Raw genomic sequence first — 56,465 nt, 5'->3', positions numbered from 1 at the left:
ATTTTTAATCCTTTTATAATTACTAGCAGCCAATTTGCCGCCAATCTGTATATAGTAAATGTGAATTTATAGTCCTTTAAATTAACTTCCACCTATTAATGTCATCCCCGCCTAAGTGCGGGGATCTTCTATAAACTGCACAAGATCCCCCTATAATTTTCTACGAAAATTCACAGGGATGACAGCCTATGGTAAGGAAGTTATTTTAAATAACTATAATTAAAAATCTTCAATAGTAATTATTATTAAACTGAACTCTAACCACTATTCACTAACCGTTAAAAAAGGGCGAGATAGTTTTAACACCACTTCGCCCTCTTTTCAATTTGTATATTGCCGATTATAAGTTTAAGCGGCTTTGCTATTTTTTTCTAAGGCTTTAGCGGCTTTTTCGGCAATAGCCTTAAAACCTGCCTCGTCAGTTATTGCGATATCAGACAGAACTTTACGGTCAAGCTCTATACCGGCAAGTTTAAGACCGCTTATCAATTTAGAATAAGTAAGTCCGTTCAATCTTGCGGCGGCATTGATACGCTGTATCCATAGTTTTCTGAAGTCACGCTTTTTATTGCGACGGTCACGATATGCATATTGCAGACCTTTTTCCACCTTTTCAACGGCAACGCGGAAACAGGTTCTGTTACGACCCTGATAACCTTTTGCCATCTTTAATATTTTTTTGTGACGTTTTTTATTTACGGTTCCGTTTTTTGCTAATGGCATTTTATTTCTCCCTTATTTTCTAATGAACAGTTTAATAATACGCTCATCGGCCTTACAAAGGACAGCCATAGCACGTGAATTTCTGATAAACTTCTTGGAACGCTTAACCATACCGTGTTTTTTACCGGCAGGTTTATGCTTTACTTTTCCCGAAGCGGTAAGCTTAAAGCGTTTTTTAACGCTGCTTTTAGTTTTTAGTTTAGGCATTTTTATCTCCATTTATAAATGGGTTAATATTTCGAGCCTGAAGGCATGCCATGTTCGCCAAGCAGTACTCTTATCTGTAAAAAGAGGGCATTTATATACTAATTATTAGATTTTGCAAGGGTTTTTATACGAATGCGATTATATTCTTATCTACCGCCACGCCCTCCTGAAGGTCTTCCTCCCCTCCGACCGGCATCATCATCGTCTTTTCCGAACTCTTGCTTAAAATGCCTGTCGGTATGTTTATGACTCGGCTTATTCTCGCTTCTTTTTGTTTCTTTTTTAACATAGGCGTTCGGTGAAAACTCCGACTGTCGGGAAGCGGTTCTTTCTGCGGTTTCAGACTTACGCTCCCTAGTAGAAGTATTACTTCCTTTAACGGTTCTTTCGGATTCAGAGAGCCTTCCTAATCCTCTTGATCTGCTCTTACTAAAATCATCGCCGATAACAGCTGCCGTACTATCAATACTACTTTGCCTATCTAAAGCCGGTCTGCCGGCTCCCTTATCATAAGATAATTGAAATTCAGGGTCTCCCGAACTTTTTCCTTGCTCACCTCCTGTTAACTCCGCTATCGAAGGAGGAGGGATATAATCCTCGACTCCTTTATTCCGCCTCTGCCCCTCCCTCCTGTCAAGCTTAATTGGCTTGGCGGGCTTCTTTCTTTCGTCCCCTTCACCATAATAACTGTAATCATCAGGCAATTGAGAATCAGAGCCTTGAAAACTTTCTGTTATGCTCCTGTTAGATTGTAATGAAGCGGCTTTTGCTACATCTGACCTCGGATTATTTCTTGTTTCCCTCTTTGAAGCTTCTAATGCGTTCTTAAACTCCGGATCATTCATAGTATCCTGACGGGAAAGCTCTTGAGGCAAAGCCTCTCTTTTTGAAGCTTCTAATGCAGCTTTAAACTCCGGATCATTCATAGTATCCTGACGAGAAAGCCCTTGAGGTAAAGCCTCTCTTTTTGAAGCTTCTATCGCTTGTTGCAGTTCATTAGGGTTCGTAGTATCCTGACGCTTCAAACCTCGCTCAGGTAAACCTGATTCATTATTACCGTTTTGCTTTGAATCGCCTAATATCTCGGTTAACGCACTAACCTTTGCAGCCTCAACAACATCATTTGATACATTTACTCCTTGCAGTTCTAGTTGTGCTTCCGCTGTTTTTGCGATATCGGCAACATATTCTGTTCTTTGCAAATATTCATCAGGATTAACACCTTTTTTAAATTCCGGAATAAACGTAGAGGGGATAACCTCAAGATTGCTTTGTAAATTCAGGGCAAACTCGGACAATTCACTTTTACTTTCTTCTGTTTCATTCGCAAGAGTGCTGTTCTTTGCCTCAACCGCCATGGCTTGGGCAATAACGGCAGGCTCGGTTTCACTTGAATGTATGCCAAGCTTTCCTCTGCTATGTTTTTTTAACAATTCGTCTTGGTAAAAAAATAATTCATTTTTTAAGTCTAAGTTCCTATCGGCATCTAAATCTATCGGCATAATCGTGAATTATCAAAAATTAATACTTAACTTCCAATAATAACAACGCTTCATTAAGAATTTATTAACTTTTTAATCAAAGGGGGTGTATCAAGTAACATTTAATCCTTTAAGCTTGCTAAAACCATAGTTTAAATTAGGATTCATAATATCTTTGGGGTCATATTGCCGTTTTAGTTTTTCTGCCTGACTCTTTACGCTATCTGCCGTAAACCTGTCATACGCCCATGCATTATGAGGACCTACACCATGCTCTGCACTGAACGTCCCTTTATATTTGCCTACCGCCAGTTCATAAACCGCAGTTTGTATTTCCTTTTTTAAAGCGGGACTTAGCTCTTTTTCTTTAGGACATACCATATTAAAATGCATAGCCCCCAGTGCCTCATGCCCGAACGGTACTATCATAAGGTCGGGGAAATCGTTTTTAAGTTTTTCGCTTGCCTCCAGTCTGAAAGCACTAAGATTATCAGCCCCACGCACGGCAATATCTGTCGCTATAACCTGCCCTTCAAGCTTTATCGCCTCGGATATGTGATGTCTGTGATGCCAGTAAAGGTGGGAATTTCCCATAAGTCCGGTAGTCACATCTTTGCTATCCGTCAGGCGTTCTAAAGTAGCGTAGAGCATTGCGTCTAAATCTTCGTTTTCATCTTTAGTTGCCACTTCCGCCAGCAACGCATAGTCCACTTTTTGCGGTTCATCGGCGAACAGATATCCGGTATTTTGTATGTTTTTGCCTACAAGCCTGAGAGCTTCGCCCGACATACCTTCAAAAGCAATCAGCCCGTCACTAAAATCATTTTGTAATTCTTGCCTTATATTACTTATTGCCTCAATATTTTTAGGCACTAAAACAACTGTTTCATATCGGATAGGTTTTTGCTCAACGATCATAACCGCATCTGCTATAACTCCCAGATACCCTTGCGAACCTATGAACGGGTTATTCGGGTCTATCTTGCTGTTATCCTGAGGTAGTTCGGGGTCTACAGCCCTCATATCTGTTTTAATTTGCTTTACTTCACCGTTTGCCGTAACTACGGTTATCTCGCTTGTTCTTGCTTTGGTATTGCCATATCTTGCGGCTCTTGAGCCTGCGGCATTGGTAGATATCAGCCCGCCGATATTTGCCGAACCGCTTGCACCTATGTCAATAGGCAGGAACATACCTTCATTTTCAAGCCTTTGATTTACCGTATCTAATATAAATCCTGCTCCGACTTTCAGGCTATTTCCCTCTAGTTGAAAAATATCCTTATTAAGCAAATCCGTACCGATTACCACCTGTTTTCCCGAATTATCCGCCGTAGAACTGCCCACCAGTCCCGAATTGCCTCCTTGCGGTACAACACCGATTCCCTCGCTATTACAACACTGTAAAATTTCAGATAGCTGTTCTGTGTTTTTAGGTCTTACAAGCCTTAAAGCGGTTCCCTCACCATAACGGTAGCCTTTTTGATATACCGTTTCTTCATACGGCACTTTCATTTTTTGCAAAACTTCATCAAGACATTTTATATTAGGCACAAATTTATTCCTTATTAAACTATCGGAAAAGTTACGCCCCCTTGGCATTGCTTGTAAAGATGTTTTTGCTAGATTTTTATATTTCATTACCCTTACTAATAAATGTAGTTAGGTAGGCAAGCAAATAAACATTGGCGCTAACTTATATAATAAATGCCCAAGCACTATCTGAAAATTGATTGTCCATTTGATTGTTGCGATTTATACAAGTGCTCTCTAGCTATTTTAGTAGCATAACTATCACCCATTATATAACCTGAAGAAGTATAAGCAGACTCCGATGGTTCTTTATTTACTCTTTCTATTGGTTCTTTGTGTCCAAATGTTTCAGGAAAGTTTTGGTTCAAAGCATCTGTCGTTAATTTTACAGCTCCTACAGCAGCTAAAACCCCTGTCGCACCTATTAAAGCACATCCGCCACTTAATTTAGCTATAGGGTCAACCACATTATCTTTTATCATTTTCTGCCTTTCGGTTAAAGGCTCACTACGAAATGGATTTATTATATGAACACCTAGCTTAACCATCCTTTCTATATTTTTTTCCAGACCTACCACCTTTTCAAACTCCTTAGGTTGTAGCTCTTGTTTTGATTCAGCATTTTTTGCAGATGGTGAAATCGAATCATTTTTTTTCAACTTATCATAGCCTTCATTAAAATCACCATTATCATTAATGTAAAATAGTTCAGATGACGAAGTTTGCGGTCTGCCGACTCTTTGTGTAAAACTTTGTGGCACAAATGCACTTGAGGATGTCGCAGTAACAGCTAATGTTGCGGTAATATGTGAATATTTCATAAATAAAACCTTACTGTTAGTAAAAAAACATCAGTACGTTAGTAACTTGTACCGCATTAGTAAAGTATAAATTATACAATTATGATAATTTAATGTGCCCGATAATTAGATAAAATACCCTATTGTAATAAAAGTAATATTTGATATATTCCGTTTCAATCTTTTCTCGTCATTCCCGTAAATTTGTTTAGGAAAACAAATTATAGTGGAATCCATTTTCACAAAAGTTAGGAAACTTTTGTGAAAACAACAAAATTTAATTAATAAGAACAATGACAACAAAAAAAAGCTTTTACATCACCACCCCGATATATTACGTAAACGACTCACCGCATATAGGTCATGCCTATACAACTATCGCATGCGATGTGATGGCACGGTTTAAACGCCTAGACGGCTATGATGTAAAGTTTTTAACAGGCACAGACGAACATGGGCAAAAGGTTGATAAAGCGGCCAAAAATGCAGGCATTGACCCACAGAGTTTCACCGATGAGGTCTCAAAGCGTTTCCGCACATTGGTAAAATGCCCCGATGAAGAAAATGAGAACCTGCTTAATGTCACCAACAATGACTTTATCCGCACCACCGAAGAGCGCCATAAAAAAGCGGCACAAGCTTTATGGAACAGGATAAAGGATAACGGCTATATATACTCTGATAGCTATGCAGGTTGGTACTCTGTGCGTGATGAGGCATATTACGGCGAAGATGAGTTAATCGAAAAAGACGGCAAAAAACTCGCCCCCACAGGTGCGGAAGTTGAATGGGTAGAAGAAGAAAGCTATTTCTTCAAACTTTCCGCTTTTCAACAAAAGCTGCTTGATTTTTACGAGAAAAACCCTGATTTTATTACTCCCAAATCAAGATATAACGAGGTAGTAAGCTTCGTGCGTGGCGGTAAGGATTTTGTTGAGGGTGCGTTGCGTGACCTTTCTATTTCCCGCACTACGTTCAATTGGGGAGTGCCTGTCCCTGACGATGAAAAACACGTTATGTATGTATGGATAGATGCACTTACTAACTACTTAACCGCTATCGGCTTCCCTGATACGGACTGTAAAGAATATAAAAAATACTGGCAAAATCCTGAAGATTCCCCCGTACATGTTGTCGGTAAGGACATACTACGTTTTCATGCGGTTTACTGGCCGGCCTTTTTAATGGCGGCTGATTTGCCTTTGCCTAAAAAAATAGTAGCACATGGCTGGTGGACGATTGAAGGCGAAAAAATGTCAAAATCACTTGGCAATGTCATCGCTCCAAAAGAACTTATAGAACAATTCGGTATCGACCAAACCAGATATTTCCTCATGCGTGAAGTACCGTTCGGCAATGACGGAAATTTTTCTAAAGATGCTATGGCAGAACGTATTAATAGCGACCTTGCCAATAATATCGGCAATCTGGCACAAAGAACGCTTAGTATGATTGCTAAGAATTGTGATGGCGTTGTTCCTGAATTTAAAATTACAGATAGCGATAAAGAATTATTCTTCGACTTAACTCACAAGCACCTTGATAAATACATTTTGCACATGAATAAGTTGGAGTTCTCACATGCAATTGAGAATCTGTTTGCACTATCTTCAGCTGCTAACAACTATATCGACAAACAAGAGCCGTGGAAATTAAAAAAAGAAGACCCTGACCGCATGGCAACAGTTTTATATGTGTTAGCAGAAACAATTAGGATAATATCTATAATTTTACAACCATTTACACCTATAGCTGCGAATAAAATTTTAGACCAGTTGGCAATTGATAAGAATGAACGTAATTTTTCTAACCTCAACGAAAAATATGCACTAAAACCGGAAACACCGCTTCCAAAACCGGAGGGTGTGTTCCCGCGTATTGAAAATAAACAGGCGGCTTAATGCATACCGTCATAGAGGATTTTCCTAGCTTGGCAGGGCGGAATCTTCCTCATTTTCGATTGATGTTGAACCCGTGCCGTTACATTCTTTGCAGCGTATATATTTAAAAACGGTTTTTAATGTAACCAAGAAAATTATAGTTACTAAACAAGTTGCCGATATCACTATATGTTCGGGTAGGTTTTTGACATATTCGTATTTGTCATCAAAAATTATTGCAGGTATCAGCACAGTGATTACAACCAGTATTATCCAGCCCAATACATAAAATGAACGGGTAAAAATTTCTAACAAGTGAAAAGGGAGTAGTAAAAAAAAGCCGAGCCACCCCCCTCTGGCTCCCGAACCCCGACACTTCGGACAATGTTTAGAATACCCCATAGACTCTCAATAAGATTAAAATTTTATAAAAAATTCAATAGCTTCTATTATAAAGCAAAATTAATGCAATTACATTACAAAAGAAATTTAGGTACAATGCTTTTATTACATTCGAAGCTTTCTATTGTTCTAGTTAAATGTGTTGATTTTATTTTCAAATAATATATTGTCTGTTAAATAGTTAAAGATTGTTAATATCCGGAGATAATAATGCTAAAAAAAGTTATTTGTACATCTATTTTTATAACATCAATAGGTTCTTCTGCAATTGCGTCAAACCAGATAAGGGCGGCAGGCTCTTCAACCGTATATCCTTTTGTAACTGTTGCCGCTGAAGAATTCGGCAGGAGCGGGCAGTTCAAAACACCTATAATAGAGTCTACCGGTACCGGTGGAGGATTCAAATTATTCTGTGAAGGTGTTGGGGAGCAAACAACCGACCTTGCAAATGCGTCACGTCCGATAAAGCAAAGTGAGCGTGAGCAATGCACTAATAACGGAGTTAAGGATATAACTGAAATAAAAATCGGTTATGACGGTATTGTTCTTGCCAATGTTTTGGGTGCAGAACAAATGGATCTGACACAGGAGCAGTTGTTTCAAGCTCTCGCTAAGATGATTCCTTCAGGCGGCAAGTTAATTGCTAATCCGAATAAAAAATGGAGTGATATTGATCCGTCACTTCCGGCAAATGATATTGAAATTTACGGCCCTCCTCCGACTTCAGGCACGAGGGACGCTTTCGTTGAATTGATAATGGAACATGCCTGTGAAAAATTTCCCGAGTTCAAAGCGGCTTATCCTGATAAAAAAGCACTTAAAAAAGCATGTCACGCAATAAGGGAGGACGGTGTTTTTATTGAAACCGGTGAAAATGACAATCTTATAGTACAAAAAATTTCTAATAACGACAAGGCTCTAGGCATTTTCGGTTTTAGCTTTCTTGACCAGAATTCATCATATGTTCAGGGAGCCAAGATAAGCGGAGTAGAGCCTACATTTGAAAATATAGCTGACGGAAGCTATCCGGTTTCACGTCCGTTATATGTTTACTTAAAAGACGCACATCTTGATAAAACACCGGGTCTAAGGGAGTTCGCCAAAGAGTTGGTGAGTTCTAAAGCAATAGGTGAAGAAGGATATCTGATAGACAAGGGTCTTATACCCTTAAGTGCTGAAGAGTTTGCTAATGTTAGTGATGCTGTGAATAGCAAGTAGTAATTCTTTTGGTAATTGCTACGCTCCGCCGTCATACGCCGAAACCTTTCGATGTATGACGGCTTTGCACTTTTTTATCCTATAGTAAGAGCCTGTGCCGTAGCGTTTATAACCGAGGCTATCCTTATTGAGGATTGAATACCGGTCTTGCTTACACCCTCCTTTTCAACCTGCCTTACATGTGCATCTATACACATACCGCAGCCGTTTATTGCCGATACGGCAAGAGAGTAAAGCTCAAAGTCAACTTTCGCAATACCGGGATTGCCTATTATATTCATACGCAGATTTGCCGGCATTTTTCCGTAATCCTTGTCAGATGCCAGATGAACAAAGCGGTAATATATATTGTTCATTGCCATAACGGTAGCAGATGCTTTGGCGGCATTTACCTCATCTTCGGATAAATGCTCTTTAGCATCACTCTCTACGGCTTTTATTAGTTCTTCATTACTGGTAGCATAAACAGAGGCAAGTGCAATACCGTTTATCTGACTAAGGTTTAAGTCAGGTGAGCCTTCTTCCGTTAATACGTTGCCCAAATTCAATTTTATATCTTTTGCGTACTCACCCAATGATGAGCGTATATCTTTTATTGACATTGTTATATTCCTTCTTATTTGTTAGTTTCCATTTAATATTTTCTTTACGAATCCAAAATCGTGCGAGCATTTGCTAAAAGATACCTTCTTTTCCCAAATAAGCTCATGAACGGAGAATACAAAAGTCTGCACAATCGGTTCTATCAAGCCTATGCTAAGTGCTACGGCAATATTCCCCGTCAGGGCGTAAGCTACTATTGTAGCAACGATTATGTGCGTTATACCATAGGATATTGTTTTAAATAAAATATGCATAATACCCTCCGTTCATTGTTTTGTTATGTAAAAGTTACTTTGTAGCTGTTTTCAGGTCGATAGTCTCATCACCCTTGCTCCAGTTACAAGGGCAAAGCTCATCGGTTTGTAAAGCATCTAATATGCGTAAAGTCTCTTTCGGGTTACGTCCTACGCTTAGGTCGTTTACGCTTACGTGGCGGATAATGCCGTCAGGGTCAACTATGAAAGTTGCACGCTGGGCAACCCCCTCATTTTTGTCAAGAATGCCAAGTGCTGATGTCAACTCACGCTTTACATCGGCAAGCATAGGAAAAGGAAGGTCACGCAGTTCGTCCTGATGCTTACGCCACGCCCAGTGAACAAATTCACTATCGGTTGAGCCTGTAAGCACCTGCGTATCCCTGTCTGAAAATTCTTCTACAAGGTCACCGAACGCAGCTATTTCAGTCGGACAAACGAACGTAAAGTCTTTGGGGTAGAAAAATACTACCATCCACTTTCCTTTATATGATTTTTCGTCGATATCTACGAATACATTATCTATAGTTATATCCTTGAACGGTTTTCCGTCTACCGCTTTTAAATTAAACTGTGGGAAATTTTCTCCAACTCCTAACATTTTACTCTCCATTATTATTGATTTTTGATTTCTTACTTTTGGAACAAAATATAGTAATTTTACTATCTAATTACGTCATCGCCCGAGTTCCCGTAGGAAACTATAGGGCGATCTCATTAGATTACCCTATAATTTGCTTCGCAAATTCGGGTAATGACGGGTGTAATTATATACTTAATTTACTATATTTTCTTGCCCCTATAGTTTTATTATACCTATATAAAGCCATATGTATAATATATTGATTTTATATAAACGATAAGCTATACTTATGATGTGAATATACGTGATTTTCAGTACATTATCTCAATAGCAAAGCATAGCCATTTCGGCAAGGCGGCGGAAGAATGCAACGTCAGTCAACCGGCACTTAGTATGCAAATTCAAAAGCTTGAAAGTGCTTTCGGTGTAAAAATATTCGAGCGTAACAATAAACATGTGATGGTAACTGACATCGGTCGGAAAATAATAGAGCGGGCGAAAAATATAATAGATGAAACCCAGCGTATCGACGAGCTGATTAAAATAGCTAAAGACCCTGAGGCTGTAGAAATAAGGATAGGGGCATTCCCGACTCTTGCACCTTATTTTTTACCTGTCGCCATTCCCAAGATAACAAAAAATTTTCCTAAACTAAAAATTTTCTTAATTGAAGAAAAAACAGAAGTTTTAATCAAGAAGCTGCTTGCCGGTGAGATTGATACGGCATTTTTGGCAACTCCGCTTCCTATGGAAATCCCTACAATAGAACATAGCGTATTATTTGAAGATGAATTTTTGCTTGCCGTTCCTCCTTCGCATAAATTTGCAGGCAATAAGGTTATAAACAGGAACGAGCTATCAGGGGAGAGCCTGCTCCTTATGGACGACGGTCATTGCCTGAGGGAGCAGGCTTTAGATATATGTTCATTGATAGGGGCTAGGGAAAAAGAGCAGTTCAGGGCAACCAGTCTAGAGACGTTGAGGCAGATGGTTATAGCCAATGTGGGAATAACGCTTATCCCGAAAATAGCCGTAAGGGAAAATGACACTCTGGTGTATATCCCTTTTCATAAACCACCGCCAAAAAGAACTATAAGCATGGTGTGGCGTAGCAGTTCGGTCAAAAAAGAACTGCTGCTGAAAATAATGCAAAGTTTAATGTAATTAGTTTTGAAATGTATTTCTTAATCTTGAAGTTAATAATATTTATTAGGAGTTTTAATTTTGACTAATAAAAAAAATAACATTGGTGTTTTAATAGGATATATTATTGGAGAGTTGTTACTACTTGCCATAGCGGTGGCAGCATTTAATTACTTTGATATTGAAGTTGATGATTATTTTTCTTTGCCTCATTGGATCATAATAGGTTCATATGCTGTAATAAATTTATTTATATTTAAATATTTAATAAAAAATAATCTTCTGAATAAGGAGGATTTCCTTATTTTGACAAAAATAAGAAATATTTTTGATTATCTAATCGAGTTTTTTATATTTTTGTTTATATCATGCATATTGTTAATGCAATTTTTTGATTCTTTAATAATTACAGTGATTGCTTCAGTTATATGTGCCTTGGTGTTGACATTAATTTGGAGAAAAATTTCTAAACTTTTTTGAATTTTAACTCATTGCTTATAAAAATAAAAAATATCAATAATTCATCCATAAATTTGTAGTTCAGAGCGATTAAGTAAAAAACTTTAAGGGATATCTGATAATTTTACTTGCAAAATAATTATTTGTTGGCTAATTATACCCCTCTTGTCCTTTTGGGGGAGTAGCTCAGTGGTTAGAGCAGGGCGCTCATAACGCCTTGGTCGGGGGTTCAAATCCCTCCTCCCCCACCATTTTTTAATAAATGGATTTTGCGTTTGCAGGATACAATATACCTAATATCAAATACTCATACTTCTATATCACTATACTACTAGCATCTATAGTAATTTCTAAATAACGTTTATGTGTTAATGTCACCCGGTCGAATTACGGGGGGCTGGAGCCACAAGGATAAAATCTCTCTATTAACCATACGGAAGTTATTGGAAAAACTATAAATAGGCGTATGGCAAAATAAATGAAAATATTTAACTAAAAGGAATTATACCGACCGAATAACCTTTTTTACAGCCTTTTTTATTAACCTGTACCAGACAATCGGAACTTAAAAGGGTAGACATCAACATTTTGTCATATGAAGATGCCGGCATTGCTTTTAATGTTTTGCCGTCATCGGTGGTAAGGTGTGAACATATATAATCCATTTTCAGGTCGTTCACGTCCAAATCACGGTCTAATACGGCAATGTCGTTAAAATGTGTTTTTTCTGTGGAATTGTTCATGTAGCGTATAATCGGTTTTAAGAACAATATACAGGCAATATAGGTCGATATCGGGTGCGAAGGTAAGCATAATAAGGGTGTCTTACCTATTTTAGAAAATATGATAGATATATCCTCGCTTAAGCTCAGTTTAAGAGTTTCAAGGGTATTATTGTTTTTTTCCAGTACCTTTTTCAATGCGTCTGAAGATGATTTTGAGATACCGCCCGTTGTGACTATCAAATCCATGCCCTTGATAGATTTCAGCTTCTTGGTTATTGAGCCTTCATTTTCAGACACAATGCCGTAGTCTTTTGCATTAGCCCCCTCGGATTTGGCAAATGAATTTAATATTATATCGGTGGTGGATATTGTTTGTTCGGGATCTAAGCCCTCACCCGGTTTTATAAGCATATCGCCTATCTCTAATATGCCTACCTCAGGGGGTTTGCTGACATTGAGCGATGACAGGTTCATGGAGGCGGCAATAGCAAGGTCTATGGCGGTAATCTTATAGCCCCTCTTTAGCATTACCTCATCTATCTGAAAGTCTATACCGCAATATAAGATATTCTGGCTGTGTAATACCGTTGTGTTTATCCTTATTGAGTCCCCTTCAACCTCACATTCGTTATCTTCAATTACCGTATCTGTTCCTTCAGGTAACGGTGAACCTACATAAGTACGCACAGCCTGACCGTCGTTTACCTTTCCGCTAAAAGGGCTTTCTGCGATTGATTCTCCGACAATGTGCAGATTGATGGGTGCGTCTTTTGTGTTCTCGCAAATTATCGCATATCCGTCGGCAGATACCGTGTCCTTGGCAGGAAACGGGCGTAAAGCTTTTATATCCGTCGCCAGAATCTTACCCAACGAATCATATATACCTACGGACTCATACGGCTTTTGCTCTATATGTGATAAAATCCTTTCAAGAAAATCCCTGTGGCTTTGATGCATTTGTTGTTACTCACTCCATGCTAATTCAACAATGCTAATTATATACATCATGCCTTAAAAAAAGGTTAATTATTTGAGGTTTTGTCAGGCTTTTTTTCCTTAATCATATCAGAAATATCGTAAGTAGGCTGTTCATTTCCCTCAAGGTCAATTATGGTTTTCATGTCCTCGTTCAATTTTTGTGCTTCTTTTTTTATGTCGTCTATTTCGTCAATGTCGGTAATGGCTGAGGTGAATTCTTTGGCGGTGTTTTTTATCTTGGCTATTACCTTCTTGCAGTTGCGTACTACCGCAGGCAATTCTTCAGGGCCTATAACAAGTAACCCTACTATCGCTACTACGAACATCTCCGACCATGACAAGTCAAACATATTAATTTACCGCAAGTTAGTTTTTTGAAGGATTATAGTCATAAAAGTGTAAATATAAAGATATATTGGACAAAACTGTAATTTTAGGCTAGTTATTGCTAGCAAAAATGAATAAGAAGAAGGCGAGGAATCGTGAAAAATAAAGAGAATCAGGAAAACTGGAAGATAAATACCAAGCTCGTAAGGGGCGGTACACTGCGTTCTAATTTCGGTGAGACCAGCGAGGCTATTTTCCTTAATTCAGGGTTTTGCTACGAGTCGGCAGAAGTGGCGGAAAGCCGCTTTAACGGCGAAGCACCCGGATTTGTATATTCAAGATATTGCAACCCTACTCTTGCTATGCTTGAGAAACGCCTTGCATTATTGGAAGGTGCGGAAGCCGCATGTGTGGTAGCAAGCGGTATGGCGGCGGTTTTTGCTTCGCTTGCATGTCAGATAAGACCCGGTGAACACTTAATCGCAAGTAAAGTTCTGTTCGGTTCGTGCTATTATATCGCTACCGAGGTGATGCCTCGTCTTGGTGTGGAGGTTACACTGGTAGACGGCAAGAATATGAAAGAATGGGAATCGGCTTTCAAAAAAAATACAAAATATGTATTTATCGAGTCCCCTTCAAACCCTAACCTTGAGCTGGTGGATATTGAAGCTGTAGCTAAGCTATGCAAACAACACGGAGCATTCTTTATTGTTGATAACGTTTTCTCCTCACCGATGCTGCAACATCCTTTGGAGCTTGGGGCTGACTGCGTCGTATATTCGGCTACCAAGCATATTGACGGACAGGGGCGTTGTTTGGGCGGTGCGATTTTGGGCAGTAAGCAGTTCATTGAAGAGGTGGTAACACCTTTCCACAGGCATACGGGGCCGGCTATGAGTCCGTTTAACGCATGGGTGTTCCTCAAGGGACTTGAAACTTTAGAAATACGTATGCAGCGTCATTGTGATAATGCCGATAAGGTAGCCCAGTTTTTAGAAAGGAATAAACATATTCAAAGGGTGATTTTCCCCGGACTTCCGTCACACCCGCAATATGACCTTGCATGCAAGCAGATGGATAGAGGCGGCAATATGATAGCTTTCGAGGTGAAAGGCGGCAAAGATGCTGCGTTCGCTTTTATGAACAAGTTGAAAATAATCGATATTTGCAATAACTTAGGTGATTCAAAATCATTGATAACTCACCCTGCATCAACTACCCATTCTAATATCGACCCTAAAGAGCAGGTAAAGCTTGATATTACACAGGGAATGCTGCGTTTATCGGTGGGGCTTGAAGATGTAGATGACCTTATAAACGATATTTCTCAGGCTTTGTAGTTTTATAAAAAAGAAAAGGTTTCAAAAACAGTAGAATGGAAAAAGAAAAACAGGACTCGGAAATAAATGAATTAACCGAGCAAGAAGATAATTCTGAAACACAAGAGCATGGAGGTCCTAAAGGCTTGGAGCCTACTCGCTATGGTGACTGGGAAAAAGGCGGTCGCTGCGTGGATTTTTAGTGTAGAGATTCTGAAATAAATTAACCTATAACAAAATTTATCTATAACGAACACTGCCAATAATATTCGGGTTACATAAGCTTGCTATTTTGAATAAATTATAGTAATGCCGGCTCAAATAGTTTATAATTGAGATTGTATGCAATTTGATTTACCTGCTAACAGCAATGACATTTTAAGGAACGCCTCCCTTCCTTTCATGATAGAAAAATCAGGAATAAGAGGTCGTTTCGTACGGATTAATGAAGAAGTCCATAAGATATTAAGCGACCACAAATACCCGTTACGCGTATCACAGCTTCTTGGAGAGCTTCTGGTTCTGGTATCCATGGTAGGCACTATGATGAAGCTGAAAGGTATAATTTCAATACAGGCTCAGGGTAACGGAGCAATAAGTTTTGTAAGTGCCGATTACACGTCAGACGGTCATTTGAGGGGTTACACGCATGTAAAAGACAAAAAGAAGATGCATGATCTTGAAGCTGAGGGACGTAAGGAGCAGGATATAACCGAACTTTTCGGAAACGGTAATGTTGTGATAACAATTGATAACAAAGGTGAAAGGGCATATCAGGCAATCGTACCTTTAGCCGGAAAAAGCCTTTCAGGTTGTATTGTTGAATATTTCAGACAATCAGACCAATTGGACGTTGTAATGGAAGTTACCGCAAATAAAATCAACAAAACATGGCATGCAGGCGGCATAGTGTTGCAGCGTATTGCACAAGAAGGCGGCAAAAAAATATCAAACCGTCATGAAGACGACTTTGAACGTGCTAGTATATTACTAGATAGCGTTACCGACAAAGAGTTGATAGACGACAACCTGCCCATGCCTACACTATTATACAGATTGTTCCATGAAGACGGCGTAAGGATTTTTGACCCGTCAAAACTTGAAGCCAGATGCAGATGCTCAAGAGAACGCATGGAAATGGCTTTAGATATGATGTCCGAAGATGAGCGTGAGAAAATGAAGGTCAAAGGCGTTATAACCATTACCTGCCGATTCTGTAATAAGAAAGAGAAGTTCAAGTAAAAATACCATTATAATTTTTCTTTTAGAAAAATTCAGCGTATGATAAATTACAGTGTTTTTATATTTTAGAGAAAAAACGCCATGAATGCATGGATAATTTTATTTTCAGGTACATTAATATCGGTCATAGCAAATGCTATGCTGAAACAGTCCGACGGTTTCAATAATTTTTTTCTTGGCTGCGGCTCATTTATATTGTTCGGAATCGGCATATTCTTATACGGTCAGGCTGTAAAAACCTTGCCAATCGGCATTGCCTATACCGTATGGTCGGGAATCGGTGTGTTGATAGTAACGGCGATAGGGCTGATATGGTTTAAAGAGACAATCTCGCCTTTGGGAATATTGTTCATGGTTATGATAATAACCGGCTGTATCGGATTAAACCTTATAACAAAGCCTTAAAACGGAATTTTTGCCGTTCCCTCATGTACTAAATAAATTAATATTCCCCCAAAAATTACCGCACTTTCTATTAAAGCAATCGGAATTATGTATATATGGAATTTACTATCGGGCTTTATTATTTCAGGATTTTCTTTATTGTATAGAATTGAAATTTCTTTACCGTTTTCAATAGTTTTTAATTTATAATTTATTTTTCCTTTTATTTTTCTTCCAAGACGGTCTTTGTATTCAACCGTATGTTCTACACAACTATGATTACCTACCCCTTGATTACTACTACTCAAAACTTTTGCCTTTGTAGCAATTGAATTTTTTACAAAAGTTTTTGCTTTAACAAATAAAAAAATGGCAGCAATTGCATTTCCTAACACTAGTAAAAACATAACACAAAATATCAATTTCCCCTGATCATTTAAAATTTCTTGCATACCACCCTTCAAATTACATTTTTTGAAAATTGTAGAGAAAAACAAATAATTTTTCAATTTTTCATTTGAATTTTTTGATTAATGCAATATAAGTTATACCAATATATCCACAATTATAAAAAATTAAAATCATGAACGACACTAAATTTTCTGCGTTTGTCAGAAACAAAATGCAACAACAACATACTCAAACTATTACCGATCGTCCGATAACAAGTTGGCAAGATGCTGTTTTCAAAACACCTGAAGATAAAGCAACTAAGTATATATCCGGCGGCAATACACCGTTGAAAAAAATAGAAGAATCCGAGCGGTCACCAAAATCGGTAATAAGCCGTTAGTTAAAATTCTTCCGAACCTCTGGCAATGGCGGTTATACCGGTGCGGGCAAATTCCAATATGCCGTACTGCTTCATTGCCGCCAAAAATTCATTCACCAGAATAGGGTTGTCGGATATTTCAAACACGAATGATTTTTCCGTAGAGTCAACTTCCTTAGCATTAAAGCTATCGGCAAGATGAAGTATCTCAGCCCGTTTATCTTTTATTGCCTTAACTTTTACAAGTGCCAAAGTACGTTCAACAAAAGCACCGTCGGCAGTAAGATTATGAACCTTATGTACAGGCACTATCCTTTCAATAAGAGTGACGATATGGTCAACAACCTTTTGCTCGGCAAATGTAGTTATGGTAATGCGGGAAAGCCCTTTTTCCTTATTAACTTCCGACACGGTCAGGCTGTCGATATTATAACCACGCCCCGAGAACAAGCCTACTACACGCCCTAAAACCCCAGCCTCATTATCAACCAAAACCGCTAAAATATGTCTTTCTTGTGTTTGTTCTGTCATAATTTCTTACTTATATTCTTTATTGTTTTTTTAAAAATCGGTATATCATTTTCTATAACCGCCCATACAAGCTCCATATCCAGCCCCATATATTCATGCACAAGGATATTCCGAAATCCTGAGATTTGCGACCATTTTACGTTAGGGTTTGACTCTTTCATATCTTGGGATATTCTTTGTGTTGACTCCGCCATAACCTGCAAATTTCTAAGAATCACATCTCTAACTTTATAATTATCTAAAAAAGCCCCCTTTCCCTCAAGGCTCATCTCCTCAACTTTTTCAATACATTCGATTATATGGTCAATATAAACTTTATCCCTGTTCATATCGGCTTTGCCTCATTTAATATCTGCTCCTTTATAGAGTGATATAACCCCCTATCCGATAATACGTCAACTTTTGTATGCAGCAAATCCTCTAAACTATTTTGGAAAGCTATTAAGTCAAAGTAACTTCTGTTTTTCTGCATTGATACCAGAATATCAATATCGCTGTTTTCTTTTTCTTCACCACGTGCAACCGAGCCGAAAACACGTATATTTTCCGCACCAAATTCTTTTGAAAGGGCTAATATCTCATCTCGTCTTTTTTGTAAATCGTTAAAATTTGTCATTTTCAACTCCACAAAGATAATATAAGCCCAGTCACATTATCTAAGTCGCTTCTTTTATGCTCTATTAGGCAAGCTCTAGCTGTTCATTTACAGACCTTACAATAGAACGCGGGCTATGTATAAAATCAACCTTAATACCTCCGGTTCCATTAATTGTAACAGTCCCATAGCTAAGAAATCTACCCATAATACCTTGGTTAACGGATACGCTTTCTATTTTAGACAAATTTAATTCTATCGTACACCTAGACATAAGACCATATTTTACTATAATCCTCTTATTAGTAACTGCAATCTCAGTTGAAAACCTTGAAACTACAGCATAAATCCAAGATACTAATCCGAAGATAGCCGACCATATTGCAAAAATAAAAGCTGTAAATCCCCTCACTTCAGTAAGTGCGTCAAGCCTTCCAGTATTCCTTATAAGAATGAAAGGAATAACAACTAACAGCACAAAGCAATTCAGATATATATAAGGGCTAACTTCAGCTTTAAAAACAATTTTCTCGCTTTGTAACAAATTATTTTCTACATAAGACATAATAATAACCTCTAAACCCTCTGCCTTGCTATTTCCTCATCAACTTCAATCTTATCATTAGGGCTAAACTCAATTTCGTAATGAGCCGCACCCGCAGGTATCATCGGGTAGACATTTTCCGCCTTATCCACTTGCATATCAAGAAAAACCGGACCATCTGTTTCCAGCATTTCTTTTATGGCATCATCAACCTTTTCGGGTCTGTCACAAATAATCCCCGTAAGTCCGAATGCTTTTGCAAGCTCCTTAAAATCAGGCAATGCCTCCATATAGCTTTCAGAATGTCTGTCGCCATGGAAAAGCTCCTGCCACTGGCGTACCATTCCCATATAGCTGTTATTCATCAGGAATACCTTAACAGGCAGGCGATATTGAACTGCCGTTGCCAATTCCTGAATATTCATCATTATTGATGCCTCACCCGAAACGCACACCACAGGTTTATCGGGATTTCCTATCTGCACCCCGATAGCGGCAGGCAAACCGTATCCCATAGTACCAAGCCCCCCGGAAGTCATCCAGCGGTTAGGCTTGTCGAACTTGATATATTGTGCCGCCCACATCTGATGCTGCCCAACATCTGTAGTCACAAAAAAATCCTTACCCTGCAATGCTTCGTTCAGCCTGTCCAGAGCGTATTGCGGCTTTATAGCCTTTCCCGACTGTTTATAGCCGAAGCTGTCTTTTTCACGCCATTGCTCAACCTGCTTCCACCATTTTTCAAGTGAATCCTTATCGCATGATAGTTTTTCTTTTTTCCAGATATCTATCATTTTCTCCAATACATGTGCCACATCGCCCACAACCGGAACATCAACCATAACATTTTTATTAATAGATGAAGGGTCTATATCAACATGTATCTTCTTCGAGCCTACCGAAAATGCATCAAGACGACCCGTAATCCTGTCGTCGAACCTAGCACCGATATTTATCATAACGTCACATTTAGCCATGCACATATTTGCTTCATATGAGCCGTGCATACCGAGCATACCTAAAAACTGCTTATCATTAGCAGGATATCCGCCGAATCCCATCAAAGTATTTGTAATAGGCGCCCCTGTCATTTTTACGAATTTTGTCAATAGCTCGGAAGCCTTAGTACCCGAATTAATTACGCCACCGCCTGTATAAAAAACAGGTCTTTTGGAGGCAGCAATCAATTTAACAGCTTTTTTTATAGCAGCTTCATCGCCTTCAAGTGTTACCTTATATGACTCTCTGGTAACATTTTTCAGGCTTTTATATTCTGCCGTCATATTCTGGATATTTTTAGGTATGTCGACAACTACGGGTCCCGGTCGCCCGGTACTTGCGATATGTATTGCCTCTTTTACGGTATGTTCTATTTTTTCCACTTCTTTTATAAGATAATTATGCTTAGTGCAAGGTCTTGTAATACCTACAACATCTGCCTCCTGAAAAGCATCACTACCTATAAGCGGAGACGGCACTTGACCAGTTATACAAATTATAGGAATACTATCAAGATAAGCATCGGCAAGACCCGTTACGGTATTGGTGGCCCCCGGTCCCGATGTTACTAAAACCGCACCTATCTTTCCTGTTGAACGGGCATAACCCTCTGCCGCATGCACCGCACCCTGCTCATGACGCACAAGTATGTGCCTTAACTTGTTTTGCTTGAACAGCTCGTCATATAAAGGCAACACCGCACCACCGGGATATCCGAATATAGTATCTACCCCTTGGTCTACCAAAGCCTTTATAACTATCGCTGCTCCGCTCAGTTGCATTTTACCCTCTTGTTAAGTAAGTATCTGATTTTTAAATATAGTATCCTCCATATAACTATAAATTAAATGGAAAATACTATAAAAAGTGTCGGATTGTAATATTTTATGTGGATAAGTCAATAAAAACCGTTTTAACAAATATAATTCTAAGTTCTTTTAATAAATTATATTATGTTATTTTTAGGCAAAGGTTTAGCTTCGTTAAATACGCAGACTACATCCTGACCGTGCCTGAGTGTAAAAACACTTGTGACCCTTTCAATTACAATATAGTCACCGGCAATACGATAATTCACAAGCTCCTCTTCACCTCTTGAATCGACAAGGAAAAATGCCGGAAGGTCTGCATTTACATCTTTAAACTGGAAGAACGTAAACTCACCGTCGTCAAAAACACGTAGCGGCTCAACAAGCTCCGAACCGGAAATGGTATAATTAAAGTTATATTTTTCAGGCTCGCTCAGGTCAGGTCCTTTTTTTTGTTTACCGAACTGTAGTACGGCACTTTTATTGTCATTACCGCTGTCAGGATATAGGAACTTCGTTTCAAAAACCAGTTCGGGATCGTTAATTCCCTCATCGCTGACTTCAGCCGCCTGTAAAATAAAGTGATATATCCTCTTACTTGTAATTAGCAGCATATTAGTATTGGCATCTTCAGGGTTATCCGCTATCGGCTTTATAAATAGACGGTTACCTTGCGGCACTATCTGCCATGACTTTGTATCCCCCATTGATATGGTTCTTACCTCTTCACCCTCTTCCAATACTATACTTGCCTGATAGTTATAGTAACCTGTGTAATGGTGAATGCCGTTAGGGTTGTAGGTAATAACACGCAACCTGCTATCTATAGGTAAAGGTCTGGACTTTTGTATTGCCCAGCTTGCATTTGGAGCTACAAATATTATAAAAATCAACAATCTGTATATAAATGAATTCATCATTAAAACCTTTAATAAAACCTTAATAAATTATTTACCGAGCAACCTTATTCCGTAGTATTTTACTATAAAACGTAACGGAGCACCGGTTCTGGCTATTGTTTCTATATCAGGAAGTCTAAAATGTACAGTAGCTTCCCAACTGCTTCTTGAAATTTTTTTGTATCCTGTAACTTTTCCTTCTTTTAGCCTTTCTTCTTCAAGCTCTTCAGAAGTCCTCGGCTCTATCACTGTTGCGGTAAATAAAACCCTAGCCTGACCTGATGTTTTATCATCTCCGATAAACTCCACGCTCCTGATCTTTATAGCACGCTCGGTATGATCCTTATATCTTGCAACGGGACTATACGGGTTAAGGTCGTTCATGTAGTTCATATACTCGTTAAGAACTTTCTTAGATGACGTACTTTTAACTTTTTTCATTTTATACTGGAATTTCTCACCGTACATCTCATCCGGTAGATATTCCTCACGTGTTTTTACATAATCCTCTATGAAATACCTTGCCATAGCCTCCTGAGTGGTCTCTTCTTTTTTGGCGATGGGCTTTATGAATGAAAAATAATCGGTTGAGTTTTCAACTTCTATAGGCAACGGTACTTTTGGAGTTTTATCTATTATAGCCGATAGATTTAAAGATAGAAGGATAAAGCAAATACAAAATATGCCTGCTAATATTATAAGGAAAGACCTTTCGGTTACAACCGTTATATATCGCTGCATATACCATTCATGTGCGTCATTGAAATATGACCCGTCTTTTATCTTTTGTGCAATTTCTTTATCTTGATCCTTCATGGTAACTCAGTTTACTATATTTAAAGTGTTTTTTTCAAGCACCAAATTATAATAGCCTTCTGTATGTGCAACCTGTTTTCAGCTTCATCAAATACAACCGACTGTTTTCCGTCTATTACACTGCCGGAGACCTCTTCCCCCCTATGGGCAGGAAGACAGTGCATAAATATAGCATCTTTCTTCGCAAGCCCCATTATTCTATCATTTACCTGATACGGTGTAAGCAGTTTAATTCTTTTTTCCGTATCTTTGTCACCCATTGAAACCCATGTATCTGTGGTAACAAGGTCGGCATCGGTCACCGCTTCTTCAGGTTTTGTCGTCAACGATACTTTGCCGTTATTCTCTTTGAACCATTTACACAGCTCTTTTGAAGGCTTGAGAGCCTCAGGAGTTGCGATACTAAGCTCAAAACCTTGCTTTACCGCAGCATGCACCCATGATGTAGTAACATTATTAGCATCACCTACCCATGCAACTTTTTTATTTTTTATATCACCCTTATGTTCTTCAAATGTCATTATATCCGCCATTACCTGACAGGGGTGGCTATAATCGGTCAGCCCGTTAATAACCGGAACCGAAGCGTATTTTGCAAGCTCAAGCAACGTATCGTGCGAAAAGCAGCGTATCATTATTATATCGACATATCTTGATAATACACAGGCGGTATCGGAAATAGGCTCACCCCTGCCGAGCTGGCTGTCATTAGTATTTAAAATAATACTGTTACCGCCAAGCTGGTTGATACCGACTTCGAATGAAGTACGGGTACGTGTTGAAGGTTTTTCAAATATCATGGCAAGCTGGCTGCCAATCAACGGCATCTGCACTTCACCTTCCTTTAGCTTTCCCTTCATATCTTTGGCAAGGGATATTATGCCCCTCAGCTCGTCAGGTGATATATTATCTAAATCTAAAAAATCAGGCATTCCGTCCTTCTTTGAAAAAATTTAAAAAATTAAGATAAACAAAAAGTTTAAAAGTGCAAGTATAGTGTTTTTGCTTTGTATTTATGCTATTAAATAAAAATAACAAATACTATAAAACAATCTGAATTATATATAATAATAGTTAATCAATAATTAAATGAGATTTTTTTGTAGAAGTTGATTCGACCAACTTCGCAAACCCGACTTACCGCCGAACAAATTAATAATTTTTTAGAACCGCTATCCTGTCATTAATAGGGGGGTGTGTGGCAAACATACCCAAGAATGACACCTGATTATCTATCATCATTTGCTTTACGTCATCATCAACGCCTTCAATATTTGAATTACCTGATATTTTCTGCAACGCCCTTACAAGTGCATCGCTGTTCTTAGTAAGCTCAACCGCACCGGCATCTGCCAGAAACTCCCTTCGCCTTGAAAGTGCGAACCTTATAAGTATCGATAATAAATACCCTATTGCAGCAACGGCTATCACAATCAATATCATGAATATCTGCCCTTTGCCATCGCCCCTTTTGCGACCCGTAAACCCACGGAAAACACCCCTCACCAGCATTTCGCTTATCACGCTTATGATACCTACGAATATTATGGAAACTATAAGCAGGCGTACATCACGGTTAATTATATGGGCAAGCTCATGGGCTATTACGGCTTCAAGCTCGTCATCTTCGAGTTTTTCTATTATCCCGCCGGTAAGCGTAACGGCATATGTTTTTTCGCTTATACCGCTGGCATAGGCATTCAGGGCTTCAGAATCTATAATGAATAATTTAGGCATGGTTATGCCTCGGCTGATGCATAGATTTTCAAGAAGGTTATAGACTTTCGGGTTTTCTTTTCTTTCTAAAGGTCTGGCATGCGTTTCTTTATTTATAAGGCTCTGATGTGAGAACCATGCGATTACGAACCAAATAACCACACCGATTACAACAAAAACAAAGCTGTCCGTTGCCATCTTGTTTGCTTCCTGTGCCGTTCCCGTCATTGCAAAGAACACAGCCCAGCACATTCCCAAAATAACGAACGGGAAACTTAACAGCAAGAACATGGATTTGAGATTATTATTCCAGATACTAGATTGTAGACCTATACCGTGTTGCATTGATATATCCTAGAATTTAACTTCAGGAGCGGTTTCGATTTTCTCCCTTTCATCATCACCGACATCAAAAAATGCTTCTTGTTTAAAACCGAACATTTTGGCGACCAAAACAGAGGGAAATTGTTCACATGCCGTATTAAGCTCATTCGTGGCATTATTAAAGAAGCGTCTGGCAGAAGCTATTTTATTTTCAATATCTGAAAGCTCCGTCTGCAAATGCCTGAAATTTGAATCGGCTTTTAAGTCGGGATAATTTTCCGCTACGGCAAAAAGGTTCATCATGGCATTACCTAAGGCAGATTCGGTAGCGGCTCTTTCTGCCACCGGAGCGTTTGAATCGATTCTCGCACGCATTTTTGTTACTTCCTCAAACACTTTCGACTCATGCTCGGCATAGCCTTTTACAGTATTTACAAGCTGTGGGACAAGGTCATATCTTTGTTTAAGCTGTACATCAATATCTGAAAATGCGTTCTTACGGTTCTGGCGTAGCTTTACCAGACGATTATATAGAATTATAAGAAATGCTATCAATGCTAAAACGATTATGCCTAAAATTATTTCCGCACTCATTCTTATCCCCTTGTAGTATAATCAAAAAATATCTGATTTTTTATCATATTACATTTTTGTTTTTTCCCCAACAAGTTTTTTAAATTTACACACCATAGTGTTCCTTATATAATTAATTTACCGAATTAATTATATAAAATTAAGGATATATAATGCAAATTCACGAACAAAGCCTATATAATAGCAACGCAATAACCTCTTTAGCGGTTATGACGGCTTTCGGTACGGCGGGAGGACTGCTCACAGCGAGTTTGTACCAAGGTTTTAGGCAGCAAAACGAAATACAGGATATAGCCGGACGAGAAAATACGGCACGAGGAATTGTTACAGGCGTATTAATCGGTGAGCAAATTTGCAAATAATCGGGATTGCCTACAAATTCAAATATGGCTGTTGCCGGCTATTTAGCCTCTTGCACAGCCATTAACACCGTAAATAAAATATTGCCCTACTGCGAGCAAATAGCCCGAGAAAGACAAAACGCCCGAAATCATAGGGACGTTTGATTAGCAAAAACTATAGATTAACCAAAGGTACGCATTCTATAGAAGAGTTATATTGCGGATTTGCCTGCATATACTGACATTCTTCCATTGAAGTGACCTTGGTTTGTATCTGCATATCCTGCTGATGAAAACTCAATATATTAACTACTATCATAAGAACTTTCATTGTATAACCATACGATTATTTTAACTTTCTAGCTTTATAGATAAATAGAATGAATTGTGCAAGTGTTTTTTTACGTAAAATAAATTCATTTACGTTTCTCTTATAAGATACGAACTTAGTATTTATTATAACTAAGCAACTTTAGCAGTCAGATATTTGAATATTTCTTCCAAATCTGCTTCTTCGGTGGAAAGGTCACGTATAGTTATTTTTGATTTAGCAACATCTTGTAGTATCCTATCTATGGATATCTTTGAAGTATTATATTCTATTTCAATGCTTCCTTCCGCATTGATAGTTGCATTATAACCGCCAAGCTCCTTCGGTACTTCTGTGAACGGCTCGTTACCTACAATAATTATTTTTTTGCGGTCTATTGTTTTCATCACATTCTTTTTAGTATCGTTAGCAATTATTTTGCCGTGATTAATGACCGCTATCTTATCGCAAAGCTCCTCGGCTTCCTCCAGATAGTGTGTGGTAAGCACTACGGTCGTACCTTCCTTATTAAGCTTTGTAACATATTCCCAAAGCTGGGTTCTAAGCTCAACATCTACGCCTGCTGTCGGCTCATCAAGAACAAGCACCTTAGGGGAATGCACCAGTGCTTTTGCAATTAACAACCTGCGTTTCATACCGCCTGAAAGACTCCTTGCTTGAGAGTAAGCCTTATCGCCTAAGCCCACGGCTTCGATTATTTCCATAGTTCTGCGTTTATTTTTCGGTACACCATAATATCCTGCGGTATTTTCCAGTGCCTCAAAAGGAGGAAAGAAAGGGTCAAGCACCAACTCCTGCGGCACAACCCCGATAGCCCTGCGTGCGGCTTTTGTCTGCTTGTCGATATCATGACCGCATATGCTGACATTACCTTCGGTTTTATTAACCAGACCTGCCAGTATATTTATAAATGTAGACTTACCCGCACCGTTAGGACCTAATAATCCAAAAAACGACCCCTCCGGTATCTCAAGGTCAATATGGTTAAGTGCAACCTTATCGCTGCCTTTTTTGAGCTTATAAGCCTTATATAATCCTTCAACTTTTATTGCTGATGTTTTTGTCATTTTTATAAAATTTACTAAGTTGAAGTTTTCCTAAACCCCTATTATAAACAATCCGTATTCATCTGCCATTTTGATAACCTCTTCCTTGTCGATTATCAAAGCCCCTCCGGCTTCAACGGCAATACCTGCCAGACCGTTTTCATACGCTTTCATAATGGTGACAGGTCCTATCGTCGGCAAGTCTACCCTGCTATCCTGACCGGGCTTTTTCACCTTTACCAGAACACCGCCTTTTTTCTCCATTTGCAGTTCGCTGCATCTTTGTATAAGCCCGTCGGTTCCCTCAATTGCCTCAACGCCGATAACAACCCCGTCCTGCACTATTACACTTTGCCCGATATCAAGTTCACCTATTTTCTTGGCAATTTCTTTTCCAACCTCAATATCCTCTTTTTGTCTTTGGTCAGGTTTAACCTTGCCTAGCTGCCCCATAGTGACAAGAGCATCTTCTAATATCTCGTCAGCACCTACTATTTCAAAACCGTTATCTTCAAAGAATCCGATAACGGTAGTCAGTAATTTATTGTCACCGTTGAACTTAGCCTTGGTTATCCTTGCCAGCAGCTTTATACCGCCTGCATCCAAACTCAGCGATAGCAATTTGGGTCTTTTGAGTCCACCGGCAAAAACAACCTGCTCCACCTTCTCTTCTTTTAAGGTTTTTATCGCTTTTCCGACAGAACCTATATTAAGCTTAACGCTTTGGACTTTACTTATAGAACCGGGCAGATTATCGGTGATTAAGATAACGAAAACATCTATGCCCGAATTAATGCACTGGCGAATTATTTTTTCAGGCAGGTCACCGTTGCCCGCTATCAGACCTATTTTTGAGAATTTCGTATCATGCTGCATCTGCGTTTTTCACACTATCATGTTTTGGCTGGCATATTGCCCTTGAACTATTTGTCCTTATGAACTCAATAATCTCTTTTACACCGATATTATCTTTGAACATCTCGGCAGCATCTTCCATACGCTCCTGCAATGTTCCCTCTTGTGAGAATATCAAACGATAGGCATTTCTTAAAGTATGTATTTCCTCACGTTTGAAATTACCGCGTTTTAGCCCTACAAGATTAAGACCGCATAAATTCGCCCTTTCACCCATAGCCTGACCGTAAGGTATCACATCATTTTCAATACCCGACATACCGCCTATCATTGCATGATGCCCTATCCGCACAAATTGATGTATTGCCGCTAAACCGCCTATCACCGCAAAATCACCGACCTTGACATGCCCTGCAAGTGTTGCGTTATTCGCCAGAATCACTCTGTTACCTACAACGCAATCATGTGCCACATGAGCTCCCACCATAAACAGGCAGTTATCGCCGATGATAGTGGTCATAGCATCGCCTTGTGTGCCCGGATTCATGGTTACATGCTCACGGATAGTATTATTCTTGCCTATCACTAATGTTGATTTTTCACCTTGGAATTTCAAATCCTGAGGAATATGACCGATAGATGCGAACGGGAATATACGAGTCCCCTCGCCTATCGTTGTATATCCGTCAATAGCGACATGCGAATAAATCTTTACATTATCGCCTATTACAACATTTGCACCCACAACTGTGTAAGCACCTATTTCAACATTATTACCTATTTTTGCACCATCTTCTATTATGGCGGTTGCGTGAATTTTATTCATTTGGATCCATTAACATTGCGGTTACGGTTGCTTCTGCAACTTTTTTTCCTTCTACAGTTGCCACTCCTGAAAATTTCCATACCGATTTACGGTTTTGTAGTTTTTTCACCTCCAGATACAGGCTATCACCCGGAACTACCGGCTTCCTGAATTTTGCGTCATCAATAGACATAAAATATACAAGCTTGCCTTTTGCCTCGTCCCCAAGAGTCTTTACAGTAAAAACCGCAGATGCCTGTGCGATAGCTTCCACTATCAGAACACCGGGCATAATCGGCTTATCGGGAAAATGCCCCATAAAGTGCGGCTCGTTAAAAGTAACATTCTTCAAGGCTACCATAGAATCATCAGGAGTAAAGCTGACTATCCTATCTATCAGCAAAATAGGATATCTATGCGGTATCATTTGTATGATTTCTTCAATTCCAACTATAGTTTCTTTGCTTTGCGTCATTTTTTAGCCTTTCTTATTGAGCAATTTTTTTATAGCTATTGTTTGTCTGTGGTAATCTTTAATATTAATAGCGGGAGAACCGCCTATTTTCATACCGTCTTCTATGTTATGCATCACACCTGATTGAGCCGCAATAGTTACCATACTGCCTATCTTCAGGTGACCTGCCACCCCCACCTGACCGCCTATTACGGTATAATCACCTATTTTGGTACTGCCCGAGATACCCACATGCGAAACGATAATACACCCCTTGCCTATCTTTACGTTATGCCCTATCTGCACAAGATTATCTATCTTGGTATTTCGCCCTATCACGGTGTCCGGTCCTGCTCCTCTGTCTACACAGCTATTAGCACCGATTTCAACATCGTCCTCAATTATGACCCTACCCAATTGCGGCACTTTTATATGCACACCCTTATCGGTGGCAAAACCAAATCCGTCCTGCCCCACTTTCACACCGGGATGCAATATCACATTATTACCTATGATAGTATGGCTTACGGTAACACCATGCCTTATAATACAGTCATTGCCTATTTTAACACTATCCCCGATATAAGCCCCTGATGCTATATAGCAACCACTGCCTATAGTTACATTATTACCTACATAAGCACCCGCTTCTATCCGGCACTTCTGCCCCACCTTTGCACTTTCAGATATATAGGCATTTTCCGAAATATCATTATTGTTATTATTATTTATCGGATAAAATTTCGTAGCAACTTTTGCATATGCGGCATAAGGATTATCCGAAACTAATATATCCATTTCCTTTGGTGCTTTTTCTATAGTTTCAGCGGACATTATACATGCCCCCGCCTTACTGCTCATAAGGTCATTGCCGTATTTCTTATTGCTAAGAAAAGTAACTTCGTCCGACTTGGCGGCATCTATGGGTGCAACACCGGCAAACTTCTTTTTACTATCCTCGGAACGATATATCTTTGCACCTGCTATCTTTGCTATTTCCTCAAGAGATAGCGACTCGATACTATCAAAAAATTCTAAATCTGGCATGGTATTGATTACTCAGGTGTTTTTACTTTAGGCAATTTCTTATCAAGCCTTTTTAGAACTTCATCTGTAATGTTCAAACTTTTATTTGCATATAATATCTGCGATGTAGGTATAGCAACTTCAAAGCCGTTTTCTTTTGCAAGATCTTCTATAATCTGGAAAACCACTTCCTGCACCTGAGCTAAAGAACCGGATAAGGTGTTATCAAGATTGGCTCTTTTAACCTGAACATCTCTTTGAACCTTTATAAGTTTTTCCTTGAACTCTTCACGCTTTTGTTCAAAGACTTCTTGTGCAAGAACTCCGCTTTGTGAAGCAAGTTTTTTCTCTTCTTCACGCAGCTTTTCTTCTTCTTTGGTTATTTCGTCCTGATATTTATCTCTTTTGGTTTTTATCTTTTCCCTTATATCATTAGCCGCCTTCGAATCCTGAAGAACCTGCTGTATATCAACGACCGCTATTTTTAAATCTGCGGCAGTAGCGGCAGATGAGATATTGAACAAGGTAATAAATATTAATATCAGCGTCTTTTTCATTTTTTTTCCATTTTTTATAATTATCTTCTTTTAGAATCTGGTACCGAAATCAAATTGCAATCTTTGCGTTCTGTCACGTGATTCTTTCAGGTAAGGCACACCATAACTTACATTCAACGGTCCAAGAGGAGATATCCACGAGAAACCCAATCCGGCAGAGGCATGCAACGTATCCCTGTCAACTATGGCAGGATTATCGGCATCGTCCAAACCTGTTATTCCACCCATATCATTAAAAACAAAACCTGTAAACCCCAGCTCGTCCGGAACATATGCTATAGGGAAATCAAGCTGCGATTTCACCGCATAATATCTTTTACCGCCAAGTACCGTTCCTTCGGTACTGTTCGTAAAGTCCGTAGGTCCGAAACCAACCGTTTCAAAACCGCGTATGGTACGCCCCGTCAGCCTAAAATTATCCGCATAACGAATGCTTTTTCCGCCGAATCCTGCTATATGACCGCCGCTTACGTTCAGTTTTAAGATAAAGTCATCTTCGTATATAGGATAATAATACCCCACCTTTGCTTCATGCCTTAAATAGTTAAGGTCGCCACCTGCTCCGGCAACTTTCTGGTCGAACAGGATAAAATACCCTTCCTTAGGATTGAAGCGGTTATCGCGCTTATCGTACAAGAATGAATGTCCGATTATCGAAGCAAGAGTTTCACCTGCCTGACTTACAACTATCGGTGATGCGTCCGAACGGATATTTGTCACCCTGTCCTGCTTTATAGTATAGCGTATGGTATGACGTAAATGCTCGGTAAGACTATAAGAACCGCGTAAAGAGAAGCCCGTTGAGTCGGTAGAGCTTACCTCGTCATCAATACGGTCACTTGAGAAGTTCCACACATCAAACCCTGCCGCAAGGTCTTTATCCAAAAAGTATGGCTCGGTAAAACCCAGCTCCAAAGACAGACCTGTTTGAGATTTCTGGATACTGGTACTAAGCTGCTGACCACGCCCAAGCAGGTTACGCTCTTGCAGACTTATATTACCCAAAGCCCCGTCATGCGTAGAAAATCCTGCACCGAAGCTAAGCTCACCTGTGGATTTTTCACTGACCTCAACGTTGATATCGGCTTTATCAGGCTCGGAGGTTCTTGCCCTTTCAATCTCTATCCTGTCAAAAAACCCTAGATTTTCGATACGTTGTTTTGAACGTCTTATTTTAGCGGCATTGAACGGATCGCCTTCCGCCAGACGGAACTCACGTCTGATAACCTTATCATGAGTTCTAACGTTACCGTTAATATTTATACGATTAATATATACCTTAGGTCCTTCCTTGATATTATATGCCAGATTTATAATGTCGGTATCGGGGTTACGATCATATTTAGCGTCGATATCTACAAACGCATAGCCCATATCGTTTAGAAGGTTGGTCATTTCCTCAATCGTATCATCAACTTTTGATGCGTCAAAGTCCTCACCTTCTTTAGTCTGTAAAGTCTCACTTAACTCCTCAACCTTCAACCTCGGCAAAGCACTGGTTATATCCATTTTACCGAACTTATATTTATCACCCTCTTCAACGGTAAAGTTCAAAATAAAGTGTTTGTTATCCGGAGTTATCTCGGCAGTATGCGATATAACCCTAAAATCAGCGTATCCTTTAGATATATAGAATTTCCTTAAAAGCTCCTTATCGAACGCTACCTTGTCAGGGTCGTAGGTATCATTTCCCGAATAGAAACTATACCAACGTGACTCTTTTGTGTTCATCTTGGACTTTAAGTCCCTGTCGTCAAATACCTTGTTACCGATAAAATTGATTTTACCTACGGTAGTTTTCTTGCCTTCCTTGATTTCAAAAATAATGTCCACCCTGTTTTGGTCAAGTGTTACAACCTTCGGGTCGACAGTTACAGAAAAACGTCCGCTCTTTCTATACATTGACTGTATTTTCTGCGTATCGTTTTGTACTTTTGATTTGGTATATACCGACCTTGATTTTAGACTTACTTCCGATTCAAGTATATCATCGCTTATTCTTTTATTGCCCTCAAACACCACCTTATTAACTATAGGGTTTTCCAGTACGTCAATAATCAGTTTGCCGCCTTCGTTAGATACTTTTATATCGTTAAAAAGACCTGTTGCGAACATGCTTTTTAGGGAAGAATTTATTTTATCCTGACTAAGATACTCACCTACATCAGCGTCCATATATGACTTTATGGTTTCTTTTTCAACACGCTGGTTTCCTTTTATAACCACTTCCCTGATAACCCCCTCCTGAGCAGAAGCTACGGAGGCTATCAAAGTTATTATCAGACTAAAAAACAAGAATATTTTGGATATGAAAGACATGTCGCTCGAGATTATAAAAGTTTGTACAAATCATTTACTATTGCAAATATAAACAGAGTTCCTACTAAAGCAATCCCTATTTTGAAACCAATCTGCTGAACCTTGTCGGCAAGTGGTTTTCCTCTAACCGCTTCAACCGCATAATACATAAGATGTCCGCCGTCCAACAGCGGTATAGGAAATAAATTCACCAGTCCCAAATTTATTGAAAGCACTACAATAAACCATAATATAGTATCAAGCCCTCTTTTTGCCGACTGCCCCGAATATTTGGCAATCCCTATCGGACCGCTTATATCGGTCGGAGAACGCTGCCCCGTAAACATCTGACCGATAGCTTTTAATGTGCCTGCTGAAATATCGTAGGTAGTTATTATAGAAGATTTAAACGCAGAGAATATGCCTACTTTTTCAATATAAGGATTCTCGGCACTAACACCCAGAATCTGAAATTTTACAACATTACCTTCACTATCGGTTTTTTCATGCACCGTCGGAGTGGCTAAAGTTGTGTTTACAACACCGTCCCTTTCAAAAACTATCTCTATAGTTTCTTCCTTATTACCGGCGATGAATTGTTGCAGATCGGAAAATGAATTTATCTTTATGCCGTCTATTTCAGTAATCAAATCTCCTGCCATAAGCCCCGCTTTTTCAGCTGCCGAGCCTGATGATACTACGCTTAGTCTTGCAGGTATTAACAGTTCTTCCGCCTCAATCCCGAAAAAAGGAGCCATTATGTCATTGCCGAACATATCCTGTCTTTGACGCATAGCGGGAGTTATACTGAATTCTTTTATTTCGCCGTTACGTTCAACGGCTATATTGACCGGATTTTCAGTGCTTAATGATTCGACCGCCCTAAAATCGGCAAATTCGTCTATCTCCTTGCCGTCCGCTTTTTTTATGATATCACCCACCATAATACCGGCTTTTTGAGCCGGAGAATTTTCATATACCTCATTTATCTTCGGGGGTATTTCAACAGGCTTGCCCTTTGTAGAAAACACAAAGGTCATTATAACGATAGCAAGTATAAAATTTGCAGCAGGACCGGCAAAGACAACCGCCGATTTTATCGGTAGCGACTTGGTGTGAAATGCCACTTTCTTTTCATCTTCGGTAAATGCTTTTATTTTTTCGGAATCCGGAGCCGATGCAGGGTCTATATCACCGAACATTTTTACATATCCGCCAAAGGGCAAGGCACAGAACTTCCACCTTGTTCCTGACTTATCGTTAACCCCGAAAATTTCTTTACCGAATCCTATAGAGAATTGCTCTATCTTTACGCCTGATATTTTTGCTATGAAATAATGTCCGAACTCGTGAACAAACACGATAACCGACAATATTACTACGAAAGCAAAAATGTTATAAAAAAATCCGGTTAAAATTTCCATATAGCTCCTACGAGTTTATTTAACAGTATATGCTTTTAAAAACGGTTATTTATCAACGCTAATATTTCTGGTTGCCTCAGGCAACTTAACCCGAAGACCGTCAAAACCTTCGCACATTTTTATCTGACAGCCCAGACGAGAAGTAGCCTCAAGCCCGAAAGCAAGGTCAAGCATATCCTCTTCATCTTCGCTAGGCTGATCCAGCATATCAAAATATTGCTCATCTACTATCACATGGCAGGTCGAACACGCTAAAGAACCTTCACAAGCTCCTTCAAGAGGAATATCGTTTTTATGTGCTATCTCCATCACCGAAAGCCCTTCGGGTGCATCAACTTCTTTTTCCGTACCGTCTGCCAGAACAAATATCATATTAGGCATAAAAACTCTCCTATTACTTGCCGTCTTTACTATGACCTTATAGCCTTGCCGTACCATTAAGGCAAGCCGTTTAACCTATGAGTCTAATAATTATTTGAAAAAATGCAAAAATTAAGTCAATAATGTTTATGTATAGTAACTTTGAATTTATAACATGCTTGATGATCTGACAATTGAATTAGTCTTTGTATATTTTCTGGTTTTTTGCCGGATAGGAAGTGCCGTTTTGTTATTGCCCGGACTTTCCGATACTAACGTATCTTCCAAAGCCAGACTGATAGTAGCTTTAGGGCTATCGGTTCTGATAGCCCCAATGGCTAAAGACCTGTTACCGCCGCTGCCTGCAAGTGCGATAGGATTTTTTCTTGTAGCGGCAAGCGAAATAATCATAGGCTTACTGATAGGATCTGTTGCTAAAATAATTTTCAGCACAATGCACGTTGCAGGTCAGGCAATATCTTTCCAGATAGGTTTGTCTGCCGCTAACATCTTTGACCCCAGTCAGGGCGGGCAAGGCTCAACGCTCGGTATGCTGCTTAACATGATAGCTATTTTAGTGATTTTCACTACGGATATGCACCACATATTCTTAACAGGCATAGTTGACAGCTACCTTTTATTTTCCCCGACAGACCCTATCCCTATCGCAGGTTTCAGCGAGGTTATCACCAAAGCTGTTTCCGAGAGCTTTCTTATGGGAATAAAAATAACCGCACCCCAAATGGTTGTGGGGTTGATATTATTTTTAGGTGCCGGTGTGATGGGAAGGCTCATGCCTCAGATGCAGGTTTTCTTCGTGATGATGCCTATTCAGATATTTATAGGTTTTTTTATACTTATGGTAACTATATCGGCAAGCATGATGCTGTTTATAAATAACTATTCTGAAATAATGGGAAGTTTTATAGCCCGTTAGATTATTTCTTAATCCATAAATGAAGATGCCATATATCCTATTATAAATAGCACTACGATTATGGCAATAATTGCCAAAACCCCAAGGTCAAGGACGAAAGTTGCGATAAAAAGGATAGGTATTGCGATAAAGAACAATAAAAGCATAACCCCACCGGGGCTTAAATTTGAAAAATCAAACAGCCCTCCCGCTTCTGCACCACCTGTAAAATCACCGCTAAAAATAAATATCAACAATAAAACCAGCATAAATATCGCCAGCCAGTGAAAATTGACCAGCAGGGCAACTGTGCAAATGGCAAATGTCGATTTATATAACCTTTTATTTTCAGACTTTATATACGATATTATAGCCGCCATGAAAGCTATAAGCCCTAAAACTATAGATGTAATACCGGATATCCTTTTTATTTTGTCGTAGTCTATTTTCGGCTCTGCCTTTAAAGGCGGAGCTTGTTGTTCTTCTTCACTTGAAAATAGTGACTTGGCCTTATCCTTGATTGTCTGTGTAATATCAATCTTTACCTCGGGCGGAGGACTGATTGTTTCTACCGTTGTCGGTATCAGTGCGATAGATAACGAGATAAAAGCAATTACTACCGCAATTATCCCGAAAATATTTTTTTTAAGTACAATATTCGTGTCATTTTTCATACTTAAACTATATGAAAAAAATTGTTACTGGCAAGAAACTTTTTTTTATTGTATAAATAGTATAAAATAATTTAATATTTTTTCAAAAAATTAACCATTCAATAATAAATTATTGATATTGTAGTTATACGAAATAAAAGCATCAAGGGAGAAAAATGCGTTATTTAAAAAGTATTTTATTTGTGTTTTTCATCGGGGCATTTCAAACGTCCTTAGCATCGGGTCCGGGTTTTGACGGTGATGATTATGATCTGGGTCAGGCTCCGTATAATGACGGTAACGGCTCAAACTACGACGACTCATCAGCTTACGAGGGCATGTCGGGTGAAGAAGATGCCAATATAGAATCTATACGCAGAAATCTAAATACCGATACAACGGTTCCATACGGTAAAAACATGAGCAGCACAAGAGGTCTGAAGCTTAGTTGCGATACCACACCTGCTATAAGACTGAGCCATGTTCCTCTTACGCCGATAAAGAAATCAAACAACCTTATACGCAAACCGGGTTCTGCCGTAAGAGCCGAGGGGCAATATATTATTATAAGCGGTCAGGTAGTTGACAGGGACTGCCTTCCCGTATCAGATGCGGTCATCAATATATGGCAGACCGATACTAACGGAAAGTATATTGAGGCTTACAGAACTACAGGCGACTGGGACGTTAGGGACGATGACTATGATAAGAATTTCGCATATTCAGGCTCTACGCAAACCAATAATCTGGGTGAATATAATTTCATCACAATATTACCGACATCTGCGGTAGATGAATTAGCACCCCATATAAATATTCACGTAAAGCACCCTGACTTTACGGACTTAACAACAAGGATATATTTTAACAGACACCCGTTGAACAACACAGACAGGGATCTTAAAGAACTTGACGAGGAACAAAAGGAGCTTGTCATAGCTAAAGGACAGGCGATAGACCCTATGGAAGCCTCAAAAGGAAGGGCTTATAATTACGATATCACCCTTGAAGGTATAAATAAGTTCCGCCGTTATTAGACCAAAAAGTCTTCTACTTCATATATCATTGAAACTTTATTACCGTAATTTCGTTCCAGTCTGCCGGCAAGCTCAAGCTCTAATATTACCGACAGCACTATGTGTGCCGGAAAGCCTGTCTGCACTATAATATCATCAATAGCGGTAGGGCTACACCCTATTTTTTCAATCACCTGCGGTCTTGCTCCGTCCAGCTCGGAATCGCTTACATTTACCGTATTGCTTTGGCTGAAGAAGTTATTACCCTCCTCCAACAGAAAATCATCCTGAAGGCTGTAATCTACAAGTTGCAAAATGTCATCGGCAGATGTCAGAAGGTGTGCCCCCTGTTTTATCAATTTATTCGTGCCTGAGCATCTGGGATCAAGCGGAGAGCCGGGAACCGCAAAAACTTCCCTATCCTGCTCCAGTGCCATACGTGCCGTTATCAGCGAGCCTGAATTAAGGCTTGCCTCAATAACTACGGTTGCCTTTGCCATACCGGATATTATACGATTGCGTCTTGGAAAATTCTGTGCTTTTGGTGCTTCACCGAACGGCATTTCGGCAACTACCGCTCCTTTTTCCCCTATTTGCTTAAACAGCTCTTTGTTTTCGGGAGGATATATTATATCAATGCCTCCCGCTACCACCGCTATAGTTCCGAAGCCCAACGACCCCTTGTGAGCTGCCGTATCTATTCCTCTTGCCAGTCCTGAAACCGTATATAGATTATTCCTTCCCAACTCCATACAAAGATTGTGGGCAAAACTACATCCGTTTGACGAAGAATTTCTAGCACCCACTATAGCAACCGAAGGCTTGTTTAGAACATCTGCCTTACCGTAAACGGTAAGGACGGGAGGATAGTCAGATATATGTTTCAGAAGTTTCGGGTATTCCTTATCAAAGATAGTAATTATTCTTGCACCTTTTTTTTCGCAATTTTCTATCTCTTTTATTGCGTCTTTTTCGCTGAATAATTTTACAGGCTTTTTGCGTCCGCCTTTTGCTGCCATTTGCGGTATTGCATCAAGTGCCTTTTCAACCGTACCATGTATGAGTAATAATGCCTGAAATGTCCTTGAACCTACATTTTCACTTCTGATTAGCCTCAGACAATTTATAGTTCTTTTGATATCTTCCACATCTGTTCTCTATAATTATTTTGCAATTTTTGCATTAAAGAACAGAACGCTTGGAAAGTCTATTAATTAAGTAATAATTTTATTGATATGTCCGATTACAGATTCATCACTAATATTTTTCAAACCGTATAGATATAAACGGTTAGATTTGTCTTTTAACAGTTCTATGAAATCTTCATCATCTTTCCCGAAAACCATATTAGTGGCAACTTTGGAATGCCTTTTTGAAGAGCCTAGCGGCAGACCGCATATGGCTCTGATAAATTGTTCGAACTGGTTAACGAAGCAGCCACCTTGTGTCCAGTAGCCTGTTTCATTAGGTCTTGGCGTGATTTCATTAACTAACAGTGAGCCGTCTTTTTTCATAAAAAATTCTACTGTTAATATACCGACCAGATGCAATTCATTCGCTATTTTATTGGCGATACCGTAAGCACTTTCACGTGTTGCTTCTGAAATATCGGCAGGTGTTACGGACGAGCAGAAATTAGGACCGTTATTTATATACTCGGTTACATCATAGGTAACATATTTAGTATCGAATCCCCTTGCGATGATTACCGAAAGCTCTTTTGTAAACGGAATGATAGGTTCTAATATCCCTTCTTTGATACCGCATTTATCCCAGATAGCTTGAAAATCAGGATTATTACCTTCCAATATTATATGACCGCTTCCTTCGGAAGTTGCCTTCATGGCTTTGAATATGGCTTTACTACAATTGAGCTTATAATATGCCTCTTCTAATTTGACCGCAGAATTGACAGGACAATATTTAGCGATTGGTAATTCCAGACTATGCAGAAATCCTCGTTCCTTTAGCCTGTTATATGCTATATCCAACTCTTTCCATCTTGGAATAACCGTTTTGGTTTTACTTAAATATATAGCCAGTTCATTTGGTATTTCTTCACGTTCAAACGTGATTATGTCAACATTTTCTGCAAAATGCTCTAAAGCTTCAGTATCATTAAAATCAGCTAAGGTAACGTGATTTGAAACATGTACTGCCGGACTTTCAGCATCACGGCAAAAAATATGAACCCTATACCCAAGTGCAAAGGCCGCCTGAGCCATCATTCTAGCTATATGCCCTCCGCCTATTATACCGATTTTCCCACCGGGAGATATTACATTCATCATATTTTTTAACTTAATTATCAATAATATATATTGCCATACACGCAGGCTCTTCGTTAGTTATCAGATAGCCTCCGTCAACACCGCTAAGACAATCTCCGTGTTTACTGTTCTTAGCCCTGTAAGCCGTGAACATCCCTTCCCTTGCATTACCGTCATCTATTTTATTGTCAATTTCACTATAAATAGTCGGAGAGGCAGTGCCTACATAATCGTTAAACATATCGCTCTCGATTAATTTAGCCTGACTTACGTTCATACCGAGTCCGGCATGAAAATTTTTTGCGGTTTGTTCGGATATCTGGAAATCGGCATAAGACTCCGTTACATCGGAACCATATGCGAGCATTCCCATTGATGAATTAAGTTTTATAGTCGGGAAGCCTATATTTAAAAGCGACGAGTTATAAAAATTCTCCTTTATAAACTCGGACATATATAGATTATAGATGCTGGAAAAATTTTACCATCTCATAATCTTTATTGATAGAGTCAACGGTTGCCGAATCCTCGTTTATCCTGCCGTCACCGTTACCGTCGGGTACGCTTTCCCATTTTTTCGATGCCATATCAAAATCACCGGGTATGGCGTTATATTCTATTTTAAATGCTTCATATGCTGCCTTATATTGTTTTAGCTGCGATATCTGCATTTTTATTTTACTTTTTTCATAAAGTGACATGCCCGCCATAAACGTGACTATGAAAGTGGCTATAAGAACTATAACAACTGACACTTCTGCGATTGTAAAACCTGCCTGATTACCCGATAAGTTAAATTTACCTAATTTAATAGCCACATAATTTCTCCGTTTTAAAGATATATTCTTACATGATAAAATTAAAAAATGGTTAAAATTAATTACTTATAACGAATTAAAATGGAATTGTGTATTACATGGTGTTAACGATTATATATCGGTTAAGTAAATAAACTAAAAATGATCATGCCTTACAAGGTCTTTTTTATTTATAGTGTTTTGTATGTATTGTGTTTTGTATGTATTGTGTTTCCATAAAGATGACTGTATAACAGCCTTTAAAAATAACAAAAACGGAGCATATATGAACATGGCAGTCCAAAAACCCGATGATTTCAGGATTGAAACCGACAGTTTCGGTGAGTTAAAGGTTCCCTCGGATAAATATTGGGGCGCACAAACCCAACGTTCTTTAGGTAATTTCAAGATAAGCACTGAGAAAATGCCCGAAGCATTAGTCAGAGCTTTGGGAATTTTGAAAAAGTCCGCCGCCATAGTTAACATGAATCTGGGCGTTTTAGATAAAAAACTCGGTGATGCTATGTGTAAGGCTGCCGATGAGGTTATCAGTCTTGAGCTTTACGATCATTTCCCGCTAGTTGTTTGGCAGACAGGTTCAGGCACTCAAACCAACATGAACACTAATGAGGTTATCTCTAACCGTGCTATCGAGATATTGGGAGGCGTGAAGGGGTCAAAAACTCCGGTTCACCCTAACGACCACGTAAATATGGGGCAATCTTCAAATGATACCTTCCCGACTGCCATGCATATCGCCGCCGTTGAGGAGATACACCACAAGCTTATCCCCGCTTTAGAAAAGTTATATGATGCTATAAAAGCAAAATCAGTAGAGTTCCAAGGCATTATCAAGATAGGCAGGACTCATCTGCAAGATGCCACTCCTTTGACTTTAGAACAGGAATTTTCCGGTTACTTCACACAAGTTGATTACGGCATAGCACGTGTAAAAAATACATTACCAAGATTATACCAACTAGCACAAGGCGGTACGGCTGTCGGAACGGGTATCAATTCCAAAAAAGGCTTTGCCGAAAAGTTCGCTGCCGAGGTTTCTAATATTACGGGTATTCCGTTTATAACCGCTCCTAACAAGTTTGAATCTTTGGCTGCACATGATGCGATTATTGAAGCAAGCGGAGCGTTGAACGTTCTTGCCGCAAGCCTAATGAAAATAGCTAATGATATAAGGCTGCTGGGTTCGGGACCACGTTGCGGACTCGGTGAATTGAGTCTGCCTGAAAACGAGCCGGGTTCATCTATCATGCCGGGAAAAGTAAACCCTACGCAGTGCGAGGCTATGACTATGCTATGTACTCAGGTTATGGGCAACCATATGGCTATCACCATTGCAGGTTCTAACGGTCATTTTGAGTTAAACGTATTCAAGCCTGTAATGATACATAACTTATTGCAGTCTATCCGTCTGATTGCTGACGGCTGTGTAAGCTTTACCGATAATTGTGTTGTGGGCATTAAAGCCAACAAGGAACGTATTGAATCTTTACGTGATGAGTCGCTAATGTTGGTTACCGCCCTTAATCCGCATATAGGCTATGACAATGCTACCAAAATAGCCAAGAAGGCACATAAGGAAGGTACAACGTTAAAAGAAGCGGCTATTGCCCTTGAACTACTAACCGAAGAGCAGTTCAACCTGTGGGTAAGACCTGAAAACATGATAGGTCCTAAGGACTAACTTGAAAAAAATGCAGATATACACAAAATATTTGATGAAAAATCTTATTATGCCGATGTTAGTAATTACACTGACATTAACCGGCATAGTATGGCTTACACAAAGTTTGCGTTTCATTGACCTGATAGTTAACAAAGGTCTTGATATATCTACGTTTTTATACCTATCCTTACTTCTTGTACCGTCACTGTTATTCCTGATATTGCCCGTTGCATTGTTCGTGTCGGTTTTGACGGTATATAATAAGTTCATATCGGACAGCGAGCTTATAGTATTAAAAAGTGCAGGTTTAAGCCGTGTAAGCCTAGCAAAGCCTGCCCTTGCGGTAGCTTTAGGTGTTACCGTAATAACTTATTTAATATCTTTTTACATTCTGCCGAATTCTTACAAGGAATTTAAGGACACACAGGTTTTTATACGCAATAATTATGCGTCCGTACTCCTTCAGGAGGGAGTTTTCAGCAACCCTACCAAAGGTCTTACGGTATATATAGAATCACGGGGGCGTGGCGGTATGCTATACGGTATATTGGTACATGACAGCCGTGATCCTAAAAAACCCGTAACCATAATAGCGGAAAAAGGGGTTTTATCACGTACCGAACACGGACCCAGATTCGAGCTTATAAACGGACATAGTCAGGGAGTAGATGCCCAAACGGGTAATTTATATATACTTGACTTTGAAAGTGACGAATATGACATTAGCATGTACACAGAACAAACCGAACGCACATGGAAGAAGCCGGAGGAATCATATATATACGAGTTGCTTTTCCCCGAGGGCATTTCAGACACTATGCGTAATCAGTTCATTGCCGAGGGACATTACAGGATAGTATGGCCGCTATTTTGCATTGTTCTTACTTTGGTTGCACTCAGTTCTTTATTCTCAGGTCAGTTTAACCGTCGCGGGCAGTGGAAGCGTATATTAGCCGCAACATTTATAACTTTTATAATAACGGTAATAAACCTTGCTGCAAAAAGTGCCGCCGAATCCTTAACCATACTCGCAGTCTTTATGTATCTTAACGTTATAATCTCAAGCGGGCTTTGCTCATATGTAATTATAGCCAACAGAACTATCACCGGATTTCCGTTATCGGATAATATACATAAAAAATTAACTAAATTTAAAAAGAACATAATTAAAGGTCACGTGTGAGGCTACCTATAACTTTATCAATATATATAAGTAAGAATTTCATCGGCAGGGTCGGTGTAGTACTCTTTGTTATGATGGTAACTATAATACTTTTTGACTCACTTGAGCTTGTACGCCGTGCCTATTCCAAGGATGTGCCGATCGGTATTATACTGCAAATGACCTTGCTGAAACTGCCTACGATTGTCCAGAAGGTAGTGCCTTTTGCCATATTGATAGGAGGTATATTATCCTTTTCAAAACTAACAAGAACATCCGAACTTGTCGTAGCCCGTTCTGCGGGTATATCGGCATGGCAGTTTTTATCGCCTGCTATTATTATATCATTTACGCTAGGTATTTTTATAATGACGGTGTTTAATCCCCTTGCCTCTACAATGCTTTCCAAGTTCGAGCAGATTGAAGCCAAATACCTCAAAGGCGGTACAAGCACCCTTTCGGTATCATCAAACGGTCTTTGGCTGCGTCAGAAAAACTCTTTTGATTCGGGCAAGACGGTTATTAATGCACTTAGGGTTTCGCATGAGAATATGGAGCTTTATGATGTAACGATATTCATGTTCGGTGACAATAATGAATTCTTGCAACGTGTTGATGCGGCTAAAGCTATACTTATAGAAGAGGAAGATGAAGAAGGCGACAAGAAAAGTTATTGGGACATAAAAGATGCGGTGCTTACGGTTCCGGGCATGGCTGCGGCAGCACGTACCGACTACCGTTTAGGTACGGAGCTTTCACGCCATCATATTCAGGAAAGTTTTGCATCGCCTGAAACCATGTCTTTTTGGGAACTGCCTAAATTTATCGGCACGCTAAAAGATGCAGGCTTTTCGGCAATACGCCACTCACTGCACTGGCATAACGTTCTGGTTACTCCGTTTTTCTTAGCAGCAATGGTATTTTTTGCAGCGGCGTTTTCGCTAAGACCTCCTAGGAGAGGGAAGACGGGTGCTCTTATGGTAGCGGGAATCGCATCGGGCTTTATAATTTATTTTATATCTAATCTGGTTCTGGCATTAGGCTTATCCGGTAGCATACCTGTTATAGTATCGGCATGGACACCGGCTTGTGTTTCTATATTAATAGGTACGGTGTTAATATTACATCTGGAAGACGGGTGATACGTCAGCTATTACACGTACAATTACAACAAATCTAAGCCGTAGGAATATCAAAATCATCTCTTGTAAACAGGGAATCAAGTACAATACTTTCTTTTTCCAGATTTTCTTTAGCACCCTCCAGCCTGTTCACGACAGAAAGCACCTTTACTATTTTGCAGCCACGCTCTTGAATGACTTTAATAGCGTTCATTACGGAGCCGCCTTTTGTAGTTACATCTTCCAGCACAACCACCTTGTCACCGGCATTTAGACCGCAACCTTCTATTAACTTGTTGCTCCCCCTGTCTTTTTTCTCTTTTCTTACATAAAAAGATTTTATAGGGCTGCCTGCAAGATAGCTTTTAACGCAAACCGCTGAAACGATTGGACAAGCCCCAAGCTCCAGACCGCCTACTGCGTCAACATCTTCTTTTGCAAGATTCTCCAGTATCAAGTCGGCAGTAAGGCTTGCACCCTCAGGGTCAAGCAGGGTAGTTTTCAGGTCAAAAAGATACGTACTCGTAGCACCCGATGCCAGTTTGAAATTACCCGTTGTTAAAGATTTTTGTGCGATAATTTGTTTAAGTCTTTCCTTTTTATTTTCAATGTCTTCCATCAGCCTTTCCTGCATTTTAGCCCCGTTTTGATTTTAATGACTTTTTAGCATTTAAAAAAGTACAAAACAATCTTAAAAAAAACAGGCTCATAATCATTTTTATGAACCTGTTTTAATTTTTACGTAGTTTAACGTCAACAATTAGAAAGTAAACCTGTACCCTACTTCAACGATATGCTGGCTTACATCGGTTTTAGTAGTAACATTTCCTAATACTGCGTCAGAGAAGCTCTCTTCAAATTCAGTAGTACCGAAATAACGGTATCCGCCATATAAAGTACCTTGCTCATCAACTTTGAAGTCCACACCTGCCATAGCTTGGTATGCAAAAGCGAACTCTTCGATATTGTCGTTGTAAGCAGCACCGATACCCGCACCAAGATATGGAGAAACTTTATCATCTAAAGGTATGTTATAGTAAGTATTTACCATACCCGACCATATTTCCAGCTCAAGATTTCCGCCCGATACAGTAGTACCGCCTAAACTAACCGAATCAACATCGGTTTCACGATAAGCCAACTCACCTTCAACACGTATCTGATCTGTAAGGTTATACCCTACTGCACCACCGATACCGAATCCCGGATCGTAGTCCGCACCGCCCGATAGGTTTGTTGCAGTTGAATTAAGGTCTATATCGGAATCAGAGTAAACTATGAACTCACCGTGTAGTGACCCATAGAATTTGCCCGGCTCCTGAGCCATAGCACTGTTTGAAAGTACGATTGCCGCAGCCGTACTTAATAAAGCTAATTTAGTATTTTTCATTTGCTATCCTACTTTATTAAAAAATTAATGATTATATTGTGTTTTTATATCAGTAAAAAACAATATGTCAAAGTCTAAAAACTCTTTGTCCGAAAAGCGTGACGACGATATTTACTTTTGTTTTTTTAACTAAAATTTCAAACGGTAGCTTACTTCATATATATGCTGTTTAACATTATATGTTAACCTTCCTCCGGCAACTAAGTCATCTGTTCCGGAGTATTCAAATTCAGTAGTGCCGAAATATCGGTATCCTAATGATATGGCTGATGAATAGTCTATATCAAAATCAAGACCGGTCATTGCCTGATAAGCAAACGCATGCTCGCCGTTATAGGCAGAATCGTATGAAAGACCGAAACCGCCGCCGATATATGGCGATACATATTTATTTAAAGGAACGGTATAATAAGCATTTGCCATCCAGTTCCATAGTTTCATTTTTTCGTCAAACTGCGGGAACTCTGTGCCGCCTATAGTCAAACTCTTTGTTTCATTCGGGCGGTAAGTCAATTCACCCTCAATGCGTACATTATCATCGACATAATAGCCCAGTGCAACACCAAACCCATATCCGTTATCGTAGTTAAAAGTCATGGGTGTATCGGGAAGAATCGAGTAGTCGGCATCATAATTAAAACTATCTACATATTCCGCACGAATTGATATGTATTTCTTTCCTTCGTTATTGAAGCCTCCTTTATCATTGTAAGCCGTAGCATTAGAATTATTTGCTACAGAAACAAATAAAATTATAAAGAAAATCTTTGCCAGATTAATCATAAGCGTCCATATTATACTTGCTTTTTAACCATTTTATTAAAAAATTTACGGCATAATATACGGCAAATATTAAAAATCAATCAATAAACTAACCTAAATTTAAGATTCAAAACTCTATAACCGCATTACCGATTTCAAAATAACTTGGAATTTACCTGTTTTTCATATATAAAAACCGCTTCAAGGAAAAAATTCAAATAATACGGATAAAAAATGCACGCATACAGAACTCACACATGTGGTGAACTTAACAAAGGAAATATTAACAGCACTGTAAAATTATCGGGCTGGGTACACAGGAAACGCGATCACGGCAATTTATTATTTATAGATATCCGTGACCATTACGGTATCACACAGCTTGTTGTGACCAATGAGGATTCGTTCCTTGATGCGGCAACCCATGTTCGTTATGAAAGCGTTATTACGGTAACCGGTAAAGTTGTTGCCCGTGAAGCTGAAACCGTAAACACCAATATCCCCACCGGTGAAATCGAGATATGCGTTGAGACTTTTTATGTTGAGTCGGAAGCCGACATGCTTCCTATTCAGGTTAATACCGACAAAGAGTTTCCCGAAGATACACGCCTTAAATACCGCTTCCTTGATTTGCGTAAAGAAAAGATACACAATAATATCATGTTACGTTCAAAAGTTATCAAAAGCATACGTGACCGCATGATAGCACTTGGTTTTAATGAGTTTCAGACCCCTATACTTACCGCAAGCTCGCCTGAGGGTGCAAGGGATTATCTGGTTCCCTCTCGTGTTCACCCCGGAAAATTCTACGCCCTGCCGCAAGCACCGCAGCAATTCAAACAATTATTGATGGCTTCGGGCTTTGACAGATATTTTCAGATAGCTCCATGTTTCCGTGATGAAGATGCCCGTGCCGACCGCTCCCCCGGTGAGTTCTACCAGCTTGATATGGAAATGTCATTTGCCACACAAGATGATGTGTTCGGTGTTATTGAGCCTGTAATGCACGGTATATTTAGTGAATTTTCCGATAAGAAAGTTACCGATACCCCGTTCCCTCGCATTCCTTATGCACAGTCGATGCTTAAATACGGTAATGATAAGCCCGACCTGCGTAACCCTATTGAAATTGCAGATGTTACGGAAGTATTCGACGGTTCGGGATTTTCGATATTTAATAAGATAATAGGCACAGGCGGCGTAATCAGAGCTATACCCGCTCCTTCCACTTCCGAGCAGCCTCGCTCTTTCTTTGATAAAAGAATAGCTTTCGCACAGGAAAACGGTGCGGCAGGTCTTGCTTATATAATAATTGACGCAGACGGCAACGGCAAAGGTCCTATAGCTAAGTTCTTAGATGAAGAGCGTATGGCAAAATTAAAAGAAAAAGCCAACTTAAAAGCCGGTGATTCGGTATTCTTTTCAAGCGGCGCAAAAGATGAAGCGGCACGTATAGCAGGCTTGGTCAGGACTAATTTGGGTCAGGAATTGGGGCTGATAAATGATGACGAATTCAAATTCTGCTGGATAGTAGATTTCCCTTATTTTGAGTGGGACGAGGAAAACAACAAGATTGAGTTCAGCCATAACCCGTTCTCTATGCCGCAAGGTGGTATTGAGGCTATTGAAAACGCTAAAACCAATGAAGAACTACTTGCAATAAACGCATGGCAATATGACATTGTATGTAACGGTATAGAACTTTCATCGGGTGCTATACGTAATCACAAACCCGAATTAATGTACAAGGCGTTTGAGATTTGCGGTTACAGCAATAATGTAGTTGATGAAAAATTCGGCGGTATGATTCGTGCTTTCAAGTTCGGTTGCCCTCCGCATGGCGGTATAGCTCCGGGTATCGACCGTATAGTTATGTTACTTGCTAACGAGCCTAATATCCGTGAGGTAATCGCCTTCCCTATGAACCAGAAGGCTGAGGATTTACTAATGAACGCCCCTGCCCCCGCAGATGTAAAACACTTAAGGGAGTTGAATATCCAGCTTTCACCAAAGGCAAGGGAAGCTCTGGAAAAGAAAAACGAAGAAGAGCAGGCAGCTTAATTTTTTATATTTGCAAACTTATGGGCATACCATACTAAATCGCAAGACCAACTTGCGACGGGTTGTTTTTCAACCTTTCTTCAAAGCCGTTCGACTTATTTTCAGAAATGTTTAATTTATCCACCCAACTACTAACGCTTGTAATTGAATCAGAACTATCATTTTTTGATAGCCCTTCTGTTTCAGACTCGGCATTATATTTTTTAAATTCTTCCGGAGATATTTTTTTAACTCTTTTTAACGGATAATTCGCTGTCATTTCTTCACTCCTATTTAGCTGTTACAAACAACGCAAACTACTAATCTACAATGGTGGAAAAATCAAATTCTTTTTGTTAAAAAATTATAGTATATAATGTCAAATTAAGAGTCATAAAAAAAGGCGAGATAACCCGCCTATTTAAAAAACAATAATTAACAATAAGTTATTCCATGTGCTGACCGCCATTTACAGACAGCGTTTCACCTGTGATAAAGCCGGCATCATCATCGACAAGGAACTCAACTGCACGGGCAATTTCATTTACCTTCCCCAAACGCCTTACGGGAATTTGAGATATTATGGTATCCATAACATTTACAGGTACGGCATCGGTCATATCTGTTTTGATATATCCGGGTGCAACTACATTTACGGTGATACCTTTTGCCGCACTTTCACGGGCAAGGGCTTTTGAAAATCCGATAATGCCCGCTTTTGCCGCAGAATAGTTCGTCTGACCGAACTGCCCCGCAAGTGCGTTAATAGAGCTTATGTTAACGATACGCCCATAACCTTTTTCCCTCATTTGAGGTATAACGCATTTACACATATTAAAACATGAATCAAGGTTTGTAGATATAACCTTGCTCCATTGCTCGGAAGTCATTTTATGTAAAGTGCTATCGCTTGTAATACCTGCATTATTTACAAGTATGGCAGGGCTTGTTTCGAAATCGTTAGCTATCCGTGCTATAGCTTTTTCACATTCTTCAAGATTAGCTACGTCGAATTTATAGACTTTTATATCATTTTCAGCCTCAAATTCTTTAGCGATATTGTCATTATGTGCATAGGTAGCTGCAACCATATAGCCTTTTTTCTTTAAACGCTTTGATATAGCAGCACCGATACCTCTTGTTCCACCTGTAACTACGGCTAATTTTGACATGTGAATTTTCTCCTTTTGATTCTTAGCTTAATCTCGTTGTAAGCACATAGCAACACCCATACCGCCACCAACACATAATGTAGCCAAACCTTTTTTTGCATCGGCTCTTTTCATCTCATGCAACAAAGTTACAAGAATTCTAGTACCTGATGCACCTATAGGGTGACCAAGGGCAATGGCACCGCCATTAACGTTTACCTTACTTTCGTCCCACCCCATTTGTTTATTCACACAAATAGCCTGAGCCGCAAAGGCCTCATTCGCCTCAATAAGGTCAAGCTCATCAACAGACCAGCCGGCTTTTTTTAGAGCAGCTTTTGAAGCCGGTATAGGACCTGTTCCCATTATTTTAGGGTCAACTCCCACCGATGCAAATGAGTTTATAGTAGCCAGAACTTTAAGTCCACGTTTTTGTGCCTCTTCTTTGCTCATAACTAAAACGGCTGCCGCACCGTCATTTATCCCTGAGGCGTTCCCCGCCGTAACGGTTCCGTCTTTTTTAAAAGCCGGTCTTAATCCGCCCAATGATTCGGCAGTAACTCCGCTTCTTGGGAATTCATCTTTATCAACTATAATATCCCCCTTACGATTAGGTACAGTAATAGGGATTATCTCATCACCGAACTTACCGCCAGCTATCGCCCGCTCGGCTTTGTTTTGAGAATTAGCGGCAAATTTATCCTGTTCTTCTCGACCTATATTCATTTGTTCAGCGATATTTTCGGCGGTTTGCCCCATATGGTAATCATTGAATATGTCCCATAAGCCGTCTTTTATCATGGTATCGGTAAAAGTAGCATCACCCATTTTTATGCCGCTGCGTAAATAACTTGCATGTGGAGAAAGGCTCATATTTTCCTGACCGCCTGCTATAACTATTTGGGCATCACCGGCTCTGATTGCCTGAGCGGCTAAAGCAACCGTACGCAAGCCTGAGCCACATACCTGATTTATAGTCCATGCAGGAACTTCTTGCGGCAAACCGGCATTTATAGCCGCCTGACGGGCGGGGTTTTGTCCGCATGCCGCCGTTAATATCTGCCCCATTATCACTTCCGAAACATCGGCGGCATTTATAGCTGACTTTTCAATTATCTTCCTTATTACTTCTTCGCCTAATTTACTGGCAGGAACGGTCGCCAGCCCACCGCTGAAATTACCTATCGGCGTTCTTAGAGCCTCAACTATTACAACTTCTTTTTCCATTAGATATCCTTAATTTTCATTATGCTATGACTAATAGTAAAGAATCGGTCATTTTGCAAGTTATAAAGGATTATTTACCGTTATACCGTCCATGTCCGGCATCTTCGAGTGTCTTATTCGCCCACTCATCGGTATGGTGGCTTTTTGGGTTATTTTCCTCTGCCCGCCTTGCTATAAAGGCACAGTAACTTTGTTTACCCTCGTCATTTTTATATTCTTCATTACACTTCTTGAACTCTTCAAAAAGTTCCGAAAACTTAAAAGCCCCACTTGAGGCTATTTTACTGACACTTGAGTTATTATGGTTAGGTTTAGTCATTTTGTTTCTTACACATCTATTTATGTTTATCAACTTTAAGGTGACGACAATATCACTTAAAAATAAACTTTTCAACATAATAAACTTATAAAAAAACAACGACATAACTACAAAACCAGTAGACTAGAAAAGTGATGGTAATTTTTATGATTTAAAAAGAATTATTTTGCTATATAATTTTATGAAAACATTATAGATACAGGTAACACATTGGAAGACTTAATAGGCATTATCGCCGCCACTTGCACTACGGGCAGTTTCGTCCCTCAGGTTATAAAGATATTCAAAACCAAAAACACGCGGGATCTTTCTTTAAGTATGTATGTACTATTTACAGTCGGCGTATCCATGTGGCTGATATACGGCTTTATGATTGACAGCTTACCTGTTATTCTGGCAAATTCCGTAACTCTTTGCCTCACCTCTTTAGTGCTTTTTATGAAATTGCGGGAAAAGTAATCGTTAAATTATGCAACTCGTTTTATTTTAACAAAACCTGACAAAGCTATCCGATTTTTTCACTCCTCCGTCGTTTAATCTTTGCTCCCACGACTTATCTTCATAGTCGTGGATACGTTGCACACGCTGTTTCCAAAATAATGTTTTTTCTTGCGGTAGACTTTCATACTCTATTTTCTTTAGGTAATTTTCTTCGAAAGAATGATGATTTTGAAAGTATCTTTCAATATTTTCTCGGTCTGTTTTTAATGTTTCTTCCGTTGCAGAGGAATACCCGACGCTATAAGAATAAGGAGTTCCTCCAAAATAATTTTTTTCTGCATAAGACATATAGCTACTACCTTTATTACTTCCGACCGCTATTCCTGCCGAATTTGCACGCCCGCTTTCAAACAGGCTTTGAATACATTTATCTTCCCATGCCTTTTGTGCTAAGGCTTCATCTACTCCTATAATTATTTTTCCTTCAACTGCATTTTGTACATACGCTTCTTGTCCGAGCGGAGTATGGCTAATTTTACTTAGGGAAATTTCGCTGTTGCTATTTGGCATCGTGCTATTATTACTATTATAGCTTTCAGAAATCGTTGTCACTACATCACCGAAAAAACTATACAAACCGTCCGGAAGCGTGCTATTGCAATATACTTTATCTTCTTCTTTATAAACCATAAAAACACCTCGCAAAACCATCATGATACGATTTTATCGCATTACTTTTAATAAACCGGTAATGATTATTTTTCAATATATTTAATATTATGGTATTGAAACTTGAATGTTAGTTTTTCAGACCGGTAATGAATTCCTGCACCTGTAGTTGCAGGTCCTCTCCCTGTCGTGCGAGATTATTTGCAGCATCAAGAACGTTTGCAGCTCCTTGTGTTGCTTCAACTGCATTTGATGAAACATTACGTAAATTTTCAAGTATCATCCTTGAACTATCTGCGGCAACCGACATACTTGTCGCAATTTCAGAAGTAGTTGCACTTTGTTGCTCTATGGAACTTGCAATAGTGGTTGTAAAATTATTAACATTTAAAATTAGTTCTTTTATTTTTGATAACGATGATGCAACGCCACCTGATACGTCTTGAGTATTTCTAATTTTTTTACCTATTTCATCTGTTGCTTTACTTGTTTGTTCGGCGAGGTTTTTTACTTCATTTGCTACAACGGAAAATCCTCTTCCTGCTTCACCGGCTCTTGCGGACTCGATAGTTGCGTTTAGTGCCAGAAGGTTTATTTGTTCTGCGATATCATGGATAACTTTAGTAACTTCACCTATTTCGGAAGAAACATCTACCAGCACATTAGTTGAATGATCGGTTTCCACCGTTTTTGCTACAGCCTGATTAACTACCTCATTAGAATTTCCTACTTGTTTTGAGATATCTTTTATTGATACTGACATTTGTTCCGCAGCGGCTGCCACACTTTCAATTTTACTCATTGACTTACCCGACTCATCTTCAGCGCGGTCGGTATTGTTCTTCATATTTGTCATCAAGTTGACAAGCGACTCGGCGGTTTTGCATACGTTTTGTGCTGAGTTAGATACCTGACCTATTATTGTTTGGACTTTTTGTTCAAATGAATTAGCAAGTTCATACATTGTCCTGCGTTTTTCTTCTTCTGCTTTTGCATCTTTGATTTTTTGTTCTTCTTCAAGATTTTGTTTATCTATAGCATTTTGTTTAAACACTTCTACCTTTCTTGCCATACCGCCTATTTCAGTTCCTGACTTTACGTAAGGCACTTCAACATCGAGCTTGCCTTCAGTCAGCTCACGCATTACCGTTCCCAGTTTTTTTATAGGCTGGGTAGCTATTTTATAGATAATTAAGGTTACTATGGCGTTCGCCAGAATGGCCATACCGATTTGTAGTATAAAGTCATTCCAGAATGTCTGGCTTTGTTCTTCACCTAATACTTCCTTGATATGCAGGTAGCTTTTTAAGCCGAAACCAACCCCCACTAATGAAAGAAACATTGCCACACACTGTAGCCTGAAAGACAACCCATTATATAATTTACTTATCATTAATATATAACTTATATTTTTTAATAATTAATAAGAATATAAATCTTATCACCAACCATTTAAAAAATCTCTAACAATTTGCAATTCCAATTACCTATTTATGATATATCATAAATATATTATTTTACTTGTAGCTTAAATAAGATGGGTTTATTAACAAAAATGATATGGAAACGAAAGATTTAACCACAAGCGAGCCAAATGAAGACTTCCCCAACCAAAAGCGGTGGGAGGGGCTTGCCCGCGGGCAGATTTTAAGCTCGACTGTTAACAAGCTAAATAATGCCATAAGGCTGATTGACCAGAAGGCACAGGTTATGCTTGTTATTAATTCTATTACAATTCCGATAGGTCTTTCATGGATACAAAAGGAACAATTTCTCCTTGGAGCTATAGGGGTTATTTTTACGGCTATGTGGACGATGTTTTTTTCGATTGTTGCCATATATCCCCGTTCACGCAACATGAAAAAAATAAAAGACCATAAACCTAATCGCTCAAATTTACTGCACTGGGGTGATATCTGGGCAATGTCGGAAGACGAGTATCTTGAGAAAATAAGACCCGTAGTAAATGACGTTAGCCTTCTAACCGAGGCTTGCTTAAAGGATATTTATGACATCAGCAGAAACGTGCTTAGGCATAAGTTCTTCTGGATACGTTTTACCTACTATTCTTTCTTCTTAGGAAACGCCACCGCAATCCTTCTTGCATCTTACGAGTTTTATAATCAGTAAAAGTTATTATTTAATATAAGGTCACTTATGAAAAATAAATTCATGCAGCGTTCTATTGAACTTTCTATTGAAATGATGCGTCATAATGCAGGATGGCCATTTGGTGCTGTAATTGTTAAAGACGGACAGATAATTGCCGAAGGTTGGAATCAGGTCACGTCCTCTAACGACCCGACGGCTCATGCTGAAGTTACCGCAATACGTAATGCTTGTGAAAAACTGAGGGATTTCAGTCTAAAGGGGTGCGAGATATACACTTCATGCGAGCCTTGCCCCATGTGTTTATCGGCAATTTATTGGGCAAGAATTGACAAAATATATTTTGCCAACACAAAAGATGACGCAAAAAATATAGGCTTTGACGATAGTCATATTTATGAGCAAATACCCCTACCCACTAATAAGCGAGCCATACCCGCATTTCAAATTATGCGTGACGATGCCCAAAAAGCTTTTACCGAGTGGGCTAAGAAGTTGGATAGGGTTGAGTATTAGTAGACGGTGGTCATTTTTTAGTCACCCTGAACTCGTTTCAGGGTCTACTATTGTTATTATGAGATGCTGAAATAAATTCAGCATGACAAGTTTACTATATCGTCATTCCAAACTTGATTTGGAATCCAAGCAAAATAACATGAATGTACTTAAGCACATACTTATTAAAATTCTCTTGGATACTATGGTCAAGCCATAGTATGACGTTTTCTGCATTTCTTCCGGTAATCACTCCCTTTCGTCATTCCCGCAAAGGCGGTAATCTGAGGAAATAATAATAGTCAGTAACACCCTAACAAAAAACAATATCTAGTATGGTCAAGGTTTTTTTTACACAAAATGTGCATTTTTATTGTGGAAAAGTTACAAATATAATGATAACGTACTGAGCGGAGATACGAAATACTGAAAAGGTGTTAGTATTTTTAATTTTTGCCAAGAGGTCATAGACCCCTTGGCAAACCGCTAATTGAGTAAAACTCAAAAAAGCAGCGTAGATAACTTCTTTTTAGCATGTTTTACTCAATTAGCAACGCTAATCTTATTTAAGATTGGTTAATTTTTTAACAACTCAAATTTAAGAGGAAAATATGCTATCTAAAACACAAGTAAAAACTGTAACCGCAACTGGCATTAGTATGACAAAATACGTAATGGAAGTTTATCCAATTGGCACTCAGTTCAACAACGTAAGCGGAGTTTATTGTTTTATTAATAACAATAACACACCAATTTATATTGGTGAAACTGACAACTTAAACCGTCGTCTAAACCTTGAAATCCAAAACCACCAACAATGGCAATGCATTAAAAAAAATGGATCGACTCATGTAGCTGTAATGTTAGTAAACGGTTATAAACAACAAAGACTTGATATAGAAACAGATATTCGACAAAACTATAATACTGCATGCAACATGCAATAAACTTCATCACGTAGGACTGTGTAATACGCAGTCCTACAAGTTTTTAGCAAATACCTTTTTTCAGACTAAGAAATCATTATCATTGTTAAATTGTCATTCGCCGATTTAATCGGTGAATCCACAAACTTTCACAATATAATATTAGATTCGCCGGTCAAGCCGTCGAATGACATTAGAATTGAATGAATACAGCCGTGAGTCCACGAAGTGGCACTCTATTTGAGCATTTGCCAAAGGCAAAGCGGAGAGAGAGAGAATTAAAATAATGCCAGCCATGAGCTGGCGAAGCCACGTCTCAATTGAGCATAGCGAAAGGAGACATTTACAAAAAGTAAAAAGCTTGCTTACTAAGCCTGGCAGTGTCCTACTCTTCCACATCTTAAGATGCAGTACCATCGGCGCTAAGCGGTTTCACTTCTGTGTTCGAGATGGGAACAGGTGGTTCACACTTGCTATTGCTACCAGACTAAGTAAACAAGCTTTTGTATACTTAGAAAAGTGAATAGGTTTTAACGGTTATTTGTGGGGATTTGTAAGAGTTTTAGACAGTCTATACAAGCTTAACACTATATACGACATGCGAAAAAACAACTTATGTAAATCAATCGAGCTATTAGTACCGGTTAGCTTCATGTGTTACCACACTTCCACACCCGGCCTATCAACGTGGTGGTCTTCCACGGCTCTGATAGGGAACACTTATCTTAAGGTGGGTTTCCCGCTTAGATGCTTTCAGCGGTTATCCCTTCCATACTTAGCTACCCAGCGATGCTCCTGGCGGAACAACTGGTACACCAGAGGTATGTCCACCTCGGTCCTCTCGTACTAAAGGCAGATCCTTTCAATGTTCCTGACGCCCACGGCAGATAGGGACCGAACTGTCTCACGACGTTCTAAACCCAGCTCACGTACCTCTTTAAATGGCGAACAGCCATACCCTTG

Annotated in this window: 67 protein-coding genes, 1 tRNA gene and 2 rRNA genes (1 of these 70 running past the window's edge); 21 read left to right on the top strand and 49 right to left on the bottom strand. The window is 39.3% G+C overall.

The window, feature by feature from the left end:
• The 6 genes from pheS to O2942_07210 form a co-directional block, all read right to left on the bottom strand.
• Positions 1-2, bottom strand: partial view of a phenylalanine--tRNA ligase subunit alpha gene (gene pheS, locus O2942_07235; protein MDA0782041.1) — a 2-nt sliver only. It extends 1,069 nt beyond the left edge of the window; just 2 of its 1,071 coding nucleotides fall inside the window; only part of the start codon is in view: it crosses the left edge, with 2 bases visible at positions 1-2; the stop codon falls past the left edge of the window.
• Between the two features lie 346 nt (positions 3-348).
• Positions 349-723 (bottom strand): 50S ribosomal protein L20, encoded by a 375-nt coding sequence (gene rplT, locus O2942_07230; GenBank protein MDA0782040.1) that lies wholly within the window; start codon positions 721-723, stop codon positions 349-351.
• A gap of 12 nt (positions 724-735) precedes the next feature.
• A complete protein-coding gene (rpmI, locus tag O2942_07225) occupies positions 736-930 on the bottom strand; it encodes a 50S ribosomal protein L35 (protein ID MDA0782039.1) in 195 nt (64 codons plus the stop codon).
• 146 nt (positions 931-1,076) lie between these two features.
• Positions 1,077-2,432: a hypothetical protein gene (locus tag O2942_07220; GenBank protein MDA0782038.1), complete on the bottom strand. Its 1,356-nt coding sequence runs from the start codon at positions 2,430-2,432 to the stop codon at positions 1,077-1,079.
• Positions 2,433-2,522: 90 nt separating this feature from the next.
• Positions 2,523-4,049 (bottom strand): FAD-binding oxidoreductase, encoded by a 1,527-nt coding sequence (locus O2942_07215; protein MDA0782037.1) that lies wholly within the window; start codon positions 4,047-4,049, stop codon positions 2,523-2,525.
• A gap of 77 nt (positions 4,050-4,126) precedes the next feature.
• Positions 4,127-4,762, bottom strand: coding sequence for a hypothetical protein (locus O2942_07210; GenBank protein MDA0782036.1), 636 nt, complete (start codon positions 4,760-4,762; stop codon positions 4,127-4,129).
• A 272-nt stretch (positions 4,763-5,034) separates the two neighbouring features.
• On the opposite strand from O2942_07210, the gene metG reads away from it, so the two are divergent.
• The gene (gene metG / locus O2942_07205) at positions 5,035-6,642 is read left to right on the top strand and encodes a methionine--tRNA ligase (protein MDA0782035.1); all 1,608 of its coding nucleotides are present in this window, start codon (positions 5,035-5,037) and stop codon (positions 6,640-6,642) included.
• 24 nt (positions 6,643-6,666) lie between these two features.
• Here metG and O2942_07200 read toward each other — a convergent pair whose 3' ends face one another.
• Positions 6,667-7,023 carry a hypothetical protein gene (locus O2942_07200; GenBank protein ID MDA0782034.1) on the bottom strand — a complete coding sequence of 119 codons (357 nt, stop codon included), beginning with the start codon at positions 7,021-7,023 and terminating at the stop codon, positions 6,667-6,669.
• Positions 7,024-7,233: 210 nt separating this feature from the next.
• On the opposite strand from O2942_07200, the gene O2942_07195 reads away from it, so the two are divergent.
• Positions 7,234-8,241, top strand: coding sequence for a PstS family phosphate ABC transporter substrate-binding protein (locus O2942_07195; protein MDA0782033.1), 1,008 nt, complete (start codon positions 7,234-7,236; stop codon positions 8,239-8,241).
• A gap of 74 nt (positions 8,242-8,315) precedes the next feature.
• Here the strand turns inward: O2942_07195 and O2942_07190 are convergent, their stop codons facing one another.
• The 3 genes from O2942_07190 to O2942_07180 are packed head-to-tail and all read right to left on the bottom strand — an operon-like array spanning position 8,316 to position 9,699.
• Positions 8,316-8,843, bottom strand: coding sequence for a carboxymuconolactone decarboxylase family protein (locus tag O2942_07190; protein MDA0782032.1), 528 nt, complete (start codon positions 8,841-8,843; stop codon positions 8,316-8,318).
• Between the two features lie 21 nt (positions 8,844-8,864).
• A complete protein-coding gene (locus tag O2942_07185) occupies positions 8,865-9,098 on the bottom strand; it encodes a DUF2061 domain-containing protein (protein MDA0782031.1) in 234 nt (77 codons plus the stop codon).
• Positions 9,099-9,132: 34 nt separating this feature from the next.
• A complete protein-coding gene (locus O2942_07180) occupies positions 9,133-9,699 on the bottom strand; it encodes a peroxiredoxin (GenBank protein ID MDA0782030.1) in 567 nt (188 codons plus the stop codon).
• A 276-nt stretch (positions 9,700-9,975) separates the two neighbouring features.
• On the opposite strand from O2942_07180, the gene O2942_07175 reads away from it, so the two are divergent.
• The 3 genes from O2942_07175 (at position 9,976) to O2942_07165 (ending at position 11,534) form a co-directional block, all read left to right on the top strand.
• Positions 9,976-10,845 (top strand): LysR substrate-binding domain-containing protein, encoded by an 870-nt coding sequence (locus O2942_07175; protein MDA0782029.1) that lies wholly within the window; start codon positions 9,976-9,978, stop codon positions 10,843-10,845.
• A gap of 60 nt (positions 10,846-10,905) precedes the next feature.
• Positions 10,906-11,304, top strand: coding sequence for a hypothetical protein (locus tag O2942_07170; GenBank protein ID MDA0782028.1), 399 nt, complete (start codon positions 10,906-10,908; stop codon positions 11,302-11,304).
• A gap of 154 nt (positions 11,305-11,458) precedes the next feature.
• A tRNA-Met gene (locus tag O2942_07165) sits at positions 11,459-11,534 on the top strand.
• A 237-nt stretch (positions 11,535-11,771) separates the two neighbouring features.
• Here the strand turns inward: O2942_07165 and O2942_07160 are convergent.
• Together O2942_07160 and tatB are read right to left on the bottom strand one after the other, a co-directional pair.
• On the bottom strand, positions 11,772-12,965 hold the full coding sequence (locus O2942_07160; protein MDA0782027.1) for a molybdopterin molybdotransferase MoeA: 1,194 nt from the start codon (positions 12,963-12,965) through the stop codon (positions 11,772-11,774).
• Positions 12,966-13,030: 65 nt separating this feature from the next.
• Complete coding sequence (gene tatB / locus O2942_07155) at positions 13,031-13,336, bottom strand: Sec-independent protein translocase protein TatB (GenBank protein ID MDA0782026.1); 306 nt, start codon at positions 13,334-13,336, stop codon at positions 13,031-13,033.
• Between the two features lie 132 nt (positions 13,337-13,468).
• Between tatB and metZ the strand changes: the two genes are divergently transcribed.
• The 4 genes from metZ to O2942_07135 all read left to right on the top strand — a co-directional run bounded on the left by metZ (position 13,469) and on the right by O2942_07135 (position 16,279).
• Entirely contained in the window at positions 13,469-14,653 is a 1,185-nt protein-coding gene (gene metZ / locus O2942_07150; protein ID MDA0782025.1) for an O-succinylhomoserine sulfhydrylase, read from the top strand.
• Positions 14,654-14,688: 35 nt separating this feature from the next.
• Entirely contained in the window at positions 14,689-14,835 is a 147-nt protein-coding gene (locus O2942_07145) for a DUF1674 domain-containing protein (GenBank protein ID MDA0782024.1), read from the top strand.
• Between the two features lie 139 nt (positions 14,836-14,974).
• Complete coding sequence (locus O2942_07140; GenBank protein ID MDA0782023.1) at positions 14,975-15,874, top strand: Hsp33 family molecular chaperone HslO; 900 nt, start codon at positions 14,975-14,977, stop codon at positions 15,872-15,874.
• An 81-nt stretch (positions 15,875-15,955) separates the two neighbouring features.
• The gene (locus tag O2942_07135; GenBank protein MDA0782022.1) at positions 15,956-16,279 is read left to right on the top strand and encodes a multidrug efflux SMR transporter; all 324 of its coding nucleotides are present in this window, start codon (positions 15,956-15,958) and stop codon (positions 16,277-16,279) included.
• Here the strand turns inward: O2942_07135 and O2942_07130 are convergent.
• Positions 16,276-16,710: a hypothetical protein gene (locus tag O2942_07130; protein MDA0782021.1), complete on the bottom strand. Its 435-nt coding sequence runs from the start codon at positions 16,708-16,710 to the stop codon at positions 16,276-16,278. The genes O2942_07135 and O2942_07130 overlap by 4 nt on opposite strands.
• 131 nt (positions 16,711-16,841) lie before the next feature.
• Here O2942_07130 and O2942_07125 point away from each other — a divergent pair, with 131 nt between their 5' ends.
• Positions 16,842-17,051 carry a hypothetical protein gene (locus O2942_07125; GenBank protein MDA0782020.1) on the top strand — a complete coding sequence of 70 codons (210 nt, stop codon included), beginning with the start codon at positions 16,842-16,844 and terminating at the stop codon, positions 17,049-17,051.
• On the opposite strand, the gene ilvN is transcribed toward O2942_07125, so the two are convergent.
• From ilvN to O2942_07075, 10 genes are all read right to left on the bottom strand, one after another.
• Positions 17,052-17,561 (bottom strand): acetolactate synthase small subunit, encoded by a 510-nt coding sequence (ilvN, locus tag O2942_07120; protein MDA0782019.1) that lies wholly within the window; start codon positions 17,559-17,561, stop codon positions 17,052-17,054.
• A complete protein-coding gene (locus tag O2942_07115) occupies positions 17,558-17,890 on the bottom strand; it encodes a DUF86 domain-containing protein (GenBank protein ID MDA0782018.1) in 333 nt (110 codons plus the stop codon). The genes ilvN and O2942_07115 overlap by 4 nt, the downstream gene beginning before the upstream one ends.
• Positions 17,887-18,177 (bottom strand): nucleotidyltransferase family protein, encoded by a 291-nt coding sequence (locus O2942_07110; protein ID MDA0782017.1) that lies wholly within the window; start codon positions 18,175-18,177, stop codon positions 17,887-17,889. The genes O2942_07115 and O2942_07110 overlap by 4 nt, the downstream gene beginning before the upstream one ends.
• Positions 18,178-18,241: 64 nt before the next feature.
• The gene (locus tag O2942_07105; protein MDA0782016.1) at positions 18,242-18,721 is read right to left on the bottom strand and encodes a PH domain-containing protein; all 480 of its coding nucleotides are present in this window, start codon (positions 18,719-18,721) and stop codon (positions 18,242-18,244) included.
• A gap of 11 nt (positions 18,722-18,732) precedes the next feature.
• On the bottom strand, positions 18,733-20,481 hold the full coding sequence (ilvB, locus tag O2942_07100; GenBank protein MDA0782015.1) for a biosynthetic-type acetolactate synthase large subunit: 1,749 nt from the start codon (positions 20,479-20,481) through the stop codon (positions 18,733-18,735).
• Positions 20,482-20,645: 164 nt separating this feature from the next.
• Entirely contained in the window at positions 20,646-21,425 is a 780-nt protein-coding gene (virB9, locus tag O2942_07095) for a P-type conjugative transfer protein VirB9 (GenBank protein MDA0782014.1), read from the bottom strand.
• A gap of 30 nt (positions 21,426-21,455) precedes the next feature.
• Positions 21,456-22,223, bottom strand: a complete 768-nt coding sequence (locus O2942_07090) for a VirB8/TrbF family protein (GenBank protein MDA0782013.1) — start codon at positions 22,221-22,223, stop codon at positions 21,456-21,458.
• A 20-nt stretch (positions 22,224-22,243) separates the two neighbouring features.
• Positions 22,244-23,155, bottom strand: coding sequence for an ornithine carbamoyltransferase (gene argF / locus O2942_07085; GenBank protein ID MDA0782012.1), 912 nt, complete (start codon positions 23,153-23,155; stop codon positions 22,244-22,246).
• Between the two features lie 220 nt (positions 23,156-23,375).
• Positions 23,376-24,284 (bottom strand): M48 family metallopeptidase, encoded by a 909-nt coding sequence (locus O2942_07080; protein ID MDA0782011.1) that lies wholly within the window; start codon positions 24,282-24,284, stop codon positions 23,376-23,378.
• 9 nt (positions 24,285-24,293) lie between these two features.
• On the bottom strand, positions 24,294-24,857 hold the full coding sequence (locus tag O2942_07075; GenBank protein ID MDA0782010.1) for a LemA family protein: 564 nt from the start codon (positions 24,855-24,857) through the stop codon (positions 24,294-24,296).
• 152 nt (positions 24,858-25,009) lie between these two features.
• Between O2942_07075 and O2942_07070 the strand changes: the two genes are divergently transcribed.
• Positions 25,010-25,219 (top strand): hypothetical protein, encoded by a 210-nt coding sequence (locus tag O2942_07070; protein ID MDA0782009.1) that lies wholly within the window; start codon positions 25,010-25,012, stop codon positions 25,217-25,219.
• A 154-nt stretch (positions 25,220-25,373) separates the two neighbouring features.
• Here the strand turns inward: O2942_07070 and O2942_07065 are convergent, their stop codons facing one another.
• From O2942_07065 to O2942_07020, 10 genes are all read right to left on the bottom strand, one after another.
• Positions 25,374-25,529, bottom strand: coding sequence for a hypothetical protein (locus O2942_07065; GenBank protein MDA0782008.1), 156 nt, complete (start codon positions 25,527-25,529; stop codon positions 25,374-25,376).
• Positions 25,530-25,660: 131 nt separating this feature from the next.
• Positions 25,661-26,596, bottom strand: a complete 936-nt coding sequence (locus O2942_07060; protein ID MDA0782007.1) for an ABC transporter ATP-binding protein — start codon at positions 26,594-26,596, stop codon at positions 25,661-25,663.
• 30 nt (positions 26,597-26,626) lie between these two features.
• Positions 26,627-27,451, bottom strand: coding sequence for a UDP-2,3-diacylglucosamine diphosphatase LpxI (gene lpxI / locus O2942_07055; protein ID MDA0782006.1), 825 nt, complete (start codon positions 27,449-27,451; stop codon positions 26,627-26,629).
• Positions 27,441-28,256, bottom strand: coding sequence for an acyl-ACP--UDP-N-acetylglucosamine O-acyltransferase (gene lpxA, locus O2942_07050; protein MDA0782005.1), 816 nt, complete (start codon positions 28,254-28,256; stop codon positions 27,441-27,443). Before lpxA ends, lpxI begins: the two co-directional genes overlap by 11 nt.
• Complete coding sequence (fabZ, locus tag O2942_07045; protein ID MDA0782004.1) at positions 28,249-28,710, bottom strand: 3-hydroxyacyl-ACP dehydratase FabZ; 462 nt, start codon at positions 28,708-28,710, stop codon at positions 28,249-28,251. The genes lpxA and fabZ overlap by 8 nt, the downstream gene beginning before the upstream one ends.
• A gap of 3 nt (positions 28,711-28,713) precedes the next feature.
• Positions 28,714-29,736, bottom strand: a complete 1,023-nt coding sequence (gene lpxD, locus O2942_07040) for a UDP-3-O-(3-hydroxymyristoyl)glucosamine N-acyltransferase (GenBank protein MDA0782003.1) — start codon at positions 29,734-29,736, stop codon at positions 28,714-28,716.
• An 8-nt stretch (positions 29,737-29,744) separates the two neighbouring features.
• Positions 29,745-30,272, bottom strand: coding sequence for an OmpH family outer membrane protein (locus O2942_07035; protein MDA0782002.1), 528 nt, complete (start codon positions 30,270-30,272; stop codon positions 29,745-29,747).
• A gap of 30 nt (positions 30,273-30,302) precedes the next feature.
• The gene (bamA, locus tag O2942_07030; GenBank protein MDA0782001.1) at positions 30,303-32,591 is read right to left on the bottom strand and encodes an outer membrane protein assembly factor BamA; all 2,289 of its coding nucleotides are present in this window, start codon (positions 32,589-32,591) and stop codon (positions 30,303-30,305) included.
• A gap of 11 nt (positions 32,592-32,602) precedes the next feature.
• Positions 32,603-33,994, bottom strand: a complete 1,392-nt coding sequence (rseP, locus tag O2942_07025; protein MDA0782000.1) for an RIP metalloprotease RseP — start codon at positions 33,992-33,994, stop codon at positions 32,603-32,605.
• 45 nt (positions 33,995-34,039) lie between these two features.
• Positions 34,040-34,375, bottom strand: coding sequence for a ferredoxin family 2Fe-2S iron-sulfur cluster binding protein (locus O2942_07020; GenBank protein ID MDA0781999.1), 336 nt, complete (start codon positions 34,373-34,375; stop codon positions 34,040-34,042).
• 154 nt (positions 34,376-34,529) lie between these two features.
• On the opposite strand from O2942_07020, the gene fliR reads away from it, so the two are divergent.
• Positions 34,530-35,291, top strand: a complete 762-nt coding sequence (fliR, locus tag O2942_07015; GenBank protein MDA0781998.1) for a flagellar biosynthetic protein FliR — start codon at positions 34,530-34,532, stop codon at positions 35,289-35,291.
• Positions 35,292-35,299: 8 nt separating this feature from the next.
• On the opposite strand, the gene O2942_07010 is transcribed toward fliR, so the two are convergent.
• Positions 35,300-35,944, bottom strand: a complete 645-nt coding sequence (locus tag O2942_07010; GenBank protein ID MDA0781997.1) for a hypothetical protein — start codon at positions 35,942-35,944, stop codon at positions 35,300-35,302.
• A gap of 155 nt (positions 35,945-36,099) precedes the next feature.
• On the opposite strand from O2942_07010, the gene O2942_07005 reads away from it, so the two are divergent.
• Positions 36,100-36,960 carry a hypothetical protein gene (locus O2942_07005; protein ID MDA0781996.1) on the top strand — a complete coding sequence of 287 codons (861 nt, stop codon included), beginning with the start codon at positions 36,100-36,102 and terminating at the stop codon, positions 36,958-36,960.
• Here the strand turns inward: O2942_07005 and dprA are convergent.
• From dprA to O2942_06985, 4 genes are all read right to left on the bottom strand, one after another.
• Complete coding sequence (gene dprA / locus O2942_07000; protein ID MDA0781995.1) at positions 36,957-38,087, bottom strand: DNA-processing protein DprA; 1,131 nt, start codon at positions 38,085-38,087, stop codon at positions 36,957-36,959. The two genes, O2942_07005 and dprA, sit on opposite strands and share 4 nt — an antisense overlap.
• Positions 38,088-38,153: 66 nt before the next feature.
• The gene (locus tag O2942_06995) at positions 38,154-39,230 is read right to left on the bottom strand and encodes an ATP-grasp domain-containing protein (GenBank protein MDA0781994.1); all 1,077 of its coding nucleotides are present in this window, start codon (positions 39,228-39,230) and stop codon (positions 38,154-38,156) included.
• 10 nt (positions 39,231-39,240) lie between these two features.
• A complete protein-coding gene (locus O2942_06990; GenBank protein ID MDA0781993.1) occupies positions 39,241-39,663 on the bottom strand; it encodes a hypothetical protein in 423 nt (140 codons plus the stop codon).
• A 7-nt stretch (positions 39,664-39,670) separates the two neighbouring features.
• Complete coding sequence (locus O2942_06985) at positions 39,671-40,027, bottom strand: hypothetical protein (GenBank protein ID MDA0781992.1); 357 nt, start codon at positions 40,025-40,027, stop codon at positions 39,671-39,673.
• Between the two features lie 271 nt (positions 40,028-40,298).
• Here O2942_06985 and fumC point away from each other — a divergent pair, with 271 nt between their 5' ends.
• Genes fumC through lptG form a run of 3 tightly spaced genes read left to right on the top strand, consistent with a single transcriptional unit; the run spans position 40,299 to position 43,994 of the window.
• Entirely contained in the window at positions 40,299-41,708 is a 1,410-nt protein-coding gene (gene fumC, locus O2942_06980) for a class II fumarate hydratase (GenBank protein ID MDA0781991.1), read from the top strand.
• A 10-nt stretch (positions 41,709-41,718) separates the two neighbouring features.
• A complete protein-coding gene (lptF, locus tag O2942_06975) occupies positions 41,719-42,873 on the top strand; it encodes an LPS export ABC transporter permease LptF (protein MDA0781990.1) in 1,155 nt (384 codons plus the stop codon).
• Positions 42,870-43,994: an LPS export ABC transporter permease LptG gene (gene lptG / locus O2942_06970; protein ID MDA0781989.1), complete on the top strand. Its 1,125-nt coding sequence runs from the start codon at positions 42,870-42,872 to the stop codon at positions 43,992-43,994. Before lptF ends, lptG begins: the two co-directional genes overlap by 4 nt.
• 34 nt (positions 43,995-44,028) lie before the next feature.
• Here the strand turns inward: lptG and pyrE are convergent, their stop codons facing one another.
• The 3 genes from pyrE to O2942_06955 all read right to left on the bottom strand — a co-directional run bounded on the left by pyrE (position 44,029) and on the right by O2942_06955 (position 46,146).
• Complete coding sequence (gene pyrE / locus O2942_06965) at positions 44,029-44,607, bottom strand: orotate phosphoribosyltransferase (GenBank protein MDA0781988.1); 579 nt, start codon at positions 44,605-44,607, stop codon at positions 44,029-44,031.
• A 126-nt stretch (positions 44,608-44,733) separates the two neighbouring features.
• Complete coding sequence (locus O2942_06960; GenBank protein MDA0781987.1) at positions 44,734-45,363, bottom strand: outer membrane beta-barrel protein; 630 nt, start codon at positions 45,361-45,363, stop codon at positions 44,734-44,736.
• A 129-nt stretch (positions 45,364-45,492) separates the two neighbouring features.
• A complete protein-coding gene (locus O2942_06955) occupies positions 45,493-46,146 on the bottom strand; it encodes a porin family protein (GenBank protein MDA0781986.1) in 654 nt (217 codons plus the stop codon).
• A gap of 213 nt (positions 46,147-46,359) precedes the next feature.
• On the opposite strand from O2942_06955, the gene aspS reads away from it, so the two are divergent.
• On the top strand, positions 46,360-48,186 hold the full coding sequence (gene aspS / locus O2942_06950) for an aspartate--tRNA ligase (GenBank protein MDA0781985.1): 1,827 nt from the start codon (positions 46,360-46,362) through the stop codon (positions 48,184-48,186).
• Positions 48,187-48,220: 34 nt separating this feature from the next.
• Here aspS and O2942_06945 read toward each other — a convergent pair whose 3' ends face one another.
• From O2942_06945 to O2942_06930, 4 genes are all read right to left on the bottom strand, one after another.
• A complete protein-coding gene (locus tag O2942_06945; protein ID MDA0781984.1) occupies positions 48,221-48,445 on the bottom strand; it encodes a hypothetical protein in 225 nt (74 codons plus the stop codon).
• 166 nt (positions 48,446-48,611) lie between these two features.
• The gene (locus O2942_06940) at positions 48,612-49,337 is read right to left on the bottom strand and encodes a 3-oxoacyl-ACP reductase (protein MDA0781983.1); all 726 of its coding nucleotides are present in this window, start codon (positions 49,335-49,337) and stop codon (positions 48,612-48,614) included.
• Between the two features lie 27 nt (positions 49,338-49,364).
• Positions 49,365-50,543 (bottom strand): acetyl-CoA C-acetyltransferase, encoded by a 1,179-nt coding sequence (locus O2942_06935; protein MDA0781982.1) that lies wholly within the window; start codon positions 50,541-50,543, stop codon positions 49,365-49,367.
• A 70-nt stretch (positions 50,544-50,613) separates the two neighbouring features.
• On the bottom strand, positions 50,614-50,862 hold the full coding sequence (locus tag O2942_06930) for a hypothetical protein (GenBank protein MDA0781981.1): 249 nt from the start codon (positions 50,860-50,862) through the stop codon (positions 50,614-50,616).
• 210 nt (positions 50,863-51,072) lie between these two features.
• On the opposite strand from O2942_06930, the gene O2942_06925 reads away from it, so the two are divergent.
• On the top strand, positions 51,073-51,321 hold the full coding sequence (locus O2942_06925) for a SemiSWEET transporter (GenBank protein MDA0781980.1): 249 nt from the start codon (positions 51,073-51,075) through the stop codon (positions 51,319-51,321).
• A gap of 27 nt (positions 51,322-51,348) precedes the next feature.
• Here O2942_06925 and O2942_06920 read toward each other — a convergent pair whose 3' ends face one another.
• Both O2942_06920 and O2942_06915 read right to left on the bottom strand, forming a co-directional pair.
• Positions 51,349-51,993, bottom strand: coding sequence for a hypothetical protein (locus O2942_06920; GenBank protein MDA0781979.1), 645 nt, complete (start codon positions 51,991-51,993; stop codon positions 51,349-51,351).
• A 109-nt stretch (positions 51,994-52,102) separates the two neighbouring features.
• Positions 52,103-53,365, bottom strand: coding sequence for a methyl-accepting chemotaxis protein (locus O2942_06915; GenBank protein ID MDA0781978.1), 1,263 nt, complete (start codon positions 53,363-53,365; stop codon positions 52,103-52,105).
• 167 nt (positions 53,366-53,532) lie between these two features.
• On the opposite strand from O2942_06915, the gene O2942_06910 reads away from it, so the two are divergent.
• The 3 genes from O2942_06910 (at position 53,533) to O2942_06900 (ending at position 55,523) form a co-directional block, all read left to right on the top strand.
• Entirely contained in the window at positions 53,533-54,102 is a 570-nt protein-coding gene (locus tag O2942_06910) for a DUF5706 domain-containing protein (protein MDA0781977.1), read from the top strand.
• 27 nt (positions 54,103-54,129) lie between these two features.
• Positions 54,130-54,597, top strand: a complete 468-nt coding sequence (locus O2942_06905; protein ID MDA0781976.1) for a nucleoside deaminase — start codon at positions 54,130-54,132, stop codon at positions 54,595-54,597.
• A 590-nt stretch (positions 54,598-55,187) separates the two neighbouring features.
• Entirely contained in the window at positions 55,188-55,523 is a 336-nt protein-coding gene (locus O2942_06900; protein ID MDA0781975.1) for a GIY-YIG nuclease family protein, read from the top strand.
• Positions 55,524-55,874: 351 nt separating this feature from the next.
• Here O2942_06900 and rrf read toward each other — a convergent pair.
• Both rrf and O2942_06890 read right to left on the bottom strand, forming a co-directional pair.
• Positions 55,875-55,989, bottom strand: a 5S ribosomal RNA gene (gene rrf / locus O2942_06895).
• Between the two features lie 126 nt (positions 55,990-56,115).
• Positions 56,116-56,465 (bottom strand): 23S ribosomal RNA (locus tag O2942_06890); the annotation flags it as partial.

It is taken from the genome of Pseudomonadota bacterium, assembly GCA_027620075.1.
In the GTDB taxonomy this organism is placed as follows: Bacteria; Pseudomonadota; Alphaproteobacteria; order Rickettsiales; family UBA6187; genus 1-14-0-20-39-49.
This window is presented reverse-complemented; position numbering and strand designations above follow the sequence as displayed.

Coding starts and splice junctions, on each gene's coding strand:
- rplT (MDA0782040.1), bottom strand. CDS start 723: ATGCCATTAGCAAAAAACGGAACCGTAAATAAAAAACGTCACAAAAAA.
- rpmI (MDA0782039.1), bottom strand. CDS start 930: ATGCCTAAACTAAAAACTAAAAGCAGCGTTAAAAAACGCTTTAAGCTT.
- O2942_07220 (MDA0782038.1), bottom strand. CDS start 2,432: ATGCCGATAGATTTAGATGCCGATAGGAACTTAGACTTAAAAAATGAA.
- O2942_07215 (MDA0782037.1), bottom strand. CDS start 4,049: ATGAAATATAAAAATCTAGCAAAAACATCTTTACAAGCAATGCCAAGG.
- O2942_07210 (MDA0782036.1), bottom strand. CDS start 4,762: ATGAAATATTCACATATTACCGCAACATTAGCTGTTACTGCGACATCC.
- metG (MDA0782035.1), top strand. CDS start 5,035: ATGACAACAAAAAAAAGCTTTTACATCACCACCCCGATATATTACGTA.
- O2942_07200 (MDA0782034.1), bottom strand. CDS start 7,023: ATGGGGTATTCTAAACATTGTCCGAAGTGTCGGGGTTCGGGAGCCAGA.
- O2942_07195 (MDA0782033.1), top strand. CDS start 7,234: ATGCTAAAAAAAGTTATTTGTACATCTATTTTTATAACATCAATAGGT.
- O2942_07190 (MDA0782032.1), bottom strand. CDS start 8,843: ATGTCAATAAAAGATATACGCTCATCATTGGGTGAGTACGCAAAAGAT.
- O2942_07185 (MDA0782031.1), bottom strand. CDS start 9,098: ATGCATATTTTATTTAAAACAATATCCTATGGTATAACGCACATAATC.
- O2942_07180 (MDA0782030.1), bottom strand. CDS start 9,699: ATGTTAGGAGTTGGAGAAAATTTCCCACAGTTTAATTTAAAAGCGGTA.
- O2942_07160 (MDA0782027.1), bottom strand. CDS start 12,965: ATGCATCAAAGCCACAGGGATTTTCTTGAAAGGATTTTATCACATATA.
- tatB (MDA0782026.1), bottom strand. CDS start 13,336: ATGTTTGACTTGTCATGGTCGGAGATGTTCGTAGTAGCGATAGTAGGG.
- O2942_07145 (MDA0782024.1), top strand. CDS start 14,689: ATGGAAAAAGAAAAACAGGACTCGGAAATAAATGAATTAACCGAGCAA.
- O2942_07140 (MDA0782023.1), top strand. CDS start 14,975: ATGCAATTTGATTTACCTGCTAACAGCAATGACATTTTAAGGAACGCC.
- O2942_07135 (MDA0782022.1), top strand. CDS start 15,956: ATGAATGCATGGATAATTTTATTTTCAGGTACATTAATATCGGTCATA.
- O2942_07130 (MDA0782021.1), bottom strand. CDS start 16,710: ATGCAAGAAATTTTAAATGATCAGGGGAAATTGATATTTTGTGTTATG.
- O2942_07125 (MDA0782020.1), top strand. CDS start 16,842: ATGAACGACACTAAATTTTCTGCGTTTGTCAGAAACAAAATGCAACAA.
- ilvN (MDA0782019.1), bottom strand. CDS start 17,561: ATGACAGAACAAACACAAGAAAGACATATTTTAGCGGTTTTGGTTGAT.
- O2942_07115 (MDA0782018.1), bottom strand. CDS start 17,890: ATGAACAGGGATAAAGTTTATATTGACCATATAATCGAATGTATTGAA.
- O2942_07110 (MDA0782017.1), bottom strand. CDS start 18,177: ATGACAAATTTTAACGATTTACAAAAAAGACGAGATGAGATATTAGCC.
- O2942_07105 (MDA0782016.1), bottom strand. CDS start 18,721: ATGTCTTATGTAGAAAATAATTTGTTACAAAGCGAGAAAATTGTTTTT.
- ilvB (MDA0782015.1), bottom strand. CDS start 20,481: ATGCAACTGAGCGGAGCAGCGATAGTTATAAAGGCTTTGGTAGACCAA.
- virB9 (MDA0782014.1), bottom strand. CDS start 21,425: ATGAATTCATTTATATACAGATTGTTGATTTTTATAATATTTGTAGCT.
- O2942_07090 (MDA0782013.1), bottom strand. CDS start 22,223: ATGAAGGATCAAGATAAAGAAATTGCACAAAAGATAAAAGACGGGTCA.
- argF (MDA0782012.1), bottom strand. CDS start 23,155: ATGCCTGATTTTTTAGATTTAGATAATATATCACCTGACGAGCTGAGG.
- O2942_07080 (MDA0782011.1), bottom strand. CDS start 24,284: ATGCAACACGGTATAGGTCTACAATCTAGTATCTGGAATAATAATCTC.
- O2942_07075 (MDA0782010.1), bottom strand. CDS start 24,857: ATGAGTGCGGAAATAATTTTAGGCATAATCGTTTTAGCATTGATAGCA.
- O2942_07070 (MDA0782009.1), top strand. CDS start 25,010: ATGCAAATTCACGAACAAAGCCTATATAATAGCAACGCAATAACCTCT.
- O2942_07065 (MDA0782008.1), bottom strand. CDS start 25,529: ATGAAAGTTCTTATGATAGTAGTTAATATATTGAGTTTTCATCAGCAG.
- O2942_07060 (MDA0782007.1), bottom strand. CDS start 26,596: ATGACAAAAACATCAGCAATAAAAGTTGAAGGATTATATAAGGCTTAT.
- lpxI (MDA0782006.1), bottom strand. CDS start 27,451: ATGCAGCATGATACGAAATTCTCAAAAATAGGTCTGATAGCGGGCAAC.
- lpxA (MDA0782005.1), bottom strand. CDS start 28,256: ATGAATAAAATTCACGCAACCGCCATAATAGAAGATGGTGCAAAAATA.
- fabZ (MDA0782004.1), bottom strand. CDS start 28,710: ATGACGCAAAGCAAAGAAACTATAGTTGGAATTGAAGAAATCATACAA.
- lpxD (MDA0782003.1), bottom strand. CDS start 29,736: ATGCCAGATTTAGAATTTTTTGATAGTATCGAGTCGCTATCTCTTGAG.
- O2942_07035 (MDA0782002.1), bottom strand. CDS start 30,272: ATGAAAAAGACGCTGATATTAATATTTATTACCTTGTTCAATATCTCA.
- bamA (MDA0782001.1), bottom strand. CDS start 32,591: ATGTCTTTCATATCCAAAATATTCTTGTTTTTTAGTCTGATAATAACT.
- rseP (MDA0782000.1), bottom strand. CDS start 33,994: ATGGAAATTTTAACCGGATTTTTTTATAACATTTTTGCTTTCGTAGTA.
- O2942_07020 (MDA0781999.1), bottom strand. CDS start 34,375: ATGCCTAATATGATATTTGTTCTGGCAGACGGTACGGAAAAAGAAGTT.
- fliR (MDA0781998.1), top strand. CDS start 34,530: ATGCTTGATGATCTGACAATTGAATTAGTCTTTGTATATTTTCTGGTT.
- O2942_07010 (MDA0781997.1), bottom strand. CDS start 35,944: ATGAAAAATGACACGAATATTGTACTTAAAAAAAATATTTTCGGGATA.
- O2942_07005 (MDA0781996.1), top strand. CDS start 36,100: ATGCGTTATTTAAAAAGTATTTTATTTGTGTTTTTCATCGGGGCATTT.
- O2942_06995 (MDA0781994.1), bottom strand. CDS start 39,230: ATGATGAATGTAATATCTCCCGGTGGGAAAATCGGTATAATAGGCGGA.
- O2942_06990 (MDA0781993.1), bottom strand. CDS start 39,663: ATGTCCGAGTTTATAAAGGAGAATTTTTATAACTCGTCGCTTTTAAAT.
- fumC (MDA0781991.1), top strand. CDS start 40,299: ATGGCAGTCCAAAAACCCGATGATTTCAGGATTGAAACCGACAGTTTC.
- lptF (MDA0781990.1), top strand. CDS start 41,719: ATGCAGATATACACAAAATATTTGATGAAAAATCTTATTATGCCGATG.
- pyrE (MDA0781988.1), bottom strand. CDS start 44,607: ATGCAGGAAAGGCTGATGGAAGACATTGAAAATAAAAAGGAAAGACTT.
- O2942_06960 (MDA0781987.1), bottom strand. CDS start 45,363: ATGAAAAATACTAAATTAGCTTTATTAAGTACGGCTGCGGCAATCGTA.
- O2942_06955 (MDA0781986.1), bottom strand. CDS start 46,146: ATGATTAATCTGGCAAAGATTTTCTTTATAATTTTATTTGTTTCTGTA.
- aspS (MDA0781985.1), top strand. CDS start 46,360: ATGCACGCATACAGAACTCACACATGTGGTGAACTTAACAAAGGAAAT.
- O2942_06945 (MDA0781984.1), bottom strand. CDS start 48,445: ATGACAGCGAATTATCCGTTAAAAAGAGTTAAAAAAATATCTCCGGAA.
- O2942_06940 (MDA0781983.1), bottom strand. CDS start 49,337: ATGTCAAAATTAGCCGTAGTTACAGGTGGAACAAGAGGTATCGGTGCT.
- O2942_06935 (MDA0781982.1), bottom strand. CDS start 50,543: ATGGAAAAAGAAGTTGTAATAGTTGAGGCTCTAAGAACGCCGATAGGT.
- O2942_06930 (MDA0781981.1), bottom strand. CDS start 50,862: ATGACTAAACCTAACCATAATAACTCAAGTGTCAGTAAAATAGCCTCA.
- O2942_06920 (MDA0781979.1), bottom strand. CDS start 51,993: ATGGTTTATAAAGAAGAAGATAAAGTATATTGCAATAGCACGCTTCCG.
- O2942_06915 (MDA0781978.1), bottom strand. CDS start 53,365: ATGATAAGTAAATTATATAATGGGTTGTCTTTCAGGCTACAGTGTGTG.
- O2942_06910 (MDA0781977.1), top strand. CDS start 53,533: ATGGAAACGAAAGATTTAACCACAAGCGAGCCAAATGAAGACTTCCCC.
- O2942_06905 (MDA0781976.1), top strand. CDS start 54,130: ATGAAAAATAAATTCATGCAGCGTTCTATTGAACTTTCTATTGAAATG.
- O2942_06900 (MDA0781975.1), top strand. CDS start 55,188: ATGCTATCTAAAACACAAGTAAAAACTGTAACCGCAACTGGCATTAGT.